Origin of the sequence: Acinetobacter sp. YH01022, from assembly GCF_013420235.1 — a bacterium.
In the GTDB taxonomy this organism is placed as follows: domain Bacteria; phylum Pseudomonadota; class Gammaproteobacteria; order Pseudomonadales; family Moraxellaceae; genus Acinetobacter.
On record NZ_VOYP01000019.1, the window covers coordinates 1 to 57671 of the forward strand.

The 57671-nt window shown below is 43.6% G+C and carries 54 protein-coding genes and 2 pseudogenes; 13 read left to right on the top strand and 43 right to left on the bottom strand.

The genetic code is table 11. The annotated features are described in order from the left end of the window. Nucleotides 1–157: 157 nt before the first annotated feature. Complete coding sequence (locus FTT87_RS08455) at nt 158–919, bottom strand: ferredoxin--NADP reductase (protein ID WP_180174689.1); 762 nt, start codon at nt 917–919, stop codon at nt 158–160. Nucleotides 920–1004: 85 nt separating this feature from the next. Between FTT87_RS08455 and gigC the strand changes: the two genes are divergently transcribed. Continuing rightward, nucleotides 1005–1883, top strand: a complete 879-nt coding sequence (gene gigC, locus FTT87_RS08460; RefSeq protein ID WP_166167753.1) for a LysR family transcriptional regulator GigC — start codon at nt 1005–1007, stop codon at nt 1881–1883. 40 nt (nt 1884–1923) lie between these two features. Here the strand turns inward: gigC and FTT87_RS08465 are convergent, their stop codons facing one another. The 16 genes from FTT87_RS08465 to ndhC all read right to left on the bottom strand — a co-directional run bounded on the left by FTT87_RS08465 (nt 1924) and on the right by ndhC (nt 18969). Then, nucleotides 1924–2658: a cold shock domain-containing protein gene (locus FTT87_RS08465; RefSeq protein ID WP_180082255.1), complete on the bottom strand. Its 735-nt coding sequence runs from the start codon at nt 2656–2658 to the stop codon at nt 1924–1926. A 123-nt stretch (nt 2659–2781) separates the two neighbouring features. Next, on the bottom strand, nt 2782–3075 hold the full coding sequence (locus FTT87_RS08470) for a cold shock domain-containing protein (RefSeq protein WP_180082256.1): 294 nt from the start codon (nt 3073–3075) through the stop codon (nt 2782–2784). An 83-nt stretch (nt 3076–3158) separates the two neighbouring features. After that, the gene (gene upp, locus FTT87_RS08475; RefSeq protein ID WP_180082257.1) at nt 3159–3794 is read right to left on the bottom strand and encodes a uracil phosphoribosyltransferase; all 636 of its coding nucleotides are present in this window, start codon (nt 3792–3794) and stop codon (nt 3159–3161) included. A gap of 122 nt (nt 3795–3916) precedes the next feature. Continuing rightward, nucleotides 3917–5410, bottom strand: coding sequence for an NADH-quinone oxidoreductase subunit NuoN (gene nuoN / locus FTT87_RS08480; protein ID WP_166167762.1), 1494 nt, complete (start codon nt 5408–5410; stop codon nt 3917–3919). A gap of 3 nt (nt 5411–5413) precedes the next feature. After that, on the bottom strand, nt 5414–7018 hold the full coding sequence (gene nuoM / locus FTT87_RS08485) for an NADH-quinone oxidoreductase subunit M (protein WP_180082262.1): 1605 nt from the start codon (nt 7016–7018) through the stop codon (nt 5414–5416). A 7-nt stretch (nt 7019–7025) separates the two neighbouring features. After that, nucleotides 7026–8921 carry an NADH-quinone oxidoreductase subunit L gene (gene nuoL / locus FTT87_RS08490; RefSeq protein ID WP_180082258.1) on the bottom strand — a complete coding sequence of 632 codons (1896 nt, stop codon included), beginning with the start codon at nt 8919–8921 and terminating at the stop codon, nt 7026–7028. Next, the gene (gene nuoK, locus FTT87_RS08495; RefSeq protein WP_004651041.1) at nt 8918–9226 is read right to left on the bottom strand and encodes an NADH-quinone oxidoreductase subunit NuoK; all 309 of its coding nucleotides are present in this window, start codon (nt 9224–9226) and stop codon (nt 8918–8920) included. The genes nuoL and nuoK overlap by 4 nt, the downstream gene beginning before the upstream one ends. Then, entirely contained in the window at nt 9226–9744 is a 519-nt protein-coding gene (gene nuoJ / locus FTT87_RS08500; protein ID WP_171521992.1) for an NADH-quinone oxidoreductase subunit J, read from the bottom strand. The genes nuoK and nuoJ overlap by 1 nt, the downstream gene beginning before the upstream one ends. After that, nucleotides 9744–10286, bottom strand: coding sequence for an NADH-quinone oxidoreductase subunit NuoI (nuoI, locus tag FTT87_RS08505; protein ID WP_086196032.1), 543 nt, complete (start codon nt 10284–10286; stop codon nt 9744–9746). The genes nuoJ and nuoI overlap by 1 nt, the downstream gene beginning before the upstream one ends. Before the next feature lie 18 nt (nt 10287–10304). Beyond that, entirely contained in the window at nt 10305–11321 is a 1017-nt protein-coding gene (nuoH, locus tag FTT87_RS08510) for an NADH-quinone oxidoreductase subunit NuoH (protein WP_180042484.1), read from the bottom strand. Between the two features lie 3 nt (nt 11322–11324). Next, the gene (gene nuoG, locus FTT87_RS08515; RefSeq protein WP_180174690.1) at nt 11325–14003 is read right to left on the bottom strand and encodes an NADH-quinone oxidoreductase subunit NuoG; all 2679 of its coding nucleotides are present in this window, start codon (nt 14001–14003) and stop codon (nt 11325–11327) included. A gap of 11 nt (nt 14004–14014) precedes the next feature. After that, nucleotides 14015–15343 (bottom strand): NADH-quinone oxidoreductase subunit NuoF, encoded by a 1329-nt coding sequence (gene nuoF / locus FTT87_RS08520; protein WP_180082260.1) that lies wholly within the window; start codon nt 15341–15343, stop codon nt 14015–14017. After that, nucleotides 15340–15849: an NADH-quinone oxidoreductase subunit NuoE gene (gene nuoE / locus FTT87_RS08525; RefSeq protein ID WP_086196036.1), complete on the bottom strand. Its 510-nt coding sequence runs from the start codon at nt 15847–15849 to the stop codon at nt 15340–15342. Before nuoE ends, nuoF begins: the two co-directional genes overlap by 4 nt. A 14-nt stretch (nt 15850–15863) precedes the next feature. Next, a complete protein-coding gene (gene nuoC, locus FTT87_RS08530) occupies nt 15864–17651 on the bottom strand; it encodes an NADH-quinone oxidoreductase subunit C/D (RefSeq protein WP_086196037.1) in 1788 nt (595 codons plus the stop codon). Nucleotides 17652–17738: 87 nt separating this feature from the next. Continuing rightward, the gene (locus FTT87_RS08535) at nt 17739–18416 is read right to left on the bottom strand and encodes an NADH-quinone oxidoreductase subunit B family protein (protein ID WP_180082261.1); all 678 of its coding nucleotides are present in this window, start codon (nt 18414–18416) and stop codon (nt 17739–17741) included. Between the two features lie 7 nt (nt 18417–18423). After that, nucleotides 18424–18969, bottom strand: a complete 546-nt coding sequence (ndhC, locus tag FTT87_RS08540) for an NADH-quinone oxidoreductase subunit A (protein WP_086196039.1) — start codon at nt 18967–18969, stop codon at nt 18424–18426. 569 nt (nt 18970–19538) lie between these two features. Between ndhC and FTT87_RS08545 the strand changes: the two genes are divergently transcribed. Then, entirely contained in the window at nt 19539–19895 is a 357-nt protein-coding gene (locus tag FTT87_RS08545) for a hypothetical protein (protein ID WP_086196040.1), read from the top strand. Between the two features lie 45 nt (nt 19896–19940). Here the strand turns inward: FTT87_RS08545 and bfmS are convergent, their stop codons facing one another. Both bfmS and bfmR read right to left on the bottom strand, forming a co-directional pair. Next, complete coding sequence (gene bfmS / locus FTT87_RS08550; RefSeq protein ID WP_373423507.1) at nt 19941–21611, bottom strand: sensor histidine kinase BfmS; 1671 nt, start codon at nt 21609–21611, stop codon at nt 19941–19943. 35 nt (nt 21612–21646) lie between these two features. Then, nucleotides 21647–22360, bottom strand: coding sequence for a response regulator transcription factor BfmR (gene bfmR / locus FTT87_RS08555; protein ID WP_086196042.1), 714 nt, complete (start codon nt 22358–22360; stop codon nt 21647–21649). 586 nt (nt 22361–22946) lie between these two features. Between bfmR and FTT87_RS08560 the strand changes: the two genes are divergently transcribed. The 3 genes from FTT87_RS08560 (at nt 22947) to FTT87_RS08570 (ending at nt 27667) form a co-directional block, all read left to right on the top strand. Then, nucleotides 22947–25775 carry a ribonucleoside-diphosphate reductase subunit alpha gene (locus tag FTT87_RS08560; protein WP_180174691.1) on the top strand — a complete coding sequence of 943 codons (2829 nt, stop codon included), beginning with the start codon at nt 22947–22949 and terminating at the stop codon, nt 25773–25775. Nucleotides 25776–26114: 339 nt separating this feature from the next. Beyond that, nucleotides 26115–26246 (top strand): preprotein translocase subunit YajC, encoded by a 132-nt coding sequence (locus tag FTT87_RS08565; RefSeq protein ID WP_086196044.1) that lies wholly within the window; start codon nt 26115–26117, stop codon nt 26244–26246. Between the two features lie 137 nt (nt 26247–26383). Continuing rightward, nucleotides 26384–27667 carry a ribonucleotide-diphosphate reductase subunit beta gene (locus FTT87_RS08570; protein WP_180174692.1) on the top strand — a complete coding sequence of 428 codons (1284 nt, stop codon included), beginning with the start codon at nt 26384–26386 and terminating at the stop codon, nt 27665–27667. Between the two features lie 108 nt (nt 27668–27775). On the opposite strand, the gene FTT87_RS08575 is transcribed toward FTT87_RS08570, so the two are convergent. The 6 genes and pseudogenes from FTT87_RS08575 to rutD form a co-directional block, all read right to left on the bottom strand. Then, nucleotides 27776–28135, bottom strand: a complete 360-nt coding sequence (locus tag FTT87_RS08575; protein ID WP_180174693.1) for a hypothetical protein — start codon at nt 28133–28135, stop codon at nt 27776–27778. A 94-nt stretch (nt 28136–28229) separates the two neighbouring features. After that, nucleotides 28230–28346: pseudogene (locus FTT87_RS16230) on the bottom strand (FMN reductase); the annotation flags it as partial. 173 nt (nt 28347–28519) lie between these two features. Next, the gene (gene rutC, locus FTT87_RS08585) at nt 28520–28900 is read right to left on the bottom strand and encodes a pyrimidine utilization protein C (protein ID WP_180042491.1); all 381 of its coding nucleotides are present in this window, start codon (nt 28898–28900) and stop codon (nt 28520–28522) included. Nucleotides 28901–28947: 47 nt separating this feature from the next. After that, complete coding sequence (gene rutB / locus FTT87_RS08590; protein ID WP_180174694.1) at nt 28948–29682, bottom strand: pyrimidine utilization protein B; 735 nt, start codon at nt 29680–29682, stop codon at nt 28948–28950. After that, the gene (gene rutA / locus FTT87_RS08595; protein WP_180174695.1) at nt 29679–30788 is read right to left on the bottom strand and encodes a pyrimidine utilization protein A; all 1110 of its coding nucleotides are present in this window, start codon (nt 30786–30788) and stop codon (nt 29679–29681) included. Before rutA ends, rutB begins: the two co-directional genes overlap by 4 nt. Nucleotides 30789–31156: 368 nt before the next feature. After that, nucleotides 31157–31969 (bottom strand): pyrimidine utilization protein D, encoded by an 813-nt coding sequence (rutD, locus tag FTT87_RS08600; RefSeq protein WP_180082842.1) that lies wholly within the window; start codon nt 31967–31969, stop codon nt 31157–31159. A 601-nt stretch (nt 31970–32570) separates the two neighbouring features. On the opposite strand from rutD, the gene FTT87_RS08605 reads away from it, so the two are divergent. Then, nucleotides 32571–33002: a hypothetical protein gene (locus FTT87_RS08605; protein ID WP_180174696.1), complete on the top strand. Its 432-nt coding sequence runs from the start codon at nt 32571–32573 to the stop codon at nt 33000–33002. Between the two features lie 35 nt (nt 33003–33037). On the opposite strand, the gene lysM is transcribed toward FTT87_RS08605, so the two are convergent. The 6 genes from lysM to FTT87_RS08635 all read right to left on the bottom strand — a co-directional run bounded on the left by lysM (nt 33038) and on the right by FTT87_RS08635 (nt 36766). Further along, nucleotides 33038–33520 carry a peptidoglycan-binding protein LysM gene (gene lysM, locus FTT87_RS08610; protein ID WP_180042496.1) on the bottom strand — a complete coding sequence of 161 codons (483 nt, stop codon included), beginning with the start codon at nt 33518–33520 and terminating at the stop codon, nt 33038–33040. A gap of 185 nt (nt 33521–33705) precedes the next feature. Next, nucleotides 33706–33942: an acyl carrier protein gene (acpP, locus tag FTT87_RS08615; protein WP_004651013.1), complete on the bottom strand. Its 237-nt coding sequence runs from the start codon at nt 33940–33942 to the stop codon at nt 33706–33708. Between the two features lie 83 nt (nt 33943–34025). Beyond that, on the bottom strand, nt 34026–34760 hold the full coding sequence (gene fabG, locus FTT87_RS08620) for a 3-oxoacyl-ACP reductase FabG (RefSeq protein WP_166171102.1): 735 nt from the start codon (nt 34758–34760) through the stop codon (nt 34026–34028). Continuing rightward, on the bottom strand, nt 34757–35743 hold the full coding sequence (fabD, locus tag FTT87_RS08625) for an ACP S-malonyltransferase (RefSeq protein ID WP_180174697.1): 987 nt from the start codon (nt 35741–35743) through the stop codon (nt 34757–34759). The genes fabG and fabD overlap by 4 nt, the downstream gene beginning before the upstream one ends. 205 nt (nt 35744–35948) lie before the next feature. Next, nucleotides 35949–36131 carry a 50S ribosomal protein L32 gene (gene rpmF, locus FTT87_RS08630; RefSeq protein WP_004279227.1) on the bottom strand — a complete coding sequence of 61 codons (183 nt, stop codon included), beginning with the start codon at nt 36129–36131 and terminating at the stop codon, nt 35949–35951. Nucleotides 36132–36208: 77 nt separating this feature from the next. Continuing rightward, nucleotides 36209–36766 carry a DUF177 domain-containing protein gene (locus tag FTT87_RS08635; protein WP_086196070.1) on the bottom strand — a complete coding sequence of 186 codons (558 nt, stop codon included), beginning with the start codon at nt 36764–36766 and terminating at the stop codon, nt 36209–36211. Between the two features lie 97 nt (nt 36767–36863). On the opposite strand from FTT87_RS08635, the gene FTT87_RS08640 reads away from it, so the two are divergent. From FTT87_RS08640 to FTT87_RS08650, 3 genes are all read left to right on the top strand, one after another. Further along, nucleotides 36864–37526 carry an elongation factor P hydroxylase gene (locus FTT87_RS08640; RefSeq protein ID WP_180082017.1) on the top strand — a complete coding sequence of 221 codons (663 nt, stop codon included), beginning with the start codon at nt 36864–36866 and terminating at the stop codon, nt 37524–37526. An 86-nt stretch (nt 37527–37612) separates the two neighbouring features. Beyond that, entirely contained in the window at nt 37613–38230 is a 618-nt protein-coding gene (locus FTT87_RS08645; RefSeq protein WP_180042499.1) for an L-threonylcarbamoyladenylate synthase, read from the top strand. Between the two features lie 49 nt (nt 38231–38279). Then, nucleotides 38280–38567, top strand: coding sequence for a hypothetical protein (locus FTT87_RS08650; protein ID WP_180082015.1), 288 nt, complete (start codon nt 38280–38282; stop codon nt 38565–38567). Between the two features lie 11 nt (nt 38568–38578). On the opposite strand, the gene FTT87_RS08655 is transcribed toward FTT87_RS08650, so the two are convergent. After that, nucleotides 38579–39295, bottom strand: a complete 717-nt coding sequence (locus FTT87_RS08655) for a GNAT family N-acetyltransferase (RefSeq protein ID WP_180042501.1) — start codon at nt 39293–39295, stop codon at nt 38579–38581. A gap of 378 nt (nt 39296–39673) precedes the next feature. Between FTT87_RS08655 and FTT87_RS08660 the strand changes: the two genes are divergently transcribed. From FTT87_RS08660 to rluB, 3 genes and pseudogenes are all read left to right on the top strand, one after another. Beyond that, a complete protein-coding gene (locus tag FTT87_RS08660) occupies nt 39674–40468 on the top strand; it encodes a ScpA family protein (protein WP_180042502.1) in 795 nt (264 codons plus the stop codon). Further along, on the top strand, nt 40468–41055 hold the full coding sequence (gene scpB, locus FTT87_RS08665) for an SMC-Scp complex subunit ScpB (RefSeq protein WP_180042503.1): 588 nt from the start codon (nt 40468–40470) through the stop codon (nt 41053–41055). The genes FTT87_RS08660 and scpB overlap by 1 nt, the downstream gene beginning before the upstream one ends. 41 nt (nt 41056–41096) lie before the next feature. Next, nucleotides 41097–41951: pseudogene (rluB, locus tag FTT87_RS08670) on the top strand (23S rRNA pseudouridine(2605) synthase RluB); the annotation flags it as partial. 405 nt (nt 41952–42356) lie between these two features. On the opposite strand, the gene bioD reads toward rluB, so the two are convergent. From bioD to FTT87_RS08695, 5 genes are all read right to left on the bottom strand, one after another. Beyond that, on the bottom strand, nt 42357–43001 hold the full coding sequence (gene bioD / locus FTT87_RS08675) for a dethiobiotin synthase (protein WP_180174698.1): 645 nt from the start codon (nt 42999–43001) through the stop codon (nt 42357–42359). Continuing rightward, complete coding sequence (gene bioC / locus FTT87_RS08680) at nt 42998–43768, bottom strand: malonyl-ACP O-methyltransferase BioC (protein WP_180042506.1); 771 nt, start codon at nt 43766–43768, stop codon at nt 42998–43000. The genes bioD and bioC overlap by 4 nt, the downstream gene beginning before the upstream one ends. A gap of 9 nt (nt 43769–43777) precedes the next feature. Beyond that, entirely contained in the window at nt 43778–44965 is a 1188-nt protein-coding gene (locus FTT87_RS08685) for an 8-amino-7-oxononanoate synthase (protein WP_180174699.1), read from the bottom strand. Then, a complete protein-coding gene (gene bioA / locus FTT87_RS08690) occupies nt 44953–46257 on the bottom strand; it encodes an adenosylmethionine--8-amino-7-oxononanoate transaminase (protein ID WP_180174700.1) in 1305 nt (434 codons plus the stop codon). The genes FTT87_RS08685 and bioA overlap by 13 nt, the downstream gene beginning before the upstream one ends. A gap of 84 nt (nt 46258–46341) precedes the next feature. Next, the gene (locus tag FTT87_RS08695; protein WP_180174701.1) at nt 46342–47073 is read right to left on the bottom strand and encodes a hydrolase; all 732 of its coding nucleotides are present in this window, start codon (nt 47071–47073) and stop codon (nt 46342–46344) included. Between the two features lie 390 nt (nt 47074–47463). Here FTT87_RS08695 and FTT87_RS08700 point away from each other — a divergent pair, with 390 nt between their 5' ends. After that, on the top strand, nt 47464–48042 hold the full coding sequence (locus FTT87_RS08700) for a peroxiredoxin (RefSeq protein ID WP_180174702.1): 579 nt from the start codon (nt 47464–47466) through the stop codon (nt 48040–48042). Between the two features lie 83 nt (nt 48043–48125). Here the strand turns inward: FTT87_RS08700 and bfr are convergent, their stop codons facing one another. The 6 genes from bfr to FTT87_RS08730 all read right to left on the bottom strand — a co-directional run bounded on the left by bfr (nt 48126) and on the right by FTT87_RS08730 (nt 57379). Then, nucleotides 48126–48590, bottom strand: coding sequence for a bacterioferritin (gene bfr / locus FTT87_RS08705; RefSeq protein WP_180042510.1), 465 nt, complete (start codon nt 48588–48590; stop codon nt 48126–48128). A gap of 403 nt (nt 48591–48993) precedes the next feature. After that, nucleotides 48994–49968, bottom strand: coding sequence for a 23S rRNA (adenine(1618)-N(6))-methyltransferase RlmF (gene rlmF, locus FTT87_RS08710; protein WP_166171080.1), 975 nt, complete (start codon nt 49966–49968; stop codon nt 48994–48996). Between the two features lie 169 nt (nt 49969–50137). Beyond that, nucleotides 50138–52177, bottom strand: a complete 2040-nt coding sequence (gene ligA, locus FTT87_RS08715) for an NAD-dependent DNA ligase LigA (RefSeq protein WP_180042511.1) — start codon at nt 52175–52177, stop codon at nt 50138–50140. Between the two features lie 91 nt (nt 52178–52268). Continuing rightward, a complete protein-coding gene (locus FTT87_RS08720) occupies nt 52269–53219 on the bottom strand; it encodes a cell division protein ZipA C-terminal FtsZ-binding domain-containing protein (RefSeq protein WP_180042512.1) in 951 nt (316 codons plus the stop codon). Between the two features lies 1 nt (nt 53220). Next, a complete protein-coding gene (gene smc / locus FTT87_RS08725; protein ID WP_180174709.1) occupies nt 53221–56673 on the bottom strand; it encodes a chromosome segregation protein SMC in 3453 nt (1150 codons plus the stop codon). A 10-nt stretch (nt 56674–56683) separates the two neighbouring features. Continuing rightward, nucleotides 56684–57379: a GntR family transcriptional regulator gene (locus FTT87_RS08730; protein ID WP_180174703.1), complete on the bottom strand. Its 696-nt coding sequence runs from the start codon at nt 57377–57379 to the stop codon at nt 56684–56686. Between the last annotated feature and the right edge of the window lie 292 nt (nt 57380–57671).

The window sequence follows — 57671 nt, forward strand, 5'->3', positions numbered from 1 at the left end:
AGGTGCTGCAATGCGCAAGCTTATACATCTGTGTTATGGCGTTTTAAAACATCAGACTGCCTATCAAAGAGATTATTTATTGGTCGAATAATCTCAAAACCTGATTGACTACTAAGACGGTATCTCACCTTTAAAAAGGGAGGAACTCTAAATGCGATTACCAATAATTTTCGACCGCAATATTACCTTCACCACGGCGGTTCATTTTCAAGCCACGTGCTTTTAATGCTTCTTTAGTATCTTCCACCATTTGTGGGTTACCGCAAAGCATCACATGACTGGTATCTACATTGAATTGTAGCCCTACCGCTTTTTCCAGTTCACCATTTTCAATCAATACCGGTAAACGGTCATGCAACGCTGCATCGGGATTCCGGGTAATAATCGGGACAAATTTAAAGCCCGTATGACCTTCGCCAAAGGTTTCAGCTATTTCCTGAATACGCTCGACATAAGCCAGTTCGGCTTCCGTACGCACACTATAAACCAGATTGATCTTTTGATATTTCGACCAGGTTTCAAAGTCTTGTAGCATGGAAATAAACGGTGCCAAACCTGTGCCAGTCGCGAGTAGCCACAAGTCATGCGGTAATGGGAGCTGATAACGCGCCAAGGTTAAAAAACCATAAGGAATTTTTTCCAGGTACAGTTCATCACCAACCTGTAAATGTTGCAGGTTAGATGTAAATGCACCATTTGGCACTACAATTGAAAAGAACTCTAGGGTTTCATCAAAGGGGGATGACACCACGGAATAAGCCCGAACCACCAGTTCATCGCCCACTTTTAGGCCAATACGTGCAAACTGCCCTGCAGTAAATTTAAAATGTGCAGGTCGTGTCATGGTAAAACTGAATAAGGTATTGGTCCAGCGATGTACAGATAAAACTTTTTCTAAGCTAAATTTTTCAATTGACATGATTTCAACGTGGCATGAAAGACTGTGCTCATGGTAGCATGACCACATAATTTATTAATATTTTTTAAATGTTAAGGCTCTATTCATGCGCATGACCTTACGCCAGTTGGCTGTTTTTGTAGCAGTTGCACAAGAAGGCACAGTAACCAAAGCCAGCGATGCTGTCAAACTCACGCAAAGTGCTGCAAGTATGGCTTTAGCAGATTTGGAAGATGGCTTGGGTGCACCTCTATTCGACCGTCTTGGCAAGCGTCTGCAACTCAATGATTTAGGTCGTTTTCTACTTCCACAAGCACTAGAAATTTTAGGTCGCTGCGAAGCTTTTGAACAGGCGGCTAAAGGTGAATTACAAAGTATTGACCTGCGCCTGGGGGCAACCTTAACCATTAGCGATTACCTGATGCCGGACCTGATGGCAGACTTTTTGCAAATTCAGCCGCAAGCACATTTGCAGTTGCAAGTAGGCAACACCCGTCAGATGATTGAAGCAGTCAACCAGTTCCAGCTGGATTTAGCCTTAATTGAAGGGTCCTGTCATTTGCCACAGCTGCAGTGTATACACTGGCGCGATGATGAACTGGCGGTATGCTGTTCACCAGAGCATCCATTGGCAAAACTGGACCGCGCAATTACCGCTAAAGATTTTGACCATGTCGAATGGATTTTACGTGAAGAAGGTTCAGGGACCCGTGAGGTGTTTGACAATGCCATTTTAAAAGACCTGCCAGATGCCAATATCCGCCTCACTTTAGGCCATAATGAAGCGATTTTAAAAATTGTGGCGGGAGGTATCGGGATGTCCTGTATTTCTAAACTCGCCATTGAACCTTTACGTGAAAAAGGTCAGCTGGTCATTTTGGAAACTCCTTTCTGGCAACTGACTCGTCCTTTATTCATGTTGGTTCATCGTCAGAAATATCAGGGACCCGGCCTTAAAGCCTTTATGAAATTCTGTGAAGAATAAAAAACGATTTAAAAAAAGCGCCATTTAGGCGCTTTTTTTATTACCAGCGTGAATCATTTTCACAAGGTATACCGTCACCATCACCATCCATCTTATGATTTGGGCAGTTTTGTACATACCACACAGCTTCTGCTCTTGAATTCATTTGACTGCAATGTTGCCGTTCATCACATTTAAATTGTGCTGTTGCTAATCTCACCCCATTTTGCTGATCAATACTGGCATTAATCTTTTCCGAGCGCGGTTTAGTGGTATTGTAAGTTTCACCTGCCAGATTACGCTGCCCCTGCTCCGACAAAACTGCTTCCGGTAAATCCCCCAGTGCTTCTCGCTGTTGTGACACAATACGCTGTTGCTCTATAATCAACTGTTGCGCTTTCAGCTGCTCTGCCGTGCGATAATCCTGATATTGACCATAACCGATCACAGCAAGCAGTGCCAGAATGATCAAGGCAATAGCAGATAAGATTCGGCCTTTATATGAAGCCTTATTATAACGTGGTGAAGCAGTTTTCTTTTTTGTACCTACTGGCTTGGCAGCTATACTCTCCGCTGAGGCAGACTGTAGATCCAGTCGTACAATACGGTCGGCTTTAAACTTGCCATCATCTTCCACAATAATAAATTTTAACTTCTCCCCGACTTTAGGTTCGATAGTGCTATTGGGCACATCTTTAATGTGAAAGAAAATATCTTTCACTGCGCCTTCCTCTACTGCAATAAATCCAAAACCGCGCTCTGCGTTATAAGTTTTGACTTTCCCCTGAACAAACATAAAATACTCTTTTTCATTTATATTTTTTCTTATTATAATAAAAAAGAGGCCCAAAAGCCTCTTTTCCAATGATTGTCAAAAGCAATCCTGAACATCATCATGCTGCAATCAAAAGCAGAAGCATCAACCTCGAAAATTCGACAACAAGGCGGATGTAATCGATTTATTATGCTCGGATACTTTCGATTTTTTTGCTTTTGCTGAGTGATCTGCAACACGTTCTATACGAACAGCCTTGTACTTGTCACCATTTTTAACAGCCGCAAATTTTACCCGTTCATTACGTTTCGGTTCGCCTTCTGCCGCAGGGAAATCTGAAATATGAAAGAAAATATCCCCTTCAGCCGAACCAATAAAACCAAAGCCTTTTTCAGGGTCATACTTTTTGATTTTACCCTGATGTAATTCATCTTTCATGCTGCTGCCCTATGCTAAAAAATGCCATGTTTACAGTATATAAAAAAAGAGGCCTGAAGCCTCTTTTAATTTGTCTTCCAGGCTCAGTCTTTTTGCACTGAACCGAAAATTTTATCGCCTGCATCGCCAAGACCCGGAACGATATAACCATTTTCGTTGAGACCGTCATCAATAGCTGCTGTGAAAATTGTCACATCTGGGTGTTTTTCTTCTACTTTTTTAATGCCTTCAGGCGCTGCAACTAAGACCATGACACGGATATCTTTACAGCCGCTCGCCTTCAATACATCAATGGCTGCAACCAATGAAGAACCGGTTGCCAGCATCGGGTCGATAATCATCGCCAAACGGTTTTGTACATCGGGAACCAGTTTTTTATAATAAGTACGTGCTTGCAAGGTTTCTTCATCACGCTCAAGACCCAATACAGAAACTTTGGCACTTGGAATCAGGTTCAAAAACCCATCTAACATGCCAATACCTGCACGCAGAATAGGAACAACGGTAATTTTTTTACCCGCAATACTGTCTACAGTAACTTTGCCATTCCAGCCGTCAATTTCATGCTCACACATCGGCAAGTCTTTGGTTGCTTCATAAGTCAGAAGCATGGTCACTTCTTGCGCTAGTTCGCGGAAGTTTTTTGTACTGATGTCTGCACGACGTAGCAAACCAAGTTTATGTCGGATAAGTGGATGACGGATTTCATGAATAGCCACGGGAGAGCACCTAAAAGATGAGATAAAATTTCAGCTATTATAAATGTTTTTTATATCTCTTATAAACCAAAAAGCCCCCTATGAAAGGAGGCTTTTTAGAAAAAACTTATAGTTTTTTTAGATTACTGTTGAGATAGCATGAAATGCAATGGAGATAAAATCTCCGCTTGAAGCGCCAATTTGATGATTGGATCAGGATAAACACCAATGATCAATACAGCCAATGCCGCAGCAAGCACCATAATACCACCCACTTTCTGACCCCAATGTTTGTCGGCATCAATACGTGGCGTATCTGGCGGAGTCATATACATCACCACCATCACACGAAGGTAATAGTACAGACCAATACCTGAACCCACTACAATCATGGCAGCAAGGAACCAGTGCTGGGTTGTTACCGCAGCCATCACCACCAAGAACTTACCAATGAAGCCTGCAGTCAATGGAATACCCGCAAGAGATAACATCATGACAGTCAAGGTCGCAGTCAATACTGGACGGCGCCAGAACAAACCACGGTAATCTGCCAGACTTTGTGCTTCATCTGCATTGTTATACGGACTAGACATCAACGCGACAACACCAAATGCACCAATCGTCGTCAATACATAAGTGATTACGTATACAGATACGTTACCCAGGCTTGCATAAGTCATGCTGATTAAACCAATCAGCAAATAACCAAAGTGCGCAATTGAAGAGTAACCCAGAATACGTTTCAGGTTGACTTGACGTACTGCAAGGAAGTTACCCACCAGAATAGAAAGCACCGCAATAATCGTGATGATCGTTACGATTGAATCTACCAGGATTGCGCCTGAAGCAAGTAAATAACGTACAAACAGACCAATGGTTGCCACTTTAGCCACAGTCGCAAGGAATGTTGCGATTGGCGCTGGGGCACCTGCATACACGTCTGGCGTCCATTTATGGAATGGCGCAAGAGACAATTTAAATGCCACGGCAAAAACGATTAAGCCTAGACCTAAAATCACCATTGGCTGTTTGATGGCTTGCATCAAGGCCTGAACATTGTCATAGAAAGACAATGAACCGGTATAAGCATAGATATATGCCATGCCCATCAACAACATTGCAGAAGCAGTTGCTGAAAGAACAAGGTATTTAATACCCGCTTCTAGCGATTGTGAACGTTGGTGTGTATAAGCCAAAAGACCGTATACAGGAATCGACATTAGCTCAAGGCTAATGAAGAAAGATGCATAATGAGAACTTGCCACCATCAGCATTGCGCCCGCTACCGAGCACAGCATCAGGATATACAGTTCTTCACGGTTATCTTGATAGCTTTCAATATAAGCATGTGACAAGGTACAGCAAGCCAGTGCAGCAATCAGAATGACCAATTGGTACAGCAAGGTAAATGGGTCAAGCATAAACATGCCCATCACGTTCGCTGGTGCAAAAGCACCACCGAACATTGCAATCAGGACATAGGCTGCAGCAAGGTTCAAGCCGACTACAGAGGCTGTTGCAATTAAATTATGGTTACGTTTAATTGCAATGAGAAGCATCACTACGATCGCAGTTAAAGCCACGATCATCACAGGAGCTAATGGCATAAGCTCGGAAAATGACATTGTGAAGTTCATGGCTTATTGGATCTCCACATTTTGTTGAGATACGACCTGTTGAGTCGCATCGACAACTTCTTGAACTGGGATATAGCTGTTTGCTAACCACGCCATGCTTGAATTTGAAATATCAAGGAAGCTTTGTGGATAGATACCGAGCCATAGTAGACCAAAAGCACACACTAACAAAATAACAATCTCACGCGCATTCAAGTCTTTCAATGGGCTTGTATAATTTTGTTTTTGCTCTTCATTTGGCGTACCAAACAATGCTTTGTGAATCAGGATCAAGCCATAAAGACCTGCCAATACCAAGCTGGTCGCTGCCACAATGGTAAAGGCTGGGAATTTGTTGAATGAACCCATCAAAATCAGGAATTCACCAATAAAGTTACCTAAACCTGGAATACCGACAAGCGCAGCAATAAAGAACATCAGGAAGAAAGCAAGGTACGGGAATTGACCGCGCATACCACCCATTAAACGTAAGTCGCGCGTATGAACACGCTCGTACACTTGACCACACATAATGAACAAGGCAGCAGATGACAGGCCATGTGCCAGCATCATGATCATTAAGCCTTGGAAAGTCAGGATATTACCTGCGTAAAGTGCAAGTAATACAAAGCCCATGTGCGAAATAGAAGTATACGCCAGCAAACGTTTCATATCGGTTTGCTGGAAAGCACACCAGGCACCGTAGAACACACCGACTAAACCGAAGATGATCGCGATATCTGCAAACTGTGCAGAAGCCGCCGGGAAGAATGGCATAACAAAACGAAGCAGACCGTATGCAGCAGTCTTAATCAGGATACCTGCCAAGTCGACAGAACCGGCTGTCGGTGCTTGAGCATGCGCATCTGGTAACCAGCCGTGCAATGGGAACACTGGAAGTTTTACAGCGAAACCGATGAACATACAGATCATCAAGGCATAAGCCACTGATGGCAACTGTGCATCAAGCGTATTCGCCACACCTAACAGGTAGTTGTAATCGAAGCCGATCATGCCCGTCATCATGTATCCGTAAACCACAAGGCCTAGAATACCGATCAACATGATCAAACCTGCTACCTGGGTATAGATGAAGAACTTGGTCGCAGCATAAACGCGTGACTTACCGTCTGCTCCCTTATGACCCCATAAGGCAATCAGGAAGTAGATTGGTACCAGCATCATCTCCCAGAAGAAGAAGAACAGGAACAAGTCAATCGCAAGGAATACACCGATCACACCACCCAAAGACCATAAAAGGTTTAAGTGGAAGAAACCAACGTTCTTTTGAATCTCACCCCATGAACAGCCCACTGCAAGTACACCCAGTAATGCAGTCAAGCCAACCATAAGAAGTGAAAGACCATCCACCGCAAGGTGAATGTTAATGCCAAGGGTGGAAATCCAAGGCAGCATGAATTCGGCAGACCAAGTTGGAACTTTTGCGCCGAGTTCATAGTGATAAGTACCGGAATTCCAAAGCGCAACGGTTAAGCCCAAAGTAATGAGCATACCGAATAACGCAATGTAACGCGGTAGTTTGTCGTCGAGCTTGTCGACGATCCAGCATACAAAACCTGCAATGAACGGTACGAGGATCAGCGCGGGTAAAATCCAGTTGTTTGTGATTTCCATCTTATTTCCCCACTACCTGAATCACGATCAGGATCATCAGCAATACCACTACACCGAGTGACATACTTGATGCGTATTCACGCAATGAACCTGTTTGACGTGAGCTGGTGAAGCTATGACCACCTTTAACAATGGCAGGAAGCACTAACCACAGGCCGTCAATCGGATCACGACCTAAAATTTTCGCGATAAGCAAATATGGTTTCACAAATACGATGTTATACAACGCATCAAAACCAAGTGCATTACGGCAGATATTGGCAAGGCCGGCACCCAATGAAGTACGGGCAAAACCTTTCACTGCATTATAAGCAAAGACAAATAATACGATACCTACCACAAGACCAGCCAATGCAATACCCACAGCGGTATATTCAGCACCATGTACACCTGCTTCAAGCGCTTCAGGAATAACAAAAGCTGGAATATTGGCTTTGGTTAATGCAGCTTCTACTGGTGCTTTCAAGAAGTAAGCCAAGCCAGTTGAAAGTACCGCCAAGATACCCAACGGAGCCCAATAAGTTGCACCTTTGATTTCGTGATAAGGCGTGTTTTCTTTACCAAAGAATACAACCCAGATTAAACGGAATGTATAGATTGACGTTAAGAATGCACCCGCAACACCTGTCCAGTATAAGCAATTATATATAGGAAGATTTGCAATGTGGCTTTGTGCCCAAACTGCACCAAGGATGGCATCTTTCGAGAAGAAGCCGATGGTCAAGAATGGAATGGCAGCCAACGCACCACCACCAATTGCGAAGCAGGCAAACAGGAATTTGTTATGTTTGAACAAGCCACCCATTTTGAAGATGTTTTGTTCGTGATGGTAAGCCAGAATCACAGCACCAGAAGACAAGAACAATAATGCCTTGAAGAATGCGTGTGAAAGCATGTGGAACAGGCCCGCTTGGTATGCTTCAGCACCAACAGCCATAAACATATAACCCAACTGACTCATGGTTGAGTAAGCCAGAATACGTTTGATGTCTGTTTGAACCAATGCAGCAAAACCAGCAACAATCAATGTTACCGCACCAGTGATCGAAATGAACATCATCACTTCTGGTGTCATTTCAAACACGGAGAACATACGGCAGCACAGGTAAACACCGGCTGTTACCATTGTTGCCGCATGGATCAACGCAGAAACAGGTGTAGGACCTGCCATTGCATCAGCCAACCATGTTTGTAATGGAATTTGCGCAGATTTACCGGCAGCACCCAGGAACAACATTAAAGATGTCCAGATCGCAAGTGAATGGTCACCCGCTAATACTTGAGGTGCATTGGCAACGATTGTACCGATATGCAAAGTACCGAATTGTTGGAAAATCAGGAACAATGCAATCAGCAAGAATACGTCACCGATACGAGTTACAGTAAATGCCTTGATGGCTGCAAAACCATTTTCCGGGTTTTGATAGTAGTAACCAATTAGCAAGTAAGAGCAAAGACCTACGCCTTCCCAACCCAAGAACAATAACGCCAGGTTATCGCCAAGAACGAGCAGCAACATGCTGGCAACGAACAGGTTGAAGTAAGAGAAGAAACGTGCAAAGTCTTCTTCACCGCGCATGTACCATGAGGCAAAGATGTGAATCAGAAAACCTACACCGGTGATCATGCCGGTCATGAGTAATGACAGGCCGTCTAGGTGCAAGCTCATGCCTGGTGCAAAACCACCGACATTGAACCAGGTCCAAAGATGTTGAACCTGAGCTACTGAACCATTGTCTACAAAGCCCATGCCAGCAATCAGTGCAAATAAAGCAGATAAACCGACTGAACCCACACCAATAATGGCTGCCACATTTTCAGGAAGCTTATTGCGCCCCGCCGCCAAGAGGACAAAACCAATGAGCGGAAATAAAATTGTTAAATATAAATAACTCATCCGCGCATCTCACTAGCAGCATCCACATCCAAATGATGGAAGCGATGGTAGAACTGAAGGACGATCGCAAGACCAATACAAGCCTCTGCAGCTGCAAGGGTCAAGATCAGGATGAACATGATTTGTCCATCTGGCTGTAACCATGCACTACCTGCAAGAACGAACGCAAGCGCCGCTGCGTTCATCATGATTTCAAGGCTCATCAACATAAATAGTAGGTTGCGTCGCACCATTACACCGTAAAAACCCAGTGCAAAAAGAATGGTTGCAACGATTAAACCGTGTTCTAAAGGAATGTTGCCCATTATTCTTTTTCCTCTTTTGCACTTGGTTCACGTTTACCTAAGTGGAATGCTGCAACGAGGGCTGCAAGCAATAACATTGCGGCAACTTCTACCAATAGTAAGTAGTGAGTAAAGAGCGCTGTACCTACAGCTTTAGGTCCCACAACTTTAGTGCCCATCACCGGACCTGCGGTTGTGTAATCCGAACCAAGCATCCAGACGAGCACCAAGCCCATCAGGAAACTCATCAATGCTGGATATGCCCATGCAGATGAAGTCAGCCATTTACGTTCCTGTTCAACCGTATGTTGACCAAGATTTAGCATCATCACCACAAACACGAACAACACCATGATCGCGCCGGCATAAACAATAATTTCTAGTGCGCCAGCGAATGGCGCACCAACGATCATGAACATCCCTGCCACAGCAAGGAGGGACACGATCAGGCTTAATAAAGCATGCACAGGATTCGCGTTAGTCACCACACGAACCGTAGAAACAATGGCCACAAGTGCCATCAAATAAAATGGCCACATCATGGTAATAAGCTCCGTACGTCAACTGGTGCACTTTCACGTTGTGCCTGACCTTTATCTTTACCTGCCACTGCCATACCGGTTACACGGTAGAAGTTGTAGTCAGGATATTTACCAGGACCTGAAATGAGCAGGTTCTCTTTTTCGTAGACCAAGTCTTGACGAACGTATTCACTTAACTCGAAATCTGGTGTCATTTGAATCGCTGTCGTTGGACACGCTTCTTCACACATACCGCAGAAAATACAACGCGAGAAGTTGATACGGAAAAACTCCGGATACCAGCGACCATCTTCTTTTTCTGCTTTCTGTAAAGAAATACAGCCAACCGGACAGGCAACCGCACACAGGTTACATGCCACGCAGCGTTCTTCACCATCTGGGTCACGTGTCAATACAATACGACCACGGAAACGCGGCGGAACAATTTGTTCAGCTGGCACTTCTGGATAAAGAATAGTGTCACGTTTACGTGTCACGTGGCTGAATACCATCCACAATGAACGTACGATTGACCCGAATCCAGCTAGAATTTTATACATTTTGTACTCCCTGCTGTCCTAGGCCTGATTCATCAGAATCACAGCACCAGTCACCAACAAGTTGACCAACGCCAATGGCAAACAAATTTTCCAACCAAAGTTCATCACCTGATCGTAACGTGGACGCATTAACGAACCACGAGCCAAGACAAACATCATCACAAAGAATGCTGTTTTGATAATGAACCAGAATACTGGTGGAATAAATGGAATTTCTAGGTTAAATGGTGCTAACCAACCGCCAAAGAATAAAGTGACGATCAATGCTGAAATAAGAACTACGTTGACATATTCCGCAACGAAGAACATACCCCATTTCATACCGCCGTATTCGACGTGATAACCTTCCGCCAATTCTTGCTCAGCTTCCGGTTGGTCAAATGGATGACGGTGCGTTACCGCAACACCTGCAACAATAAAGATAATGAAACCTAGGAATTGTGGAATCACAAACCATACATCGCGTTGTGCTTCAACAATTTCACGCATGTTGAATGAACCGGCAATTGCCACCACACCCATCAGCGAGATCCCTAGGAACACTTCATAAGAAATGGTTTGAGCTGCAGAACGCAGACCACCCAATAACGCATATTTGTTATTTGAAGACCAGCCACCGAATAGCACGGCATATACTGCGATACCAGCCATTGCCATAAAGAACAACAGGCCGATGCTCATATCTGCTACGCCCATTGTCGGACTTACAGGAATCACCATGAACGAAAGTACCGCAGTTGCCATGGCAACTGCAGGTGCTAAACGGAAAGTCAGCTTATCGGCAAACTTAGGCGTCCAGTCTTCCTTGAACATGATTTTCAGCATGTCGGCAACGATCTGGAACATCCCCCCGGGACCAACACGGTTTGGACCGTAACGGTCTTGCCATAACGCAAGTAAACGGCGTTCGATGAATGACATCAACGCAGCGACAAGCACCACTACAAGCAAGATCACAATCGCTTGAATCACAGAATAAGCGATTGGCCAGTTCTCAGCCCATAGCGGTGTTTGACGTATAATTTCTTGACTCATGAATTACACTCCTACCGCGACGGATACAGGCTCTGCAAGTGAAACCGTTGGTGCAAGACCAACTGGATAACCGATATAACCTGTCGGTAAATATTCGATCACTTGAACTGGAAGGCTAATTGTCGCCTCACCTGCTTGCACAGTAATTTTTTGACCATCTTGAACGTTTAGACGCGCAGCATCCTGTTCACCTACTGCAAACATGGCTTCAGGAATACGTGATTCCATGGCCGGAGTTTTCACCGTAAATTCACCAGAAGCGAAGATATGATGCATTGGCACTAAACGGAAGCTTTCAGCATTTGCAAGTACTGCTGCTGGAGCAACGAAAGTACGTGCAGGGCGTTTAGCCAAACGATCAAATAAACGGATACCCGAATCGCCACCTTTTAGGTGACCACCCACGTGATCCTGGAATTTGTTCCAGGCTTGTGGAGAGTTCCAACCTGCAGACCATGCAAATGGAACCAGTGAAGATGGGGTTTCATTACCCACATAACCTTCCATAGAGAACGTTAATGCAGAATCGACATCGATTGGCTGTTTAGGTTCATGAACAGACAATGGTGCACGCATAGAGGTACGACCAGAGTAACGACGCGGTTCACGCGCAATCTTCAAGCCATGGACACGGTAACCTGCATCTGGTGCTACATCCTGAATGGCTTCAAGTGCCGGAACATTTTTCACTACAGATTCAATGACATCATCCAGCAAGGTCCAGGAAATCGCTTTGCCTTTTACACCGGTTTCAATGGCATGTAACCAGCGCCAAGATTCTTTGATTGCAAGTTCCGGTTTGTAGTAGCTTGGGTCATACACCTGGTAGAAACGTTGTGCACGGCCTTCTTGAGATACCACAGTACCATCACCTTCCGCGAAGCTTGCAGCAGAAAGCACGATATCTGCTTTCTTCACAGTTTCGGTTTCAGAGTGATCAAGAACAATCACGTCTTTGCCTGCAAGTGCAGCGTTGACTTGAGCAGCAGGTAAACGACGGTAAAGGTCATTTTCCACAATGATAACAGTGTCATAGTCTTGCGCAAATGCTTGCTCAAGGCTGTTACCACCGAAGATTGCAAGACCCATTGAGTTCACTTCAGGAACAGTCAAGGTCAAACCAGCATTACCCAGGTTCTGTGCCACTTGTGCAGCAGCTTCCATGATGGCAGCATCTTGTAAGCTGGTACCAGAGATGATCAATGGTTTCTTCGCCGCTTTTAAAGTGTCAGCAATGGTTTGAGCAAATGCTTTGGCATCGTCATCTAAACCAGTAACCGCTTCACCTGCAACTGCCGCAGCAACCGCAAAGCCTAAACGTGCAATATCGTTTGGAGAAGCAACCACTTCGCCAGTCGCGACGTCAGCTAAACGCGTTTGAGTCGCAGCAAGAATGTAGATTGGGGATTTTGCATCCTGACCAATACGTTGTACCGGTTCAGCCAACCATTCTTGGGTGCGGCGTTCTGCTGCCATTTCTTTGGCTTTGTTTTTCGCAGCTTGGCGAACAGATAAAGCCATACGTGGCGCAGTTTGGGTTAAATCTTCACCCAAGATGAGCACTGCATCATAACTTTCGATTTCACGCATGGTCGGGTTATAAACACCCTCGGTTTGCATGATCGATGCAGCCAATTCAACCAGGTTTTGCTCTTTTTGAGCCATACCAGTTGAGTAGTTGTCTTGACCAACAAGCTCACGCAATGCGAAGTTCGTTTCAAGCGATGCACGTGGTGAACCAATACCCAGAACTTTTTTGCCCTGAATCTTTTCAATCACGGTATCCAGTGCTGTATCCACTGAAACAGTCGTTACGTTTGAACCATCACGGAATTGTGGCTGACGTGGACGGTCTGCACGGTTCACATAACCGGTACCGAAACGGCCTTTGTCACACAGGAAGTATTGGTTTACATCGCCGTTGAAACGGTTTTCAACACGACGAAGTTCGCCATAACGTTCACCCGGAGAGATGTTACAGCCTGAAGAACAGCCTTGGCATACGCTTGGCGCATACTGCATGTCCCACTTACGATTATAACGTTCAGAGTGAGTTTTGTCGGTGAACACACCTGTTGGACATACTTCAGTCAGGTTACCCGAGAATTCAGATTCTAAAGTGCCTGATTCTGGACGACCAAAGTACACACGTGATGCATTGGCATACACGCCAAAGTCAGTACCGCCCGCATAGTCTTTGTAGTAACGTACACAACGGTAACACGCGATACAACGGTTCATCTCGTGTGCAATAAACGAACCAAGTTCCTGGTTGTAATGCGTACGTTTGGTGAAACGGTAACGACGGCGGTCGTGCTGAGTCATCACAGTCATATCTTGTAAATGACAGTGACCACCTTCTTCACAGACTGGACAGTCGTGTGGATGGTTGGTCATCAAGAATTCAACAACAGATGCACGGAAATCTTTTGCTTCTTTGTCTTCAATCGAGATGTAGGTATTGTCAGCTGCTGGCGTCATACATGACATGACTAAACGACCACGCGTATCTTCAGGATTCGCGTATTGAGTCACGGCACATTGACGGCAAGAACCGACAGAACCTAAGGATGGATGCCAACAAAAGTACGGGATATCAATGCCCAAAGATAAACATGCTTGTAGCAGGTTTTCTGAGCCATTGACTTCGTACGATTTGCCATCGACATGAATTGTAGCCATAGTCGAATTCCTTAAGCTTGTTCTACGGAGCTAACTTGAGCGGCAGCATTTACGACTTTCGCTTCAAATTCGCCACGGAAATGTTTGAGTGCGCCCATAAGCGGTTCCATTGCACCTGGAGCATGGGCACAGAAAGTCTTACCAATCCAAAGCTTACGAGTCAGTTCTTGTAAGTGATCGATATCTTCTTTCTTGCCTGTACCATCTTCCAGTGCTTTAAGCGCTTTTACCGCCCAAGGTAAACCGTCACGGCAAGGTGTACACCAGCCACATGATTCACGCGCAAAGAATTCTTCCAAATTACGAGTCGCAGACACCATACATTGAGTTTCATCTACCACCATCAGCAAACACGTACCTAAACGTGAACCCGCTTTCATGATGCTTTCTGCATCCATCGGCAGGTCAATGTGCTCTGCTGCCAGGAAGTCAGTCGATGCACCACCTGGTAACCACGCTTTCAGTTTAAGACCGTCACGCATACCACCGGCATGCTCTTCAATCACTTCGCGTGCAGTGGTACCGAATGGAAGTTCCCAAAGACCTGGGAATTTCACCTTACCCGATGCACCGTAGATTTTGGTACCTGGATCTTTTGATTTACCTTCAGATAAACCCACATACCATTCTGGACCACGTAACATAATCGCAGGTAAGTTGTTGTAGGTCTCTACGTTGTTGACAATCGTAGGGCGACCCCAAGCACCTGCAACTTGCGGGAATGGCGGTTTGGTACGCGGATTGGCACGGCGACCTTCAAGCGAGTTAATCAATGCAGTTTCTTCACCGCAGATATAACGACCCGCACCGGTATGCACATGCATTTCGAAGTTCCAGCCAGAACCCAGGATATTTTCACCCAGGTAACCTTTGGCACGAATTTGCTCTAATGCTTCATTCAAGTATTGAGCAGCTTCGATGTATTCACCACGGATGAAGATATAACCTTGCGTTGCTTCAAGGGTATAGCCTGCAATCAGCATACCTTCGATCAATTGATGTGGAAGTTTTTCCATCAACAAACGGTCTTTAAAGGTACCCGGTTCCATTTCATCGGCATTACAGATCAGGTAACGAGGGCCGCCATCATTTGGCGCCATCAATGACCATTTAATCCCTGCCGGGAAACCTGCACCACCACGACCTTTTACAGTCGCAGCTTTAATGACTTCAAGCACTTCTTTCGGTTGCATGCCAAGGGCTTTTTTAAAGCCGGCATAACCTTCCAACGCTTCGTAATCATCTGCACTACGAACGTGTTCCTGTTTGCTCAAACGCCATGTTAATGGGTGAGTTTCTGGGTTACCGTCGCCATAAATTGGTTTTGGTTCAGTATTCATACATACTTCTCCAATAACTGTTTAATTGAAGTTACTTCAACCAAACCGTGCGTGTCTTGATCAATCATCAGGGTTGGACCTTTGTCACAGTTACCCAGACAGCAGATTGGCAATAAAGTGAAACGACCATCAGCGGTGGTTTGACCAAACTGAATCCCCAATTCACGCTGGAACGCTTCTGCCAGAGTTTCCGCACCCATCAAGAAACATGCGATTGAATCACATAATAAAATTACGTGACGACCGACCGGTTGACGGTAAATACGGTTATAGAAAGTCGCAACACCTTCAAGATCTGCAACACTCATGCTAAGCATTTGAGCAATTGCATTCATTTGTGCATCGTCTACCCAACCATTACGGCGTTGTACACACTTCAGCGCATCTAAACATGCAGCACGCGGGTACGGGTAGTGACCCATGTGATGTTCAATTTCATGGATTTCTTCCGAAGTTAAAATCCCTTCAACATTCACACGTGGCTTTTTATCAGTCAAAATCATCATAATGCGTTTACCCCTTAGCGATCCACGTCAGCCATTACGACGTCAATTGTCGCTAAATAAATGATCAAGTCAGATACAAGACTGCCATTAATCACGGAAGGCATTTGCTGTAAGTGCGTGAAAGTCGGTGTACGGATACGGGTACGGTAACTCATGGTTGACTTGTCTGAAGTCAAATAATAGTTAGACGCACCTTTTACCACTTCCGCCATTACAGATGCTTCACCTGCAGGCATTACAGGACCCCATGACACGCTTAAGAAGTGCGTAATCAAGGTTTCGATATCTTGTAGTGTCTTGTCTTTCGGTGGTGGAACAGCCAGTGGATGGTCTGCTTTGTACGCACCAGACGGCATGTTATCTAGACATTGCTTGATGATTTTCAGTGACTGTTCGATTTCACGGAAGTGAACCAGAACACGTGCATAAGCATCGCCTTCGTACTCAACCGGCACATCGAAATCATAGTTTTCATAACCGCTATAAGGACGGTATTTACGTACATCGAAGTCAATCCCTGTTGCACGTAGACCTGTACCGGTTACACCCCAAGCCAATGCAGATTTTGCATCGTATTGCGCAACATTACGGGTACGACCGATAAACACCGAGTTTTTCAATGCTGCTGTGTAGTACTCGTTCATACGCTTCGGCATCCAGTCCAGGATTTCGCGAATGAGGTGTTGCCAGTTGTTTGGAAGATCGTGTGCAGTACCGCCAATACGGAACCACGCCGGGTGCATACGGTAACCAGTAATTGCTTCGATGGCGTCATAGATTTTTTGACGGTCAGCGAACATATAGAATACTGGTGTCATACCGCCGGCATCCTGAATTGCAGTACCGATATACAACAAGTGGTTATTGATACGGAACAATTCGGACATCATGACACGGATACATTGCGCACGGTCAGGAACAGTGATTCCCGCCAGTTGCTCCACACCCATTACATAAGGCATGTTTTGCGCACAACCACCCAGGTAGTCAACACGGTCGGTATACGGAATGAATGAATGCCAGGTTTGACGTTCAGCCATCTTTTCCACACCACGGTGGTGATAACCGATATCAGGCACACAGTCTTTTACTTCTTCGCCGTCCAGCTGCAAGATCACACGGAACGCACCGTGCGCAGATGGATGGTTAGGCCCCAGGTTCAGGAACATGAAGTCTTCATCGGCGTTACCGCGTTTTAGACCCCAGTCTTCAGGAACGAAACGAAGGTGCTCCTGTTCAAAGTCCTGCTTGGCCTGGTTCTGCATATACGGTGTATATTCAGTGGCACGTGCAGAATATTCTTTACGCAGCGGGTGACCTTCCCAGTATGTCGGCAACAAGATACGACGGAGCATTGGATGCCCTTCGAAGTTGATACCAAACATATCGTAAGCTTCACGTTCGTACCAGTTGGCATTTGGCCAAATGTTGGTTGCTGTTGGAATATTGAGATCACTCTCATTCAAGGCAACTTTAATACGAATATCCGTATTACGCTCTAGCGACAACAAGTGATAGAACACAGTGAAGTCTGACGCAGGCAAACCGTCACGGTGAGTACGTAAACGCTCATCTACCGCAGACAAATCGAACAGCATCACGTAAGGACGTTCTACTTTCCGCAAGAACATTAAGACTTCTTGCACACGTGCGCGCTCAACCCAGACTGTTGGAAAGTCTTCAAAAGTCGTTTGCACAAAGAAGTTCTCACCAAATTTGGTTTTGAGCTCTTCTATAATTGCAAATGCTGGGCGTGAATCAACAGGCGTTGATTCTGGCATAGCAATGTCAGTTTCAGCCATTGGCTTGGCTTCCTATTCAATACAAATTCAGTCAACCTGAACGACAATTACACCCAGACCGGGTGCATCAATATTTTGTCGCTCGGATTATTTAATTTCATCCATAGAGCGTAAGTTTTTCACGGCAATACGTTCAGCATTCTTACGGTCACGTTCTGGCTGCATCTTTGGCTTATACACTGGCTGAAGATCCTCACCAATAACCGCTGAAAGTGGACGGCGCTCTAATTGAATTTGGTCTTGTAACAACATTAATGCTTGCAATAATGCTTCAGGACGTGGCGGACAGCCCGGAATGTACACATCGACAGGGATGATTTTATCCACACCTTGTACAACCGAATAAATGTCGTACATACCGCCAGAGTTTGCACAAGCACCCATTGAAATCACCCATTTAGGCTCTAACATTTGCTCATATAAACGCTGGATTACAGGTGCCATTTTCACGAAGCAGGTCCCTGCAACGATCATTAAGTCCGCCTGACGTGGTGAAGCACGAATAACCTCGGCACCGAAACGCGACATATCATGCACACCCGTCAAAGTGGTTGCATATTCTACGTAACAGCAAGATGTACCAAAGTTAAAGGGCCATACAGAGTTTTTACGGCCCCAGTTTACAGCTGTATGCATTACATCCTCTAAACGAGTCATGAACACATTTTTATTCACTTCTTCTTCAAGCGGATCAGTAACGATTTGACGCTCTTGAAGTGGATATTGATCAGCATTCGGATTCGCACGGGTTAATGTATATTTCATTCCCGGGTTACTCCTTAGTAGATGATGTAGTCGCAGATTTTTTCACACGACCAGATGATTGAGCTGGAATTTGACCTGTAGGATCAACAACCAACTCTTCAATAGAATTGAAGCGTGTAATATCGGCAAGGTTCATATTTGCTGAACCCACTTTCGATTTCATCACTGCCGCTTTGAGACGATCGGTTGGTGCCCAGTTTAATGCGCCTACAGCAATCGCATAAATCAAAGCAATCAATAAATCGACTACAAAAATTACAACAGTGGTAAAACCGAACCAACCTACTTCACGAACTGATGTAGCCCATGCGTAGAGATACAATGCTTCCAGGTCAAATACCACAAAGAAAATAGCAACCAAGTAGAATTTCGCAGATAAGCGGATGCGTGCTCCACCAGCACCTACCACACCTGACTCAAATTGCTCTTGCTTTGCACGGCCCCATGATTTACCCCCAAGGAGTAAAGGAACTGTGAGCATAAAGACACAAAGAAATGTAACGCCGATCACGAAGGCAATAATTGCCCAATCGTATGGAGTAATGGCACTCATGCGGGGATAACTCCTGGCAGGCCTAATTTATTAACAAAGAATGTATGTATTGGCCTTCAAATACACCAAACACAAAATTAATCCCGTCAATTGTACCTGATTTATGATTTCACTTGCTAGCTCATAAGCCTTAGTCTTTTGGATGATTTTTTCAGCATTATCGCTTTTAATTTACATCTATTCCTTTACACAACACCTTCATCGTTTTATTTAATAAAAACAGTTATTTTTATTAAATTTTCTCACATTAAGATTTTATGAGGAAATATTGCTCACTTATTTTGCAATCCAGAAATACAATTATTGTTGAATATTCTTTCGATTCTAAAAGTTCAGTTTATTTTGAGTATTTATTTAAAAAATGACAGGAATCAGAAAAATTGATTAAATTTTCCTTCCTATCATCACGGTATTAAAAATACCGCCTTTCTTTGCTTTAGAAATTACCTCATATCTTTTACATAAGCTGCTTTATTCTTGTGGTTTTTTTGCAACACTTTGACATGCGTTTAACAGTTTGTGATATTGGTATTTAAAATTCAAAAAGCGAATAGACAGGAGAAACTATAATGACATTAAAATATGCCCATGAATCTGAATATTTCTTCTTTGCACAACTGTTAGTTCATCATGTGGAAAGATACATCGAGAAACACCCAGATGCTCAGGATGCCATTTTTGACCTGCGTGATATCTATGACCTTTTCCGCCAAGACTTTGCTGCAACCACCACCAATCTCGAAGCTATTTTAAACGTTGCAGATGAATACAAGGTCGAAACATTAAATGGGGACCAGAAATTGATTAGCCATTATGCCATAGATCCCAAAAACAATTCTTTGCTACTAGATCTTAATGCCGATGCACTCGCTAGCTTAAAACAGGGAAAAAGCCTGATTGAACCAGATGCCACCAGTCATGAATAAGACTAAAAAGCACCGCATTCGGTGCTTTTTAGTGTTCCCTATTCTTTAAAATTCTGTCTGTATGACACCATCAGCCTTAAGGACACCGGTTTTCTTTTTTGCTTTATTAAACCGCTGTACCGGCCACGACATGGTGAAACGAGCCCCGCCTAAAATCGGGCTTTGATCCACCTCAATTTTCCCACCAAACCAGTAAGCAATACGGCTCACAATGGACAAACCTAGACCATAGCCCCCTGAAGCACGGGTACGGCTGTCATCCAGACGGGCAAAAGCTTCAAAAATGCGCTGCCGCTCTTCCTCAGGAATACCGGCACCATCATCCTCTACCTGAACATAAGCCTGCCCCGCGTCATTGATACCACCACTGACAAGCACTTTATGATCACAGTAGCGAACCGCATTGCCAACCAGATTTTGTACTACACGATGCAAGTAACGCCGCTCGGCATCGACCACCACACTAATAGGTGGTGCTTTGAGTTCAATTTCTTTTTGAGTTTTAAGTGCCTCGGTTTCAATCACCACCTGATCCAGCACTTCAAACAGCACGATTTTTTCAAAATCTAAAGAAGGTGTGCCCTGCTCCAGTTTTGCATAGGTCATGATTTCATCAATCAAGGTATTGAGCGCTTCAATATCTTTATCAATCTGTTCAACCTGTTGTAGGCGATACTCATAGTCATCTTCTTCGGCCAACATTTCCATACCAAAACGGATACGTGCTACAGGTGTTCGCAGTTCATGCGAAACTGCACGCATCAGCTCACGCTGTGCTTCAATCAAACGCTGAATATGATCGGACATGCTGTTGTAATTGGTCGCCAGACTGGCCATTTCATCAGTACCATCGACCGGTAAACGCAAGGTCATGTCACCCGATTTCATACGATGCAAGGCGTAATTCACTTCACGTAAACGACGCTGCATTGGCACCAACAACCCATATACGCCAAGGCTTAACACAAATAGACTCAGTAAGGTAATGCCAGCAGCTAACTGGAAAGGCATCCAGTTAAATAAAGGTACAGGCCCTAAAACCAGCACCTCGGAAGGTGAGCTGGGCATAGGAGAAACGATCGAGATGGTGGTACCCCGAACCGAGGCATTATCACGGTACAAAATAATACTGTGATCCAAGCGAAGCCGGCCGATTTGTTCAGAATCAAGCGGCAGGTTTTGCACTTTTTCAATGGCAATCGGATAAGAAAAATTCGATTGAATTTTGGCGAGATACTCTTTTTCTTGCCCAGGGTAATACACCAGATAATCCAAAATGAAAATAGGTAAGGCTTTCATCTGGCGCTCGCCTATTTTATTCACTTTTACATACAGCAAATGCTGAGGATCATCTTTCAGACCAATAATGATATAAGCAATGAAGTTTTCTGCATCATAACGAACGGCTGCTTTACGCTCTTCAATCCGTTTTCTCTCGGTACGCGATAAATCCACCTTAGCCGCATCAACATAATAGATCGGCAGCTCCAGCAAATCAGAAGCATCGGAAATCCAGTCTTTTTTCTGCTGCTCATTCGGCTGTCGGGCAATCCCTTCACTAATGATATAAGAAATACCATCGGTTAAAGATTCACGATATTCTTGCGCACGCTGATAATTGATGATTTGTACCAGCAGATAGCCAAATAAGGCAACCAAGGCCACTAAAATCACTAATCCTGCATAAATGCGCAAGAATATACTGTGTTTAAACACGTAGTTGTCCTATAAAATTAGCGAGCGGGCAGAGATTAAAGACCTGTTTCTTTAACGAACAGATAACCTTTACTGCGTACCGTTTTAATACGTTTTGGATTTTCAGGATCATCGCCAATTTTTGGACGGATACGCGAGATACGCACGTCAATTGAACGGTCCTGACCGTCATATTCAATACCGCGCAGACGCTCAAAAATGTCTTCACGGGAAAGAATGCGACCCGCATTTGAAGCTAACAACCATAACAGGTCGTATTCCGCGCTGGTAAAATCAACCAACTCACCATTCAAGGTCACTGACCGGCCACCATTATCAATCACAAGATCATCAAATTCTATGCGTTGAGCCACTTCATCTTCAGGAGCCTTGTCGGTACGGCGCAGCAAGGCACGAATACGGGCAAGCAATACACGGGGTTGAACAGGTTTTGCGACATAGTCATCTGCCCCCATTTCCAGACCTAAAACCTGATCCATGTCTTCAGTACGGGCTGTGAGCATTAAAATCGGCTGATGATAATGTGGACGTACTTCACGACAAATGGTCAAACCATCCGCACCCGGTAACATGACATCAAGTACCACCAAATCTGGCTGTTCAGCGATGATACGGCGGATTGCACGATTACCGTCAGGTTCTACCCCAACTTCCAATCCGTTACGGATAAGGTATTCTTGAGTCAAACGCGCAAGACGTTCATCGTCTTCAACAATTAAAATTTTAGGTAACTTTTCTTCTTGGCTCATAAAATGCCCCTTTATATGGATTAAGCTATCCTTAAAAATCCGTTGGATAGGCTTTAATATCTTCTGCAATATACACACGTTTACATTGTAAACAAGATGCTGTTCACCAAACTGATACATCAAAGTAGCATTTTGTTATATTTTTTTTAAACATTGAATTTATTGAATTTTTCATATTCTAGTAATTTTCAGGCTATTTATAGAAATATTTAGCTACAAAATGTCTATTTTTTAAACCGCCCGTCTGTTTGCACAGTTTCTGACTAGTTAGATAGCTTCTTTTAAGTTATCCACAATGTTATCTATAAGCACATTTTTTTAGCTTTGTTATGCTATGCCTTGCCTGATAAGGCTTATAGAAAAATCAATAAAAATAGCAATATTTTTACAGAGATTAATGCATGTACTAAGAAAAATATTTAGCAAAATGTCAATATTGATCTACCCTAAATTTTCCCGTATCTTGTGTTCAATTAATTTTAAAACCACTAGGTCTTGTGTTTATTCCTCAAATACTGTGGCATAAAATTTGCCCGGTTCAAATGGTCCATAAACATAAAAATAGATGACAATGGAGCTATGCTAAATGAGCGTAATCACTTCAACTCCTGGTCAACTTCAGGTGATTAAACGCACCGGTGATGTTGCCACTTTTGACGCAGAAAAAATTTCTGTAGCGATTGGTAAAGCTTTTTTGGCTGTAGAAGGCCAGCAAAGTGCAGATTCTAGCCGTATTCATGATCGTATCGAGCAACTGACTGAAATGGTAATGAATACATTTAACCGTCGTTTACCGTCAGGCGGCACAATTCATATTGAAGAAATTCAAGACCAGGTTGAACTTGCGCTGATGCGTACTGGTGAACAAAAAGTTGCACGTGCGTATGTCATCTACCGCGAACAACGCTCTGAAGCACGTAAACAGACTGGCGCTCATCACCATCCAACTTTACAAGTGACTACTGCAAATGGTCAGCTTAAACCGCTTGACCTGGGCGCACTAGAAGCACATGTGGCAAAAGCAGCTGAAGGCCTGGAAGGTATTGACGTTAAAGCCATTGTCGATGAAACCGTAAAAAACCTCTATAATGGCGTAAAAGAGTCTGACATCGCTACAACGATGATGATGGCGACACGTACCCGTATTGAACAAGAACCTAACTATACTTATGTGACTGCACGTTTACTTCGTGACAATCTGGTTGCTACAGGTTTAGAGTTCTTAGGCCTATCTACAGACACCAACGAAGGCAATGCTTTAGAGACCTTCCTTAAGAAAGGGATCGAGCTTGATCTTCTGTCACCAGAATTATTGAATTTTGACCTTGCGAAACTGGCAGCAGCCATTCAACCAGAACGCTCAAACCAGTTCACCTACTTAGGTCTGCAAACCTTATTTGATCGTTACTTCATTCATTCAAATGGCATCCGTTTTGAATTACCGCAATTGTTCTTTATGCGCGTTTCAATGGGGCTGTCGTTAAATGAAGAAAACCGTGAAGAGCGTGCCATCGAATTCTATAACTTGTTGTCTAGCTTCGACTACATGGCCTCTACGCCGACCCTGTTCAACTCTGGTACTTTGCGTCCACAGTTGTCGAGCTGCTACCTCACCACGATTGCCGATGACCTTTATAACATTTATGGTGCAATGCGTGATAATGCCATGCTGTCTAAATGGGCTGGCGGTTTAGGTAATGACTGGACGCCTGTTCGTGCCTTGAACTCGTATATCAAAGGTACTAACGGTAAATCACAAGGTGTCGTACCTTTCCTTAAAGTGGCCAACGATACTGCCGTTGCGGTAAACCAGGGGGGTAAACGTAAAGGTGCGGTATGTGCATACTTAGAAACCTGGCACCTGGATATCGAAGAGTTCCTGGAACTGCGTAAGAATACCGGTGATGACCGTCGCCGTACCCATGACATGAACACAGCAAACTGGGTTCCAGACCTGTTCATGCAACGTGTATTTGAAGATGCTGAATGGACATTGTTCACGCCGTCTGAAACACCAGATCTTCACGATTTAACCGGTCAGGCATTTGCTGAACGTTATGCTTATTATGAAAGCATTGCCAAAGAAACCGACATGCTGCACAAGAAAGTGCGTGCCAAAGACTTGTGGCGCAAAATGCTTTCTATGCTGTTTGAAACAGGTCACCCTTGGATCACATTCAAAGACGTATGTAACTTGCGTTCACCACAACAACACGTGGGCGTAGTGCATTCATCTAACTTGTGTACAGAAATCACGCTAAATACAAACCAAGACGAAATTGCGGTATGTAACCTGGGTTCGATCAACCTGGTACAACACGTTCAAGGTGGTGTACTAGATCGTGAAAAATTGGCGCGCACTGTAAAAACAGCCGTTCGTATGCTCGATAACGTGATCGACATCAACTACTACGCAGTTCCGCAAGCGAAAAATTCAAACTTGAAACACCGTCCGGTCGGTATGGGTATCATGGGCTTCCAAGATGCTTTATATGAAATGAAACTGGCTTACGGTTCTGATGAAGCTGTAGATTTCGCTGACGAATCTATGGAAGTGATCAGCTACTACGCGATTCAGACTTCTAGCGACTTGGCTGTTGAACGTGGTACTTACGAAACATTTAAAGGATCACTTTGGGATCAAGGTATCTTGCCAATCGATTCTTTAGACATCGTGGCTAAATCACGCCCAGAACGTATGTTTGAAGTAGACCGTACACAACGTTTAGACTGGGACACTTTACGTGCCAAAGTTCAAAAAGACGGTATGCGTAACTCGAACGTAATGGCGATTGCACCTACTGCGACTATTTCGAACATCTGTGGCGTATCTCAATCGATCGAACCGACTTTCCAAAACCTATATGTGAAATCAAACCTTTCTGGTGAATTCACAGTGATCAACCCGTACCTGGTACGTGCGTTAAAAGATCGCGGTCTTTGGGATTCAGTGATGGTCAACGACCTGAAACACTTTGAAGGTTCGGTACAAAAGATTTCGCGTATTCCTGAAGAGCTTAAAGCGATTTTCGCAACTGCGTTTGAAGTTGAGCCACGCTGGATTGTGGATGCTGCATCACGCCGTCAAAAATGGATTGATCAGGCTCAGTCTCTTAACCTTTACATCTCTGGTGCAAACGGTAAGAAACTTGACCTGACCTATAAAATGGCTTGGTTACGTGGTCTTAAGACGACTTATTACCTCCGTGCATTGGGTGCAACTTCTGCCGAGAAATCGACCATTAATACTGGTGCATTAAACGCAGTTAAACCTGCCACTGTTGCAGCGCCAGTTACCGCTGCAGTAGCGCCTGAAGTGAAAGCTGAAGCAGCTGTTGAAGATGATTTTGCTCAAGCAGCACCAGTGCCAATGGCATGTTCAATTGACAACCCTGATTGTGAGGCTTGTCAATAATCACTGATTAAAAGCAATTTATCCGTCGAGCTAATTAATTTAATGAATTAATTAGCTCTGAAAATAGCCAATTTGGCTATCAAGGATGTTGTTAATAGTCAGAGATAGCCAAATCGCCAAAATTAACGGTGATTAAATGGACAGCTTTATAATCATATGTGTTTTAGGATTAATAGCTTTTTTAGCAACGTTGTATGCAGTGAAGTTAAAATTTTCATTTAAAGCAAATAGAGATAATTCGCAAAATATGAAAATTATAAATAACATCACTAACCATAATTACTATGGTAATCACGACAAAAAATTCTAAATCACATTAAACACACAAAGGAAAACACCATGCTCCATATGACTCATAACTACATGTTAGGACTTGCAGTACTGGTGTTTGCCTTTATTTTCTTTTACACGCCTATGGTTTATGCGTTTTTAGCCATTCGCAAACAGCAGCGTAATCAAAATAAGTCGTGAGGATATCTGTCCTATCGAACAAGATTAGAGCAGTAGTCGGCAAAACTTAATTTTGCTTACACAATTTAAGCGTATAGTAGACATCTTCGTTTGTGAGATGTCAGATAACGGATATAAGCAACGAAGAGAGAATTGATATGTCTATCCTAAGTTGGGACGATTTCGAAGATGATTCGCAAAAACCGGCTGCACCTGAACACAAGTCTGCGTCCGTCGAACCGCAAAAAGCGGCTCATACACAGGTGGTATCTGATGCACACAACGCACCGTCGCATGTGGCAACTGCACAACCCCTTAGAGCCACTCAAAACCGAGGATCAAATCCAACCGATTCATTGGCAAGAGCATCTTCTTCCCTAGAGAACCTTGATGTTGCTCCAGGTCTGGAAGAGCTTGAAATGGGCGCGCAGCGTGTACAGGTTGATGATAAAGCCATGATCAACTGTCGTGCTGACCTGAACCAGCTGGTTCCATTCAAATACGAATGGGCTTGGCAAAAATATCTGGACGGTTGTGCCAACCACTGGATGCCGCAAGAAGTCAACATGAACCACGACATCGCGCTTTGGAAGTCTGAAAATGGCTTGACTGAAGATGAGCGTACCATCGTGATGCGTTCGCTTGGTTTCTTCTCGACTGCCGATTCACTGGTTGCAAACAACTTGGTACTGGCGATTTACCGTCACATTACCAACCCTGAATGCCGTCAGTACATCTTGCGTCAAGCATTTGAAGAAGCGATTCATACTCACGCTTATCAGTACTGTATCGAGTCGCTAGGTATGGATGAAGGCGAAGTCTTCAACATGTACCGCGAAGTACCGTCAGTAGCGCGTAAAGCCGCTTGGGGCCTGAAATATACCCAGTCTTTAAGTGATCCTACTTTCAAAACTGGTACTCCTGAAAACGACCAGATTTTGCTTCGCAACCTGATCGCGTTCTACTGTGTACTTGAAGGTATTTTCTTCTACTGTGGTTTCAGCCAGATTTTGTCTATGGGCCGTCGTAACAAGATGAACGGTGTTGCCGAGCAATTCCAGTACATTCTGCGTGACGAGTCTATGCACCTGAACTTCGGTATCGACATGATCAACCAGATCAAGATCGAAAACCCGAACCTTTGGACTACAGAGTTCCAGGAAGAAATCATTCAGATGATTCTTGAAGGCACCATGCTTGAAATCGAATACGCACGTGACACCATGCCACGCGGTGTACTCGGCATGAATGCTGCGATGATGGAAGAATACCTGAAGTTCATCTGTAACCGTCGTTTAGCGCAACTTGGTTTGCCTGAACAGTTCGCTGGCGTGAATAACCCATTCCAGTGGATGTCGGAAATGATGGACTTGCGTAAAGAGAAAAACTTCTTTGAAACGCGTGTAACGGATTATCAGACTGGCGGTGCTTTAAGCTGGTAAGAAATATAAAAAGCCGTAAAACGACACATAGAATGTCATTTGCGACACATTTATGTCACTCGTTAGAGTAAAAGAAAATAGAGCCACTTGGCTCTATTTTTTTATTATTCAAATTTTAACTATTTTATGATTTTCCCAAATAAAAATACTCTTATGGAGATAGTTACCATCTTTAAAGTATTGATGAATATCGTCCTTCCCTTGAGAGTAACCTTCATACTGCTGATTACGCTCCCCCCATAATATCCAAATGAAGGTTTGATTTGTATCATCCAGATAGTTTTCAAAAAGATCTTTTCTTAGATAGGATACAGAACCTTTTAGATTATTGGTTGTCGAGGAAAGCGTTCTGAATACTGAAGCTAATCCCTTATCATCATATAAATCAGGTTCACCATTTTGATACCTTAGATTCATGCTTTGACAAATTTCAGGATTTGGAAAATCTATTCCTCCTGCTTGATTCAAAGAACTGTGATAAGACTCCCGATAATGGAGTTGAGTTTAAAAATAATACCTTAAGCCATATTTGTGAAAATAGGAAAATAACTATTCTCCCATCCCCTGCCTGACCTGCTGCACCATCGGTGGTAATCACATTCACAGCGGCACCCAAATTACTCATGCCTTGTCTAAAAGTTACCTGATCAATTTCTGTATCTGCTTCATCATCAGCCATTTTAAAACTTTGGGCATGTTGTAATAAATCTTTTCCAGATGGAACGGACATCAGTTTACTGTTCATCACCTTCTCCATCACTGAAATCCGCTATTGATCATACAGTGCAAATTTCAGTGTTGCTGTTTTTAATTACCCGATCAGCTTGATGCTTGGGTAGAAAAATAAGTAATTTATACATGGGCAACCGAAGCGATTTCCACCAGCGCATCGGGTTTGACCAGTCCTGTTTGCACGCAGTAACGTGCCGGTTTATCCCCCGGAAAATATTCAGCATACACGCTATTGATTGCCGCATAATCTGCCCAGTCTTTGACGAATACATGATTAAAGGTCACGTCATCCATTGTGCCACCGGCCGTTTCAATCACTTTTTTAATGGTTTCCAGAATATGACGGGTCTGTGCTGCCGCATCGCCGACATGCACCACATTGTTATGTTCATCAAAAGCTAGTGTGCCGGAAACGTACACAATATTGTCTGCTTTGGTTGCCGGTACGTACGGTGCCAATGGTTTGCCTGTTCCTGCAGGTAAAATAATGTCTTTAGGCATGTGTTTTCCCCTATAAATCCTTAAGCCGATTTGTCCAAGATTTTTAGTTAAGATTGAAAAATTTCCACAAAATTCTGTGTAGCTGACACCCAGCCAAAAAAAGTTTTAATGTTATACAGACTGGCTGCATGTGCTTCCGCCGGACCGGCCTGATAACAGGCATCTGCCAGCACCACGCCGAAATATTCCAGAAAAAAGCCGTCTCTTAAGGTCGATTCGACACAAACATTGGTGGCAATGCCGACAAACACCAGATTACGAATCCCTTTGTTGCGCAGCATGCTGTCCAGTGCCGTATTGAAGAAACCGCTATAACGGGGCTTTTCAATCACGATGTCTTGCACCAAAGGTTGCAGCTCATCAATCAGCTCAAAATCCCAACTGCCTTTAGCCAGTAATTTTCCCTGTAATTCAGGATACTTATGCATGGTTTTTAAAGCATTGGATTTATGAAAATTGGGCGAATTGATCCCGCCCGCTTCCACATACTGATCATCCCAACCATTTTTGAAATAAATCACCTGAATGCCGGAGGCATGTGCCGCATCGACTGCTTTTTTGATGTTCTCCACCACCGGCTTGGTTTTAGACACATCAAAACCAGCCAGATCCAGATAGCCCCCTTTGGAGGTATAGGCATTCTGCATGTCAATCACAATCAGTGCGGTTTGCTCGGCTGAAAGCTGGATCGCTTCCGGTTCAGCCTTTAACACTTTTCCTGTTCCGACGGCTTGGGTAAAGCCTGTACAAACCACATGTTCTAAAAATTCATTTGGGTTCATGCTGACTTCTCCAAGGCTGTGGCTGGAGCGGTTACACCTTCGACCACAACATGTTCACGACATTTCATTAACGGTTGAATTCTTTGACCAAAATCCTCTACTCCTTGAATAAAATCATCAAAAGTTAACAGGATGCCTTCGGTGCCTTTAATTTCACCAATTTCATCCAGCATTTTCGCGACATTTTCAAAAGAACCGACAATGGTGCCCATATTGACTGGAGATATACTAGAAGCCATTTGGCGAATATTGGTATCGGCACCGGATTTGGTCTCCTGACTGCCTTGATTCATCAGCCAGTTAATGGCTTCTACATCTGCTCCCTCGTTATAGCTTTGCCATTTGGCAAAAGCTTCTGCATCGGTTTCTGCAGCAATCAGCATAAACAGCACATAAGTTTGCACATCACGCCCGGTCTTGTCGGTTTGTGCTTTTAAGCGGTCATTGATGTCTGCATAGGCAGTCGGCGTATTTAAACCTTTGCCAAAAACAAAATTGTAGTCTGCATATTTGGCCAAAAATGCCAGACCTGTATCCGACTGTCCGGCACAGATGATTTTCATATCAGCTTGCGGTCGCGGGCTGCCCCTGCAATCTTCCATTTGAAAATGCTTATCCTTAAAGTCTGATTTTCCAGTCGCCCACAGTTCACGTAAAATTTCTACATACTCAGACAGATAATCATAACGCTTGGCAAAGTATTCATCTCCGGACCACATGCCCATTTGTTGATATTCAGGGGCTTGCCATCCCGTCACCACATTTAAACCAAAACGGCCATTGGAAATGGAGTCAATGGTAGATGCCATGCGAGCCACAATAGCTGACGGCATCACCAAAGTTGCCGCTGTTGCATAAATTTTAATTTTACTGGTTACTGCCGCCAGACCGGCCATTAAGGTAAAGGTTTCGAGGTTATGATCCCAAAATTCTGTTTTCCCGCCAAAGCCACGCAACTTGATCATGGAAAGTGCAAAGTCGAATCCATAATGTTCTGCACGCTGTACAATCTGTTTGTTCATTTCAAAACTCGGTTTATATTGTGGTGCATTTTCCGAGAGCAGCCAGCCATTATTCCCGATTGGACAAAAGACGCCTATTTTCATTTTCGATACCTATTTTTTACCATTTGGTTATAAATACACTTCAGGTAATTAACCTGTTTTTTCATAAAAATTATTTAGCAAATGCTATTCCAAATAATTTTAATCATTAATTATCAAATATTTATAATTATTTTATTTTAACAAATAGTAAAATAAACAGTTAAATAAATGCACCTTTATTAGCCATCATGGCTCCAAAAAAATGCATGGTTTGAAAAAACCGTCAAATTCAATTTGCCTTATATTCAAGCTGTCTTTAATAAAATGGATAAAAAACCCGTGATTTTAAACAATCACGGTGAGCTAGGAGGATAAGAAATTATCGAGAAATCCGTTGCAAATTTTATTAACAAGCCAGTTTCATTTACTCAAGACGTTACTTGCAAAAAGTGTTTATGCAAAAATTCAAGCATGGTTTTATTCAGTAATTCAGGCTCGGTTTGCGTGGAAGCATGGGCTCCAGTTGCAAGAATACTTAAACATCCATGTCCAAGCCGCTGCTTTAAATCACTCGACTTGTGTACAGGAACCAAAAAGTCATCCTGATTGGCAATCAAATGCAACTGACTGTGTTGCAAGGCCTGTATATGCTGCTCATTAATTTTAAATTGTTGTGCTACCTGAATTCGCTTGAGTACATTTTGCGGCGGCGGAAAATCCGCGAGTTGAATATCCTCCAAAGTCTTTAAATGCTGATGATGTTTTGAAATCCAGCTCGGTGGATATAAAAACAGTCCCTGCGCCCTGACATAAGCATCAGAACCCGCTGACTTTAATAGAAGAGTCCGTGCTTCAAAGCATTTTTGCGTATGTGGGTCGAGTTCGTCCCAGCAATTGATACAGGTCAGGCTGAGCACTCTCAGCTCAGATGAATTGAGCAATAACGCTAGCTCTGCACCAATAAAACTGCCAATTGCATGTCCCACAAAATGAAAATGCCGAATTTTTTCTTGCCTGATAATTTGCAGTAACTGCTGGGCCAGATGGATAATGTTGTAATCATCAGGCAAAATTGCTGAATCCGCATGACAGCCCTCCTGATCATACGTCAAAATATGAAAATATCGCGTGAATGCATCAATTTGAGGGCGCCAGAAACTGCCATGCCCGCCCAAACCGGAAGAAAAAATTAAAAAATCGGCGGCTGAATTTTCTGTGCACAAATGAATTTTATAGTTCATTTTTTTACCATTTATTCAAATAATTTAAAAAATAAACAGCAAGTTTTATGCCTGAAAAATCACATCAATTCAGCCTGTCTGATTCTTGGAAACCTTGGCTTGCAAGGCTCATAGAAAAAGTAAAATTTTATGCAAAATAAACAAAAGAATAATTTGGCTCTAAACACTGAATAACAGGATTTACTTTCATACTCAAATCTACAACAAAAATAGATAAACCCAAGAAAACTCAAACACTTAAAATAGATAAACACAAAAATAGATACCAGAAAATAACTTGCTAAAACAAGGATTAAGAATTTAAACACAACTTAATTGGAGGAAAATTTATAGCATTCATAATGCAACACCTGTTTCCCCATACAGCAGTCATTATGAAAAAAATAGCCATCATGGCCCTATCTCTACTTTGCTTGAAAGGTGATGATGAATGGACATACCTACTGAATATCCGCTATTTCAATGCCATTATCTGCCCCGTTATTTAATTGGGTTAATCTTTATTCCTGCTATATTTATTGTTTTAGCGCAGCACTCGCTCAGTAACTTCAATATGATTAAAGATTTCAGTAGCCTGATTCAATACTTATTGCATCAATCCATGCCGGGTTGGTTGATGCTGGCACTCTTCATCATGCTGACATTGATTGCAATCAATATGAAATTGGTCATCACCCGCCAAAGCATATCCATACAAAGTTTTGGCATAAAGTTAAGCAATCTGGTACAGCGCAACAGGCTTTTAAAGACCCAGCTTTATTCCTCTCACAGCTCAAGGTATCGCACATATAAGCCCTTCGCAGCAAAAGCATTCAGCCAAGAACAACAGTGGAAAGTGAGTAGTCTCGGCTTTATTTTAAAACCTGAATTTCGCAAGCAATATAAAATGACACATATTGATCTTAATATGTTCGATAAAGACAACCGAAAAAAACTGATTCAGATTTTGGCGCAACACTATGATTTAGACCCTAAATTTTTTTTAGGTAGAGCACAACTTGCCAGACAGAAATTACAGCACAAGCTTCGATAAAAAAGCGCTCTCGGCGCTCTTTTATCAGGTTCTACTTAAGTCGGGATACGCAGTACCTGCCCGGGAAAAATATCATCAGCATCTTTTAACAAGGGACGGTTAGCCTCAAATATTTTGTTGTATCGATTGGCGTCACCATAATATTCTTTTGAAATCTTGGACAAGGTATCACCCGATTTAACTGTATAGAATTTACTTTCCGGAGCAGGTGTTACCACGGTCATTTGGTCATCTACTTTAGCCACATGATCGACATTCCCTACAGCCAGGACAATTTTTTCGCGGTCGGCCTGATTTTGTACCTGCCCTTTAATGGTCGCCAGATCGCTGCTGCTGTTATAACTCACCGATAAACCGGTCACTGGCAAGCCTAAAGCTTTAATATGCCCCAGAAGCTTGTTTGCGATTTCTTGTGCAGAAGGTTCTGCTGGAGGAGTTGAAGCGACCGGAGCTGGCTGAGGTTCTGCTGGTGCCGTATTTTTTTTACCAATACCTTTTACAAAATCAAAAAGACCCATTGTATTTCTCCATCATTATTATTTATGCAATTTGAAATAGCGTCTTTTTTTATACATAAAATTAATTCAAAGAAAGGTTGTCTTTGGTCCAGCAACAGTAAAGATATGTAATTATCATTTTGATGAGTAAATAAAAAAGCCACCTAAAGGTGGCTTTTTTATATTCAGCAGAGCTGAAACAACAATTAACCTAGTTTCTTAGAAACATAGTCAATAGCTGATTGAACAGTTGTGATTTCGTTAGAATCTTCATCAGGGATAGTGATGTCAAAATCATTTTCGAAAGACATAACAAGCTCAACTAAGTCCAAAGAGTCAGCACCTAAGTCATCCATAAAAGATGCTTCGTTTTTGATTTCTTCAGCTTTAAGACCAAGTTGTTCTGCAACCGCTTGTTTGATACGTAGTTCGATATCGCTCACAGGAATTCTCCTCATTGCTTGTGGCGTTTTTAATGCCGTTAGTTTAATTGAATATCTTATTTTTGCAAAGTTTATACTTGAGCTTAGCTCATGTATAAACCGCCATTTACATGTAAAACAGTACCAGTGATATAGCTTGCTTTATCGCTTGCTAAAAAACTCACGGCATTTGCGATATCTTGTGGATCACCTAAACGGTTTAATGCCACTTGATCACTCATTTTTTTACGAATGTCTTCGCTTAATTGATCCGTCATTTCTGTTGCAATAAAGCCAGGTGCCACAGCATTCACGGTAATTTGGCGGCTGCCCATTTCTTTTGCAAGACTTCGACCAAACGCTTCGATGCCTGCTTTGGCAGCAGAATAGTTGGCCTGCCCCGGGTTTGCAAAGTGTGCTACAACAGAACTGATATTAATAATGCGGCCAAAACGTGCTTTAGTCATGCCCTTTAAGACACGCTTAGACAGACGGTATACTGCCTTCAAATGAATATTGAGAATATCGTCCCAATCATCTTCAGACATACGCAGTAACAAATTATCTTTGGTAATGCCAGCATTATTCACTAATACAAGAACTGGACCATATTTTTGTTCAATATCTGTAACTAGTGCATCAATGGCTGCCGCATCACGTACATCCAGTACTGCACCCGCACCATTTTCAGCAAAACTTGCAGATAATTTTTCTGCGCCCGCTTCTGAAGTGGCGGTTCCCACTACAAAATAACCGTCTTGAATCAATTGCTGAGCGATGGCTGCACCAATCCCTCTGCTCGCGCCTGTCACTAATGCGACTTTGCGTTCCTGTGTCATGCAATTTTTCCTTCAGCCACTAAAATGGCGTTTAGCGCATCTTCCATACGACTGTTACTGTCGACTGGGAATGCTTTTTCGATATTTGGTAAACGCTTCGCAAGATTAGCCAATACATTACCTGGACCACATTCAACCACATACTGCACTCCTTGATCTTGAAGGAACTGCATGGTCTTGGTCCATTGCACAGATTGATACAATTGTGCAGTCAATGCCTGACGTAATCCTGCTACTTCTGTCGCGATTTCCGCGTTGACATTTTGTATTACAGGAAGGCTAGGCAGCTCAATGGCAGTATGTTCCAAAGCTTGTGCAAATTTGTCAGCCGCCGGTTTCATCAGCGAACAGTGCGATGGAACAGAAACAGGTAAGGCAATGGCTTTACCGCCATTTTCTTTTGCCAACTCCATGACCGCTTCGACCATGGTCTTATCACCTGCAATCACCACTTGGCCCTGAGCATTATAGTTGGCAGCTTCTACTGAACCACGCCCCTGAATATTGACCTGTTCGCATAATTCAATCACTTTGGCATCATCCAGACCCAGAATAGCCGCCATTGCACCTTGACCCTGTGGTACTGCATCTTGCATTAATTTGCCGCGCAAATTCACCAGCTTAACCGCATCACCCAGTGACATCGCTCCGGCAGCAACCAATGCGCTGTATTCACCCAGTGAGTGTCCTGCAAGATATTTTGGCGCCACTCCACCCAACTCTAGCCACACACGCCAAAGTGCAATACTTGCGGTGAGCAGTACCGGCTGGGTAAATTCAGTCTGATTTAAACCTTCGCCGCTTTGTGCAATGTGCCAGAGGTCAAAACCCACGGCTGCCGATGCTTCTGCAAAAGTTTCTGTCACGCTACTAAACTGTTCAGCCAATTCTGCGAGCATACCGACTTTTTGTGAGCCTTGACCCGGAAATACAAATGCTGTTTTCGTTGCTTGAGCAACTTGCTCGAGTTGTTTAGCAGACATAAAAAAATCCTGTAATGAAGTGATATTGTTATTCAACAATCGGTTAAATAACCAACATACACTTATGTAAGCTTATTTACGGAACGGAATTTAACACTTAATTTTTGTTTTGGTAATTGCCAAATACAACAAAAAGACGCCATAAAAAAAGGGAGCTTAACGCTCCCATTTTTTCTACTAAGCTTGACGCTTAATACATCATCAATTATTCAGCAGATGCTTTAGCGAATAATTGGCGACCACGGTAGATACCATCTTTAGATACGTGGTGACGACGGTGAGTCTCGCCAGTAGCTTGGTCTACAGTTAATGCATTCTCGGTTAAAGCGTCATGTGAACGGCGCATGTCACGGCGAGAGCGACTTTTACGGTTTTGCTGAACGGCCATGATGGCTCCTTACAAAGATCGAAAAAATGGATCAGAACAAATTCAGTTGTCTTATACTTAACAGTATAACACAAAAATTAGTTAAGTTTACCCTTCAAACTTGCCAAAACACCAAACGGGTTATCCCGTTTTTCTTCGACAATGTCATCAATGGCAGGTTGATGCTTATGCTCACAAACGTCATGCTTAGGAGACAAAGGCAACAACAATAACAATTCATCTTCTATCAGAGAAAGTAAATCAGCCGTCGCAGGCGCATCATAGCTGCCTTTTGTCGTTGCTTCACTCTCACCTAAGACGATGAAATCAGCATCCTCATCCAAGCGCTCTATCAGTGATTCATCATCCACAAGCGCTAAATGAAAGTCTGAAACGAGAGAAATTTCAACAGGATTCAGACAACGCTGACATTCCATTGGTACTTTCGTTTCAACATGACCATCTAACCATACGATACGATGATACGCATCCATTGATAGCTTACAGTCTATGTTAATCAATTGATCATCAATTGATCCAACAGCTTCACGGGAAATACGAACAAAGCGAGACAATGGCAGTGTACCTGACCATGTAAAGCCCTGTTCAGCCCATTTAAACGGCTCAATCTGTGCCGGAAAGGTATTTGCTGACATAATTAAGGCGGCAATTCTACAAATTCATCGGTACTCTGTCAAAGATTAAGATACAATTTTGTACTTATTTAGACAGATCAATTGGGTAATACAAGTCATGCATCAGTTGCAGCCGCAACCTGAAGTCACCACTTCATTACAGTTAACTACTTATTCAACCTCAAGTTCTGCTGTTTCTATCGACCCTGTGCAACGCTCACCCTGGGCCAGTTTGCAAACTGAAGTTCAACAAGTTGATTGGCTTATACTACACTTTAATCACTGGTTTTCCCACTTAAATGTGTGTTTGGTCAAAGGCGATTTTGAACCTGAATATTTTCCGGCAACCGAAGATGCGCCTGCCCGCATTCAATTTGCCCATGGTTTCTTTAATAGTGCCTTGCATGAAATCAGTCACTGGACTATTGCGGGTGAGCAAAGACGCTTGCTCCCCGACCTGGGTTACTGGTATGCCCCAGATGGTCGCACGGCAGAACAGCAGGCTTTATTTGAGCAGGTCGAAATCAAGCCTCAAGCGATTGAATGGATGTTTGCACAAGCTTTTGGTCGTAAATTCCGTGTATCTCTGGATAACCTGACTGGTGACGGCGGTGACGGCAGCACCTTTAAAGATAATGTCTTTGCTCAAGTACAACGTTATTTTTCCGGTGAAGCCAAGTTGCCACGTGATGCTGCACATTTTATTGCCTGTATCTGTGCCTGTACCCGGGGTGGCAAAACATTACAAAGTGACGAGTTTCAACGTGACATGCTGGATTAATTTACACAAAATCATCAAAGCCTGATTGCAAGACTTTGTAAATTCAACAGATAATGACTAATAGTAAGTCGGGGGAGAAAATAAATATGCTGCATTTAAGAATACATCCTGATAATCCTCAACCACGTTTGATCAGCCAGGCAGTAGAACGTATTCGTGCCGGTGATGTGGTGGTTTACCCGACCGATGCGGCCTATGCCATTGGCTGCCAGATCGGCAATAAAAATGCCATGGAACGGATTGCGCAGATTCGTGGTCTCGGTCTAAAGCATCAATATGCCATTCTTTGTTGTGACTTATCCGACATTGCCACCTATGCCAAAGTCGACAATGCCATGTATCGTCTGCTGAAAAACAATACCCCGGCAATCACCACTTTTATTCTGCCGGCGACCAGTGAAGTGCCTAAACGCTTGATGCACCCGAAAAAGAAAACCATTGGTTTACGCGTACCAAGCAACCGTGTGTGCCAAATGTTGCTTAAGGAATTGGGTGAGCCATTGTTAACCAGCACCCTGATTCTTCCCGGTCAGGATGAACCTTTAGATGACCCTTATGACATTGAGCAACAACTGGAAAAGCGTATTGATGTATTTATTGATAGCGGATTCGGCACCTTAAGCACCACCAGTGTTGTAGATTTATCCGGTGACAATCCTGAAGTGATCCGTCGTGGTGTAGGTGATGTCAGCGCTTTTGAATAAGCACGGTTAAGATTAAAGGGAATGTTCAGGATCAAGGAGTAGTGCGAGAATGGATCTGTTTTATGTGCTGCTCAACTATCATGATTTTGAGGTAAATAGCCGCATTTATGCGGAAATGCCCTGGACACTTGAGTCTAAAGTGAAAATTATGAAGGCAGATGCTGAGCAACCCCCTTCTGCGATGATCGACAACACCTATGCATTTTTCCTGGAAGTTGCCGTTATTCACAAATTATCCAGCCTCGATCAAACTCAAAATTTATGCATCCGAGACAGTGCGCAACAGATCATCGAATTTGCGCTCAAGTTATCGACATCCACCGCAACAGATCATTAAACACAGTAAAGTTAAAGAACATCACGCAAGCGCATTTTTTGTTGCCCATTCTGATCAAAATTATCTGCCCTTAACCAGGCCAGATAGGCTTTTTCCAGCTCAGGCCACTCTTGATCCAGAATTGAAAACCAGGCGGTATTGCGGTTACGACCTTTGGCAATACGGTCTTGGCGAAAAGTGCCTTCATAATGAAAGCCAAAGCGCAAGGCTGCGCGTTTAGAGGGCAGATTTAAGTCATCACACTTCCATTCCACACGGCGAAAACCCTGCTCAAAACACGCCTTTAATAATAAATAGATGACTTCTGTCGATGCTGTAGACTGTTTCAGTTGATGTGAAAAATAAACATTGCCGATTTCAATAACCTGATCGGCGGAACGCTGGTTCAGCAAGCCTACCCATCCTACAATTGCATGATTGGCTTCTACCAGATAATGAACTGAATTTTTGAAATTAAAGTTATTTTCAAGAGCAGTTTGCAATTCCGCTGCATTTTCAAAACCCGAATAAGGTAAATAAGTCCAGCAGCTGCGATCTATTTCACCATTTACACATTGCCAAACTTGCTTCAGCTGATCTTCACTCATGGTTGCTGAAGATAAGACATGCAGGGTGGCATATTTACCATAAAGGGTATCGGCTAAAAAATGGGTCGGCAAAGGATGAGATACGGGAACTCCAATAAACTGCCCATATTCATTTTCTTGTACTTTTTCATGATCTTTCATGACATCGGGGATCTCTTTTTTATTGGCATTCATATTGCCGAAAAATTTTGCTTTATTCTATATTCAGAATCTTCTTTTATTCTATTCACAATATGAGGCCTAATGCTATGCCCCATTTTTTCATACAAATCCAAAATCCAATCGGTTCGGTCAAAAAAATTAAAACCATACTCCCCTATGCATTTCACCTCATCAAGCCAGTTAAAAACCTTACTGAATTTCAGGTTTTTTTGTATTTGTTGACTTAACTAATTTATTTGAAGTCAAATTTCCATTACACTAGCACTTACTAATTTACGTGCTTTTTCTTTCGATGCGAGATCGAGGCAAAAGCATCATCCTGCATGCCTTTGAAAATTCGCGTGGCCTAAAACTGCAATGAATCAACCTATCCATAATCCTATGGAGCCAAGCTCACATATCCGTGTTATGGATGAGTGGCAAGATACGATTCCAGAGGATTTATATATTCCTCCTGCTGCATTTGAAATTCTGCTAGAGCATTTCGAAGGTCCACTCGACTTCCTGATTTACCTGATTCAAAAAAACGGTTTTGACTTATTACAACTGGATATCGCTCCCATTGCCGCGCAGTATCTATCTTATATGGATGCCATGAAGTCGCTGAATATTGAGCTGACGGCAGATTATATGGTGATGGCTGCCTTATTGGCCGATCTTAAATCACGACTGCTGTTGCCAAAACCGAGCACAAGTGTTGTCGTTGAAAAAGATCCCAAACAGCAACTGATTGACCGGCTGGAAACCTATTTACGGGTCAAACAGGCGGCGGAACGTTTAGGACACATGTCTGTTCTGGAACGCGATACCTTCCCGGCCAATATTAGTCTGGGTCAGGTGGTGCAAATCAATGAAGGTTATGATGTCAGCCAGTTACGTGATGCGCTGTTTTGCGTATTCAATCGCCCAGAACCGGTTACCCATCAAATTCAGCAAGAACCGGTGTTGCTTGAAGAACGCATCGCCTTTATTGAAAGCCGTTTACAGTCCGGTGAAGTGCTGCATTTTGAAGCCCTGCTTAAACCCAGCCAGGGGCGCATGGGCATGGTGGTTACATTTATGGCCATTTTAGAACTCACACGGCAACAAAAAGTAGCTATTATTGCCAGCGGTATTGAAGCACCACTTGCAATTCAAGGAGTAGCTGCATAATGGATCATCAAGCAACATCTCTATCTGTTGCCGAGAATCAACATGAAGTGCTGATGCAACTGGAAGCCATTATTTTTGCCAGTGAAACAGCTGTTTCGCTTGCACGTTTGAAAGAAGCATTCCAAAATCAATATAATAAACAGGAATTGCGTCAGTTGTTACAACAGCTTGCCATGCTACAACATGGTAGATCGATTGAACTGGTAGAAACCGCACAAGGGTTCCGTTTCCAGGTTCGGGCTAAATATCGCAATATCATTACCCAGGTGTGGCCGGAACGACCAACTCGTTTATCACCCACCCTGCTCGAAACCCTTGCTGTGATTGCTTATCACCAACCAGTAACCCGGGCAGATATTGAACAGATTCGTGGAGTTTCAAACAATAGTCAGATCTTAAGATCATTGTTTGACTGGAACTGGATTAAAGAATCCGGCTTCAGAGAACTACCGGGAAGACCCGCGTTGTTAGTTACAACGCCACAATTTTTAAATGCTTTTGGTCTGACATCTTTAGGCCAATTGCCTCCCCTGCAGGATGCCAAGGAAGCTTTTATGACGCTCGATGCTCACGCAGCGAAGTCATAGATAGGTGAACTGTTGATGATAATTTCTAAGGTTATGCTGTCATGAGTGAAAAATTACAAAAGGTGCTTGCACGCGTAGGTTTGGGTTCTCGCCGTTATATGGAAGAAGTCATTGCCGCTGGTCGTGTCAGTATCAATGGACGTGTTGCCCAAGTGGGTGAACGCATTGAACCAGGTGATGAGCTTCGCATCGATGGTCGTAAAGTCCAATTCCAGATTGAAGACGAAATCCGTCGTCGCGTTCTGATTTACTACAAACCCGAAGGTGAAATTTGCTCACGCAATGATCCTGAACAACGTCCTACCGTTTTTGAACAACTGCCTGCAATTGCCAATGATCGCTGGGTGATGGTCGGCCGTCTGGATATTAACTCAACCGGTCTTTTACTGTTCACGAATGATGGTGAATTGGCTAACCGCCTCATGCATCCATCAAATGAAATTGAACGTGAATATGCAGTTCGTGTGATGGGTGAAGTGACACCACAAATCAAAAACAACATGCTTCAGGGCGTGGTTTTAGATGATGGTCCGGCGAAATTCGAATCCTTCTCTGAAATTGGTGGTGACGGCATCAACCGCTGGTATCAGGTGGTGGTTAAAGAAGGTCGTAACCGCGAAGTGCGCCGTATTTTTGAATCACAAGGTTTAAAAGTCAGCCGCCTGCTGCGTACCCGTTATGGTACTGTGATTTTACCGCGTGAACTTCGTACCGGCCGCTGGATGGAGCTGGATAAAGCCGATATCGACAACCTGACCAAATCTGTAGAGTTGAAGCCACGTCAAGGTACAGGCCTGTTTGGTATGGCAAAACGTCGTACTGAACGTATGCAAGAAAAACCAATGGCAGCACGTCGTGGCGGTTATTTGCGTCAGCAACGCCGTGATAGCGAAGAAGGTGAAAACCAAAGCCCAATGACCTATGCACAGCGTGATCGTCGTGAAAACCAGAATGGTCATGCACAACGTCGTGACAATACTGGCAATCTTTATGCACGTCGTGACGGCAATAATGGCAATGGTTTTGCCCAACGTGGTGAACGTCGTCAGGATGGCAATCCAAACACTTACGCTCAACGTGAACCACGTCAAGGCAACAGCTATGCACAGCGTGAAAACCGCCCTGAAAACTTTGGCAATCAAGCGACATATGGCCAGCGTGAACGTCGTGATGAAAATGCACCACGTAAACCATTTGGCAACAAAAACTTTAAGAAGTTTTAATTTTTAATAGCTTTTATTGTCAATCAAAAGCCACTCGGTTTGAGTGGCTTTTTTATATCCTTCTCTTTTAAACAACAGTTAGGATAAAACAGGAATATCAATCCACTGTGCATTTGGGAAATGTATCGCCAGATAGCTTTTCAGATAATCCGAAGTATCTCTGGAAATCAGCTGGTCCTGTGATTCATCATTCAGGTTATAAGCCAAAGCATAAAGTTCCAGACCACGACTTTTCAAGGCTTCCAGACTGAGCAAGGTATGATTGATACTACCCAAACGACCAGAACTAACCAGAATGACAGGGAATTTCTGTTCAGCAATATAATCAATCGTTAACAGTTCTGTGGTTAAGGGCACCATTAAACCACCCGCACCTTCCAGTAACACTACTTCATATTTTTCAGTTAATTGCCGGGTCGCATCGGCAATTTTCTGGAAGTCGATTTCACGGCCATCAATTTTAGTCGCCAAATGCGGTGAAGCCGGATAAGTAAAAATTTCCGGCATGGTGAGTTTGCTTTCATCTTCCGAAAACCAACCCATCTGCATCATTTTACGGTGCTGTTCAATATCTTCAGAAACATCGGTATTGCCAGTTTGCACCAGTTTCTGGGTGATGGTTTTCTTGCCCTGTTCATTCCATAACTTCGCCAGATAGCCTGTGGTATAGGTCTTGCCAATACCGGTATCGATGCCACTGATAAAATAAACGGGGGATGTCATGGCTTACTCCGTGCAATGCAATAAATAGGATGATAGCTCAGCTGATAATGGTGCTGACCAGATTGATCCAGCTCTGAAAATTGCTGATAGTCCTGATAAAACTGCTGTAAAGACTGTTTGGTCCAACGATGCTGTGCGGCGGTTGCAGTGACCCCGGTGGCCTTTAAATGCTGCAGCACAGCTTTAGGATGGGAAAAATTCAGTATTTCCAGACTCTCGGAAAGATGTAGAATTTCAAAACCCTGTTTAAGCAGCTTGTGCTGAATCTCATCAAGAGTCAGATAATTCAGCCCTTGCCCAGTCAGAGCCTTAATTTCTTGCAAATTCTGCTGACCAAAAGTGGAAAAACACAAATAGCCATTTTCGATAAGCGCCGCTGCACTTTTTTTAAAGACCGAATCAATATCGCCCACCCATTGCAAAGCCGAACTGGAAGCGATCAGGTCAAGGGATTGCGGAAAATCCAGTTGTTCCACATCGCCAATCAGCCACTCCAAATTTTCTTTAGCCTGAAAATGTTGCTGAACTTCGGGATACAGGTCATTTAAAAACACATGCTTTATTTCAAAGTTTTGCATCAGCAAATGGCTTAAATTGCCTGAGCCACAGCCGATTTCAAAAACACAGTTCAAGCTGGTACTGGGCAAATATTGCTGTATCAATTGCAGTAACTGTTGGCAAATCTGTTTTTGTACGATGGCATGTTCAGCATAGCTTTGTCCTGCCTTGGCAAAACGCTGTGCTACTTGAGACTTATTAATATTCACGGCTACAACTCACAGCAACGCCACCAGCTGTTCAAGATCAGCCTGATTGACTTGAGAAGTCAGTGAAATACGTAATCTTGAACTGTGTTTCGGTACTGTAGGTGGACGCACCGGCATGATATAAAATCCGGCCTGTTGTAGCTGCACGGCCTTTTCCACCGTCTTTTGCGACTCGCCAACAATCACCGGCACAATATGTGAAGTCGAAGGACAATCAAAACCTTTGGCACGTACCGACTGTTGCAGATTTTGACTGATCTGTTGCAGATGCTGACGTTGCTGTTGCAAGCCTAAAACTTTCTGGAAAATAAAATCAGTCCACGCCATACACATGGGTGGCTGCGCGGTACTGAAAATCAGCGGACGCATGGAATTAATCAGATATTCACGGATGATGGGATGGCAAATCAGATAACCACCGACCGATGCCAGTGCTTTCCCGAAAGTCCCAACCAGCAGATCAATCTCATCAATCACCGCATACTGTTCTGCACAGCCCAAGCCTTGCTCGCCGCGCACACCAATGGCATGCGCTTCATCGACATAGAGCATCACTTTAGCAAATTGCCTTTTAATCCGAACCAGTTCAGCCAGATCGGTTTCGTCACCATCCATGCTGAAAATGGATTCCGTCACCACAATAATGCGCTCAAAAGCTTCATCGGCATGGTATTGCTGCAAAAGCTGTTGCAGATGATTCAGGTCATTGTGCCGATAGCGTACATATTTTGCAGAGGATAAACGGATACCATCAATCATGCTGGCATGCACCAGTTTGTCTGCCAGAATCAGGGTCTTACTGTCGCTTAAAGCTGGCAGAATCCCGATATTCATGTGATAGCCACTGTTAAATAACAGCGCAGCACGTCCATGAAAAGCCTGACTTAAACTGGCTTCCAGCTGCTCGTATTCAGGAAAATTTCCGGTTAACAATCGCGAAGAAGATGAACTCATAATACGAAGTTCATTTGGTGTTTCATCAAAAAACTGTTCACGCAAAGTTAAGTCTGCTGCCAATCCCAAATAATCATTGGAAGACAGGTTAAGCATCGAATGACCCTGGATTTCAATCATTCGGCCTTGCTGGACATTAGAGGTAAATTGCCGCAAATTGCCCTGCTGTTTGAGTTCATCCAGCTTGCTTGCATAATCATTTAGCAGAGAGTTATTTAATGCAGCGTCATTTAACAAGTCCATGCGGATACCTCTTGCATCTGCTCCACCACATTCACTAATTGTTCCAGCAATATATTCAATTGTTGTTCAGTAATCACATACGGCGGCATCACATAGACCAGTTTACCAAATGGACGTATCCAGATCCCGCGCTTAACAAACTGTTGTTGCAGGCTTTTCATATCCACATTAAATGTCAGCTCCACCACACCAATCGCGCCCAGCACCCGCACATCCTGCACATAATCCAGTGCTGATAGGGGTTGCAGATGGTGTTGCAACTGTTGCTCGATGCGCTGAATATTGGCTTGCCAATCCTGAGCCAATAAAACCTCGGTACTTTTCACAGCCACTGCACAGGCCAGTGGATTGGCCATAAAGGTGGGACCATGCATGAATACGCCTGCCTCGCCACGGCTAATGGTTTCCGCCACATGCTTGCTGGTTAATGTGGCCGAAAGCGTCATATAGCCGCCAGTCAAGCCCTTGCCGATGCACATGATATCCGGCTCAACGCCGGCATGTTCCCAGGCAAACAATTTGCCAGTACGACCAAAACCGGTGGCAATTTCATCAAAAATCAGCAGCACTTTATATTGTTCACACAGCAATTTGGCCTGACGCAAATATTCAGGATGATAAAAACGCATTCCACCCGCACCCTGCACAATCGGTTCCAGAATTAAAGCAGCAATGCTGGCATGGTGCTGTTTTAACACCTGTTCCAGTTCTGCAATATCGGCTTGATTCCATTCATCATCAAAGCCAACCTGTGGGGCTGCAACAAAGAAACGATTCGGCAGACTGGAACCAAAAATCTGATGCATGCCTGTGACCGGATCACAAACTGACATGGCATTCCAGGTATCGCCATGATAGCCAGAACGCGGCGTAATAAAATTGGTTTTCTGACTTTCACCTTGTGCAGTCCAAAACTGCACTGCCATTTTTAATGCCACTTCTACGGCAACAGATCCAGAGTCCGCATAGAAAATTTTATCCAGACTGGGTGGGGTAATTTTTAATAACAGTCTGCCAAGTTCAATCGCAGGATCATGAGTCAAACCACCAAACATGATATGCGACATCTTGTGTAATTGATCTGTCACGGCCTGATTCAGTTCAGGATGGTTATAGCCATGGATGGCACACCACCAAGAAGACATGCCATCAATCAGTTGCCGTCCATCTTCCAGCTCGATAATGGCACCATGCGCCTGTTTTACCTTAAAGGTCGGCAATGGATCGGTCATGGAGGTATAAGGATGCCAGATATGCGCAAGATCAAAGTCTTGGTCGTTTAATTCGGTCATCCCTTACTCCTGCAGACGCTTGAAAATCAATTTTTCATGATCTTAAACCTGCATGAACTAAAAATAAATTGCGAGATAAACCAGTTATCCGCTTGTTTGTTCTATTTTCTTTAAAAATTGGCAGATTTTGCCAGTTATCAGTTCAGCTTCAAATAAGGGAAAGCCATGTGACCCGCTGACCAGCTCTGTTTCCAAAAACTTTGCATTGAATTTCTGAAAATTTCTTTGAACTTTGTAACTAACTAAAAAGTCCTGTTTTGCAAAGACATGATATTGATGACCCGGGTAATTCCTCAAGATATCAACATTATTTAAATACTCAAGGCAAAATAGTCCTTGTCTTAAAGTTTCAATCGATTGAGCCTGTATCAAACTTTGTAAAATGATGAAGTCAGCTTTGGTGGTTGCTGTGCCTTGACACACCATATAGCCAAACTTTTTTAAGGTGGAAATGGCATCCTGCTCAAATGACTGTTTGAACTGCTGAAATGTCGGCTGATCCATCGCCATTGGCCATGTATCGTTTGCTACGAAACAGGGGTTGGAACCCAAAGTAATCAATACTTTTTCCTTTCCATCCAGCTTTTGAACCTGGTCGGCCAGCACTGTGGCCAACTGTCCTCCCAAAGACCAGCCGGCAATCACATCAAACTGATGCGCCAGTTCCACTTTTTGCTGTAGAGCCTGTTCATCTAAAGCGTTAAAGATGTTGCAAAGTTCAACCTCATATCCTTGCGCTGCCAAAGCTTGTTTTAATGGATCAAGCAGTTGGGTTCCACCGCCCCAGCCCGTGATGAGTAAAATACGTTGATTCAAGGTAAGCTCTAAAAAACTAAATTATTTGAACAGTATAAAACCTCTCTTTCAATTCACACAGCAGCATTTCAAAATTCATTTAGCCTCCGCTATTACAGGCGAAATGCAACTCTCCACCCCGATCAGCATTTTATGCATCTCCCTATAACCATACAGGAATCATCTTTTCCGATTCCCTTAAACTGTATAGGAAGCTGCTTTAAAACATCCGGTTGCAACTTGATCAACCCTGCACCAATATCCATACGTTTTTATTTTTATTACATTTAATCAATAAACCCTTGATCATGGCAGCAATTAAAATAAATACCCATCATTTCTACTCTTCCCTACATTTTAAATTTTGTTAAGATCGAAACATCTTCTTATCCATTCTAAAAAATATACGATATGAATGAATCAAAAAAATTAAGCAGCGTTTTACTTACACTCGGTTGTCTGCTCTGTTTCAATACAACAATACATGCACATGCAGCAGAAGAATCTATTTTTTTAAAATCAGAAAATACCCATAAACAATGGGTCGGAAAAGCCTCACCTGCATTTAAATTGCAGGATCAAAATGCTCAATGGCATTCCTTGAGCCAGTATAAAGGCAAATGGGTGGTGTTATATTTCTATCCTAAAGACAATTCTCCCGGCTGTACCCAGGAAGCCAATCAGTTTAAGGCACTCTATCCACAATTTTTAAAAAGCAATGCCGTGGTTTTAGGGGTGAGTCTGGATGATGTGAAATCCCATCAAAAATTTTCAGAAAAATTAGCCTTGCCGTTTCCGATACTGGCAGACCACAAGCACCAGTTATCGAATCAATTGGGTATTGTGCGTAATCTGAGCATTACTAAAATAGCCAAACGGGAAAGCTTTTTGATTGATCATCAAGGCAACATTGTTTATCACTACAACAGTGTGAATACGCAAACCCATGCTGCTCAGGTCTTGGCGGATATCCGGAAATTTTCTCAATAGTCTGTCTTTCCACCATCTCAATCATAAATTTAAAAAATAAAAAAGCCCGACTCAGGTCAGGCTTTATATTTGAGCATTTAGATTTACATTTGCGATTGAATATAGTTTTGCAAACCAATCAATTCAATCAGACGAATCTGTTTTTCCAGCCAGTAAGTATGATCTTCTTCAGTATCCGACATTTGCTGACGAAGCATATCACGGCTCACATAATCACCTTTCTCTTCGCACAATTTCACACCTTGTGCCAATTTTTCACGTACATGATATTCGAGCTTTAAATCAGCTTTTAAACAGGTCACCACATCTTCACCGGTTTCGATGTCATCACGGTTCATATTCGGTGTACCTTCCAAAAACAATACACGGCGAATAATGGCATCCGCATGCTGTGCTTCTTCCTGCATTTCATGATCAATACGTTCAAAGATTTTGGTCAGCCCCCAATCTTCATACATACGAGAGTGGATCAGGTATTGGTCGCGAGCAGCCAGTTCGCCACCGATCAACATATTTAAATAATCTACGACTTCTGGATTACCACGCATTTTTATAACTCCCTACCTTTATGGGCTTATTATGGAGAAAATCATCTGTATTTGCAAAATAAAATTTCCATAAATATATGATTTTTAAACAATTAAAATGAGAAGTACTTACATTTACAGTTTTAGTTGAATAAATTCCCATTTATAAAACAATGTCTTGCACTCAGTACTCAGCTTAGATGAACAAGATCAAAGTACTTTTATAATGTATTGGTTTTTTGTAACTAGATTCAAAATCATTGTGGCATATATTCATTGAACTATATGCGTATCAAATCAGAAACGCTGAGTGCATCGGCATCAGGTTATTATATATAAGCAAAATTGAGCTTGTTCATTGGTATAAGCAGGCCAAATCTTAGTCATGCACCGACAAGCTCACTCATCCTCAGCGAAAATAGGCTTAAGCTGAAGTCCAACGTGCATTTCTCCATGCTTGTTGTTGCTTTAAATCTAAAAAAGTCCAAGCGACAAAACGACTTTCTTTTTGCCCCTGCGTCATTTTAATGGTTTTCACATCCACTGCTCCGCTCTTACGCAACGCATTTAAAAGCACAGGCAATGTTGTTTTCTTGGAAACCAGTGTGCTAAACCAAAGACATTGCTCAGCAAACTGTATGCTCTCTTGTACCATTTGGCAGACAAAGCGTTCTTCACCACCGTCACACCAGAGTTCATTTTTTTGACCACCAAAGTTTAACACCACCTTCGTCCGATCAACCGGCTTGCCAAGTTTTCTTAATTTTTGAGTTGCTGTGGCATTTGCTTCATCTTGCGAGGCATGAAATGGCGGGTTACACATCGTCAAATCAAAATGATCTGTGGGTTTAATCACACCTTTGAAAATATTGCTTGAGTTCTTCTGCAATCGAATCTGAATCCCTTTACGCAAATTTGGATTCGCCTCCACAATGAATTGAGCACTTTTAAAGGATGTAGAATGAATGTCTGAGCCGACAAATTTCCAACCATAGCTACGATGACCAATGATCGGGTAAATACAGTTTGCTCCCACCCCAATATCCAACACTTGAACGGCATGCCCTGTTGGAATCTGACCTTTATTATTGGCACTCAACAAGTCAGCCAAATAGTGGATATAGTCAGCTCTACCCGGAATAGGCGGACAAAGAAAATCTTGAGGAATATCCCAATATTGAATGCCATAAAAATGTTTCAGCAATGCTTTATTGAGCATTTTCACAGCCTGTGGATCAGAAAAATCGACTGAAAGATCGTTATATTTATTTGGGCTAACAAAAGGTGCAAGTTCCGGACAAGTCTGCATTAACTGAGGAAAATCGTAACGACTGCGATGCAGATTTCGTGCATGTAATTGCGATTTTTGTTGCGGAAAAGTTTTCTTTGCTTGCGCCATGTGTATGCCAATAATCAACGGGAGAACAGAATCATCTGATAAGACAGGCTCAATACCTGTCAATAGATCGATATTGTACGTGAATTCAGCTCATCATGACGATCCCAACCCAATCAAGCCATAAAAAAGACATCCGAGGATGTCTTTTTTAATTCATGCTTAAGATCGATTAAGCAGGAAGTTGACCATGCTCTTTCATCAAAGCAATAAACTGCTCTTCGTTGATCACAGCGACACCGAGTTTTTCTGCCTTATCCAGCTTGGAACCGGCTTTCTCACCAGCAACGACACATTTGGTTTTACTGGATACACTGCCGCTGACGCGTGCGCCTAAGGCTTGGAGTAACTGTGTTGCCTCATCCCGTCCCATACTACTGAGCGTACCCGTCACCACCCAGCTTTCGCCATTTAGTGGCTGACGTGTCGGGGCGACTGGAGCATCCCAGTGAATTCCCGCTTCGAGCAAACGCTTGACCACTTCCAGATTATGCGGCGCCTGAAAGAAATCGACAATCCATTCAGCAGTAATATCCCCAACATCCGGGGTTTTCTTCAAGGCTTCAATATCGGCATTTTGCAGTGCTTCAAAAGTCTGGAAAGTATTGGCTAGCATACGTGCAGTGGTTTCTCCCACGCCGCGGATTCCCAAAGCATAAATGAAGGAAGCCAGTGTGGTTTTCTTGCTGTTTTCAATTGCATCAAACAGGTTTTGTACCGATTTTTCACCCATTTTATCAATGTTTAAGAGCTGCTCACGATGTTCGTGCAAGCAGTAAATATCCGCCACATTTTTGAGCAGGTCGAGATGGAGTAAACATTCCACCCAGCGATCGCCTAGACCTTCAATATCCATGGCCTTACGCGAAACAAAGTGGCGAATGGCTTCAATTCGCTGGGCTGCGCAGTACAAACCGCCAGAACAGCGTGCCAATGCCTCGCCTTCAGGCATCACCACCGGCGAATCACAAACAGGACAATTTTCCGGTAAATGAACCTCTACTGCCTCATCCGGGCGGAATTCCGGCCAGACTTTTTCCACTTTCGGAATCACGTCACCGCTACGGTATACGCTGACGGTATCGCCAATTCGGACATCCAAACGGTGGATTTCGCCAATATTATGCAGGGTGACATTGGACACTGTGACCCCACCGACAGCGACAGGGTTTAAACGTGCAACCGGGGTTAAAGTTCCGGTACGCCCCACTTGCCAGTCAATATTTTCTACCGTGGTTAAAGCCGCTACCGCCGGGAACTTATAGGCGGTTGCCCAACGGGGTTCCCGGCTTAAAAATCCGAGCTGTCTTTGCTGTTTTAAATCATCGACCTTGATGACCAGACCATCAATTTCAACACTTAAATCGGCACGTTCTGCATTGATTTTTTCATAGGCTTTTTGTACATCCTGAATCGTGTCACAAATAAAATGACTTTCCCCGATGGTAAAACCAAACTGGGTGAGCCACTCCAGACTGGCATACATGGTGGTCTGGCCATGATGAGGTTCGCACTGTGCTATACCATAAGCATAAAAGGCCAGTGGACGTGAGGCTGCAACATTTGGATCGAGCTGGCGCAGACTGCCTGCCGCTGCATTACGCGGGTTGGCAAAGGTCTTTTCACCTTTGGCTTCATTTTCGGCATTCAGCTTTTCAAAACCTGCTTTAGGAATCAGCACTTCACCACGCACTTCAAGCAGTGTCGGTACCTGAGCCTGTGCAGAGCTTAGCACTTTCGGCAGGTTACGGATGGTTTTGACATTATGAGTAATGTCTTCACCGGTTTCACCATCGCCACGAGTGACGCCACGAACCAGCACACCATTTTCATACCACAGGGAAATGGCCAGGCCATCGAACTTTAATTCGACATCGTATTGGATCTTCTGATTGGGTAAACGTTCTTCAATACGGCGGGCAAAGGCAAACAGTTCTTCCTGGTTAAAGACATTACCCAATGACAGCATCGGTACGGCATGGGTCACGCTGGCAAATTTAGTAAGCGCTTTGCCACCCACTTTATTGGTCGGAGTATCCGCCTGTACATATTCGGGATATTGTTCTTCTAAAACCTTGAGCTGATGAAAGAGCTGATCATATTCACTATCTTCAATGCTGGGTTGATCCATTACATAATAGGCATGGTTATGCTTGGCTAAAATTTGAATCAATTGACGCATTTGCGCTTTGATAGTTGAATCTTCGGTCATATCTACCCCATAAAAAAGGGCGGTCTATTTCCGCCCTTCATAACTATTTGATCTACCCGCTATTATAGAAATCGAGTCCATCAGTTTCAAACTAAACTTCTGTACTTTGACCTGCACGGTAATCAATCGCGAAATGACGCCATTGTTCACGTAATTGCGGCGTAAATTCCTGATTGTTCTGGTCATACACGGTGCCGTCAATTTCACGGGCAATCAGACGCGAAATGCTGTCCATAGTATCAAAGGCATTCTGTACATCACTGTGTGGCAATGCCAGGAAGAAAGCCAAGCCTTTCACCTGTTCAGTCGACAAGGTTTCCAGATCAAAACCGGCTGCACCTTCGTCAGTAATCTGCAACACAGAAAAAAGTAACTTGCTGCCGTCTTCAGTATAACGATGGAAACAGGCCATTTCACCAAAACGCAGGCCATATTTAAGCAAGACTTTTAAAGTTTTTTCCCCGGAAAGCACCCGGCGTTCTGGATAAATATTCAAGGCAATAAATTCGGCTGCAGTCGATAAGGCACTGGCTTCATCCACGCGTTGCTGTTCATGCAAGTGCTCATCCAGAATGCTGCTTTCATCTTCAAAGTCTGAAATTTCGGCTTTTTCAATGCTGCTGTTCAGGTTAAATTCATCTGCTTTTTTATCTTCACCTTGTTGAGCCTGCTCTGAGCTGGCTTCAGATTTTACTTCTTCTACAGCGGTAGCATCTGCTTTCAACTCCGCCTGAGCGGGTGCTGCTGCCTGTTCAACCTGAGCGGTTTCAACCTTTTCTGCTTGCGCTTCTGCCTGCTGAGCTGCCGGAAGCTGTTCAGCCGCCGTTTCAGTTAAAGTGGGTTCAACACGTTCGGCTTCTTTTGCACTTTGTAGTTGATCACGCACATGACGAGGAATGACCGGTTGCTGGCTGTCAGAATTGACATGAAGTTCCGAATCTAGTGACGGTGCTGCATCCCCAGGTTTTTTAAACAATAATCTTAAACCGAATAGCATAATGATGATGGCGATAACTATGCCAACAATCGTAGTGACTTCCATACTATGACTCCGCAACTAAACCGTATTCTTTTGCCTGTTCCAAATCGACAGTGACTAATTTTGAGGTGCCCGGTTCTGGCATGGTAACACCTAACAAATCGGTTGCCATCGTCATTGCAACTTTATTATGGGTAATGTAAATGAATTGCACCTGTTCAGAAAGTTCTTTTACCAGGTTACAAAACCGTCCCACATTGGCATCGTCCAAAGGTGCATCGACCTCATCCAGTACACAGAACGGTGCCGGATTTAAACGGAAGATGGCAAACACCAATGCCAATGCTGTTAATGCTTTTTCACCACCAGAGAGTAAGGCCAGAGAACTGTTCCGTTTACCCGGTGGACGCGCCATTAGTTTTACACCCGATTGCCAGTCGTCTTCAAGGCTTAAACTGGCTTCACCGCCATTAAATACTTTCGGGAACAGGTCTTGCAGTTCATGATTGACCTGATCAAAGGTGGTCATAAACAACTTGCGGGTTTCCTGATCAATACTTTTCATGGCGCCCTGTAACTGATCGACTGTTTTTTCCAGGTCTTCAATCTGATGACTCAGTTCTTCAAAGCGACTGGAGACTTCCTCATATTCTTCAGAAGCCGCCAGATTGACCGCACCCAGTTTTTCAAACTGCTGCTGTGCTCTTTCCAGGGTTTGTTGATGGCTGGCAATATCAATACTCAGCCCTGTGAGCATTTCACTATTCATCTCTTTTAACTGTTCAGAATAGTGCTGCCAGTCAGACTTGGCTGCTTGCCAGGCCAGTCGCTTCTCTTCTAACTGGCCACGCAATTTCTCGTCTTGCTGCTGGTGCTGATGACGCTGTTCGGTCAGGTGCTGCTGTTTTTCTTGAACACTGTTCAGTTCAGCCTGCCATTCATTCCAGGTCTTTTGCAACTTCTCGGTAATGTGCGCCTGCTCACTGAATTGAGATTGCAGCGCAGGGAGTTCCAGCTGCACCGGATCAACAAACTTTTTCGCCTGCTCCATTTGCGCAATAATCTGCTGATACTGTGCTTTTGAGAATAAAGCATCTTTTTCCAGTAATTCAATTTGCTGCCGGGTTTGCGTGGCCTGACGACGTAGCAGCTCCAATTCCTGTTGTGCTTGCTGCCAGGTATGCTGGGTATTTTCCAGCTGTTCAGTCAGTTCCTCAACTTGAAACTGCAGAGTTTTATAATTCGGTAAAGCCTGTTCCAATTTCAGGTTTAAGGCATGCAGATCAATTTCCAGATCATCTTTCTGCATGGCATCTTCTTCCAGCTGCTCATCCAGCTGTTGCAGCTGACTGGCCAATTGCTGTTTCTGAAGCGAAAAAGCCTGAGCCGTACTTTGTACTTTGGCAATGTTGACATCCAGCTGCTGCAACGCTTTTTGCTGTAGCTTTAACTGGTCTTGCTGATCTTGAATGTTTTTTTGCAACATTTGAATCTGTTTTACCAGTTCCGGCAACAGCTGTTCCGCCGTTTCAAGCTGTAGCCACTGCTGTGCCAATGCTGTTTCAATTTCTTCCAAACGGATACGGTGACTCAGTGCCCCTTGTCCTGCCTGACTGGCTTCATCATAAAACAGACCGATCACCCAATCTTGAGCCACCTGATAACCATCCAGCGTCAAGATAGACTGACCAATACCCAATTGAGACTGTAAAGCCAAAGCCTGATGAAGATTGTCTGCAACGGCCACCTGCTGCCAGATGGAATGCTGCGGTGATTCAATCCATTCGGCCAGACATGGCAAACTGGCCAGCTGAATCTGCCCTTTTGCCACCTGAACTTTCAGCTGACGGGCAATACTTTCCGTGAAATCAGTATTCGCATCTAATACTTGTGCAGAGAGCCATTTCGTCAGGAATTTTTCAATCAGATGAGCATGGTCTTTGGCCTGATCGTTTAGCTTCAACACCTGCATCAACTGCACGGCATCGTTCTGGACTTTAGGACTGTTCTTGATTAGCAACTGATGAAGATTTTTCTGTTCGGATTGCAACACCTGAATCGCAGACTTTAAGGTCGCAACATCATTTTTCTGCTGCGCATATTGTGCTTGCACTGACTCTAATGTGTGTTTCTGCGTTTGAATGGCTTGTTCCAGCTGTTCAATCTGCTGAGACAGTTGAACTTTTTCACTTTCCAGCTGCTCAATATCCTCCAGCTGGTGCTGATTTTGAATCTGTGTGGCCTGTTGTTGCAAGGTCTGTTTTTGCTGTTCGATCCGGGCAATATTTTTCGCCAACTGCTCACTTTGCGCCAGCATCTGCATTTTTTGCTGCTGCTGTTTTTCAACCTGAGCTTTGACCAGTTCAAATTGCTGTTGTACCTGTTGCTGTTGTGCTTTCAAATCGCTCAGACTTTGACTCTGGTCCTGTCCCTGGCTTTCTTGCTGCTGTAATTGTTCAGTCTGCTGTTCATGCTGGACTTGCAAAGTTTCAATTTGCAATTCAATCAGTTGCAGCCGTTCTTTGGTCTGTAGTTTTTGCTGTTCCAGCTGAGTTAAAGTCAAACTATTTTGCTGGAACAAGGACTGCTTCTGTTCCAGCGTCATTTTCAGTTCAGCCAGTTTTTTCTCGGCCTGTTGCCATTCATTTTGCAGTGGCGTGGACTGCTGAATCAGGCGCTGAAATAATTCACTGGTTGCAGTCAGGTCATGTTCCAGTGTGGTGAGTTCGGAACGCACCAGCTTGAAGGTTTCGCCCAGCTCATTCATCTGCACAGTATATTCTTGCTGTAAGCGGCTGCTTTGCTCACATTGAAATGACAGCACTTCCACTTTTATGGTGCGAATCCGGGTTTCCAGTTCTTTATATTGAATGGCGGTTTCGGATTGACGTTTCAGGGTTTTCAGCTGGGATTTCAGTTCCGCGGCAATATCTTCAAGGCGGGATAAATTTTGCGTGGTGTGATCCAGATGCAATAGGGTTTCACGACGGCGTGCCTGATAACGCGAAACACCGGCAGCTTCTTCAATAAACACCCGCATTTCTTCCGGTTTGGCATCGACCAGACGGTTAATCATGCCCTGTTCAATGATCGCGTAAGAGCGCGGACCCAAACCGGTTCCCAAGAAAATGTCGGTGATGTCACGACGACGGCATTTGGTGCCATTTAAAAAATATTCGGACTTGCCATCACGGTTGACCTGACGACGTACAGCCAATTCGTTATAGGCATTATAAGCGCCACCGAGCTTGCCATAGGTATTATCAAAACGCAGTTCGACACTAGCGACCCCGACCGGTTTACGTTTCGCAGTTCCGGTAAAAATCACATCCTGCATGCTGCCGCCACGCAGCTGGCGCGCACTGGACTCTCCCATTACCCAGCGTATGGCATCAATGACATTGGATTTACCACAACCGTTGGGCCCAACCACAGCGGTACGATTGGCCTTGAAATGTAAAGTTGTACTGTCGGCAAAAGATTTAAAGCCGGAAAGTTTTAAGCTGCTTAAACGCATAATGTCCTGATCAACGTCGTGAACGTCTTGCCCATGCAAGTTCGATTTGTTTCATCCGTGTCAGAGATTCCAACACAAGGTTGCGCAAGTGTCGACAAAAATCATCCATAAATAAAGTAGCTTGTTGTGATTTTCGGATCAAAACTGCATCAGTCACCAGCTTAAACAATTCAAATGATTCCTGCAGTTCGCGATGCGAGATATTTAAGGTTAAGAAATAGCTGCGGCGCAGTGAAGGTAACAGTTCCTGATAGACTTTCATTAAATAAGGATTGCCGACCATTTCATGCTGGCGAGACAAGCCCTGAAAGATTAAATCATAAAATTTTTCAGTATGACCGTGACGGGTTTCTTCCTGCAACTGTTGCAATAATGCCTGAATGCTTTCAGCTTCATGCGGACGCCAGGTTTCTGCCATGCGCTGCACAATCTGTCCAGTGAGCAAAGCACACATCTCAAACAGGGCACGTACCTGCTGGGCAGACATTTCCGAGACAATCGCCCCACGGCGAGGATAAATTTCGATTAATTGGGTACGCTCCAGCAGCAGTAAGGCTTCACGTACCGAACCACGACTGACATCCAGTTCAGAGGAAATGCGCAATTCTTGAATGCGTTCCCCCTCTACCAGTTCACCGCGAATGATTTGCTCACTAATATGCCTGGCAATCTGCTCGGACAAACTGTCCTTTTCTTGTTCTTGCATACTGTTCCTATCTTGTTTTTATAAGATGCAATCAAAAAAATTTGGATAAACCCTGTGGATAAATCCTGATTGTTACGTGCTTTTTTACTTGATTTTAACTACAAAAAATATGACATTGTCAGACAATTTTCAAGTCGATAAAGCCAATATCAGTTTGTGATCAGTAGATCAGATAAAACTGTCTATTTCCGTTAAATATCCTACTCTAGACTCACTTCAACCTAAGTGATTCATTTAAATTATAAAATAAAACTTATTCTTAGTTCAGCACATCCTTAGAAAAACAGCAGGA

Bases quoted from the DNA above. Each gene is read 5' to 3' on its own strand.
- FTT87_RS08455 (WP_180174689.1), bottom strand. From the start codon at position 919: ATGTCAATTGAAAAATTTAGCTTAGAAAAAGTTTTATCTGTACATCGC.
- gigC (WP_166167753.1), top strand. From the start codon at position 1,005: ATGCGCATGACCTTACGCCAGTTGGCTGTTTTTGTAGCAGTTGCACAA.
- FTT87_RS08465 (WP_180082255.1), bottom strand. From the start codon at position 2,658: ATGTTTGTTCAGGGGAAAGTCAAAACTTATAACGCAGAGCGCGGTTTT.
- FTT87_RS08470 (WP_180082256.1), bottom strand. From the start codon at position 3,075: ATGAAAGATGAATTACATCAGGGTAAAATCAAAAAGTATGACCCTGAA.
- nuoN (WP_166167762.1), bottom strand. From the start codon at position 5,410: ATGAACTTCACAATGTCATTTTCCGAGCTTATGCCATTAGCTCCTGTG.
- nuoL (WP_180082258.1), bottom strand. From the start codon at position 8,921: ATGAGTTATTTATATTTAACAATTTTATTTCCGCTCATTGGTTTTGTC.
- nuoK (WP_004651041.1), bottom strand. From the start codon at position 9,226: ATGGGCAACATTCCTTTAGAACACGGTTTAATCGTTGCAACCATTCTT.
- nuoJ (WP_171521992.1), bottom strand. From the start codon at position 9,744: ATGTGGCCATTTTATTTGATGGCACTTGTGGCCATTGTTTCTACGGTT.
- nuoI (WP_086196032.1), bottom strand. From the start codon at position 10,286: ATGTATAAAATTCTAGCTGGATTCGGGTCAATCGTACGTTCATTGTGG.
- nuoH (WP_180042484.1), bottom strand. From the start codon at position 11,321: ATGAGTCAAGAAATTATACGTCAAACACCGCTATGGGCTGAGAACTGG.
- nuoG (WP_180174690.1), bottom strand. From the start codon at position 14,003: ATGGCTACAATTCATGTCGATGGCAAATCGTACGAAGTCAATGGCTCA.
- nuoF (WP_180082260.1), bottom strand. From the start codon at position 15,343: ATGAATACTGAACCAAAACCAATTTATGGCGACGGTAACCCAGAAACT.
- nuoE (WP_086196036.1), bottom strand. From the start codon at position 15,849: ATGATGATTTTGACTGATAAAAAGCCACGTGTGAATGTTGAAGGGATT.
- nuoC (WP_086196037.1), bottom strand. From the start codon at position 17,651: ATGGCTGAAACTGACATTGCTATGCCAGAATCAACGCCTGTTGATTCA.
- FTT87_RS08535 (WP_180082261.1), bottom strand. From the start codon at position 18,416: ATGAAATATACATTAACCCGTGCGAATCCGAATGCTGATCAATATCCA.
- ndhC (WP_086196039.1), bottom strand. From the start codon at position 18,969: ATGAGTGCCATTACTCCATACGATTGGGCAATTATTGCCTTCGTGATC.
- FTT87_RS08545 (WP_086196040.1), top strand. From the start codon at position 19,539: ATGACATTAAAATATGCCCATGAATCTGAATATTTCTTCTTTGCACAA.
- bfmR (WP_086196042.1), bottom strand. From the start codon at position 22,360: ATGAGCCAAGAAGAAAAGTTACCTAAAATTTTAATTGTTGAAGACGAT.
- FTT87_RS08560 (WP_180174691.1), top strand. From the start codon at position 22,947: ATGAGCGTAATCACTTCAACTCCTGGTCAACTTCAGGTGATTAAACGC.
- FTT87_RS08565 (WP_086196044.1), top strand. From the start codon at position 26,115: ATGCTCCATATGACTCATAACTACATGTTAGGACTTGCAGTACTGGTG.
- FTT87_RS08570 (WP_180174692.1), top strand. From the start codon at position 26,384: ATGTCTATCCTAAGTTGGGACGATTTCGAAGATGATTCGCAAAAACCG.
- rutC (WP_180042491.1), bottom strand. From the start codon at position 28,900: ATGCCTAAAGACATTATTTTACCTGCAGGAACAGGCAAACCATTGGCA.
- rutB (WP_180174694.1), bottom strand. From the start codon at position 29,682: ATGAACCCAAATGAATTTTTAGAACATGTGGTTTGTACAGGCTTTACC.
- rutA (WP_180174695.1), bottom strand. From the start codon at position 30,788: ATGAAAATAGGCGTCTTTTGTCCAATCGGGAATAATGGCTGGCTGCTC.
- rutD (WP_180082842.1), bottom strand. From the start codon at position 31,969: ATGAACTATAAAATTCATTTGTGCACAGAAAATTCAGCCGCCGATTTT.
- FTT87_RS08605 (WP_180174696.1), top strand. From the start codon at position 32,571: ATGCCGGGTTGGTTGATGCTGGCACTCTTCATCATGCTGACATTGATT.
- lysM (WP_180042496.1), bottom strand. From the start codon at position 33,520: ATGGGTCTTTTTGATTTTGTAAAAGGTATTGGTAAAAAAAATACGGCA.
- fabG (WP_166171102.1), bottom strand. From the start codon at position 34,760: ATGACACAGGAACGCAAAGTCGCATTAGTGACAGGCGCGAGCAGAGGG.
- fabD (WP_180174697.1), bottom strand. From the start codon at position 35,743: ATGTCTGCTAAACAACTCGAGCAAGTTGCTCAAGCAACGAAAACAGCA.
- rpmF (WP_004279227.1), bottom strand. From the start codon at position 36,131: ATGGCCGTTCAGCAAAACCGTAAAAGTCGCTCTCGCCGTGACATGCGC.
- FTT87_RS08635 (WP_086196070.1), bottom strand. From the start codon at position 36,766: ATGTCAGCAAATACCTTTCCGGCACAGATTGAGCCGTTTAAATGGGCT.
- FTT87_RS08640 (WP_180082017.1), top strand. From the start codon at position 36,864: ATGCATCAGTTGCAGCCGCAACCTGAAGTCACCACTTCATTACAGTTA.
- FTT87_RS08645 (WP_180042499.1), top strand. From the start codon at position 37,613: ATGCTGCATTTAAGAATACATCCTGATAATCCTCAACCACGTTTGATC.
- FTT87_RS08650 (WP_180082015.1), top strand. From the start codon at position 38,280: ATGGATCTGTTTTATGTGCTGCTCAACTATCATGATTTTGAGGTAAAT.
- FTT87_RS08655 (WP_180042501.1), bottom strand. From the start codon at position 39,295: ATGAAAGATCATGAAAAAGTACAAGAAAATGAATATGGGCAGTTTATT.
- FTT87_RS08660 (WP_180042502.1), top strand. From the start codon at position 39,674: ATGAATCAACCTATCCATAATCCTATGGAGCCAAGCTCACATATCCGT.
- scpB (WP_180042503.1), top strand. From the start codon at position 40,468: ATGGATCATCAAGCAACATCTCTATCTGTTGCCGAGAATCAACATGAA.
- bioD (WP_180174698.1), bottom strand. From the start codon at position 43,001: ATGACATCCCCCGTTTATTTTATCAGTGGCATCGATACCGGTATTGGC.
- FTT87_RS08685 (WP_180174699.1), bottom strand. From the start codon at position 44,965: ATGGACTTGTTAAATGACGCTGCATTAAATAACTCTCTGCTAAATGAT.
- bioA (WP_180174700.1), bottom strand. From the start codon at position 46,257: ATGACCGAATTAAACGACCAAGACTTTGATCTTGCGCATATCTGGCAT.
- FTT87_RS08700 (WP_180174702.1), top strand. From the start codon at position 47,464: ATGAATGAATCAAAAAAATTAAGCAGCGTTTTACTTACACTCGGTTGT.
- bfr (WP_180042510.1), bottom strand. From the start codon at position 48,590: ATGCGTGGTAATCCAGAAGTCGTAGATTATTTAAATATGTTGATCGGT.
- rlmF (WP_166171080.1), bottom strand. From the start codon at position 49,968: ATGGCGCAAGCAAAGAAAACTTTTCCGCAACAAAAATCGCAATTACAT.
- ligA (WP_180042511.1), bottom strand. From the start codon at position 52,177: ATGACCGAAGATTCAACTATCAAAGCGCAAATGCGTCAATTGATTCAA.
- FTT87_RS08720 (WP_180042512.1), bottom strand. From the start codon at position 53,219: ATGGAAGTCACTACGATTGTTGGCATAGTTATCGCCATCATCATTATG.
- smc (WP_180174709.1), bottom strand. From the start codon at position 56,673: ATGCGTTTAAGCAGCTTAAAACTTTCCGGCTTTAAATCTTTTGCCGAC.
- FTT87_RS08730 (WP_180174703.1), bottom strand. From the start codon at position 57,379: ATGCAAGAACAAGAAAAGGACAGTTTGTCCGAGCAGATTGCCAGGCAT.